Origin of the sequence: Robertmurraya korlensis NBRC 107688, assembly GCF_001591645.1 — a bacterium.
Taxonomy (GTDB): domain Bacteria; phylum Bacillota; class Bacilli; order Bacillales; family Cytobacillaceae; genus Robertmurraya_A.
The window spans coordinates 1-57,671 of sequence record NZ_BCVH01000021.1; the positions used below are offsets into that span (position 1 = coordinate 1).

At 37.5% G+C, this 57,671-nt stretch carries 55 protein-coding genes, 1 tRNA gene, 1 pseudogene and 1 other annotated feature (1 of these 58 running past the window's edge); of the genes and pseudogenes, 7 read left to right on the top strand and 50 right to left on the bottom strand.

What is annotated here, in order from left to right; genetic code table 11:
- Nucleotides 1-798: 798 nt before the first annotated feature.
- The 12 genes from BKO01S_RS19435 to BKO01S_RS19495 form a co-directional block, all read right to left on the bottom strand.
- Entirely contained in the window at nt 799-1,287 is a 489-nt protein-coding gene (locus tag BKO01S_RS19435) for a PTS sugar transporter subunit IIA (RefSeq protein WP_084362153.1), read from the bottom strand.
- Between the two features lie 18 nt (nt 1,288-1,305).
- Nucleotides 1,306-2,076 (bottom strand): MurR/RpiR family transcriptional regulator, encoded by a 771-nt coding sequence (locus tag BKO01S_RS19440; protein WP_066058275.1) that lies wholly within the window; start codon nt 2,074-2,076, stop codon nt 1,306-1,308.
- Nucleotides 2,077-2,162: 86 nt separating this feature from the next.
- Nucleotides 2,163-3,497 (bottom strand): 6-phospho-alpha-glucosidase, encoded by a 1,335-nt coding sequence (locus BKO01S_RS19445; protein ID WP_198158856.1) that lies wholly within the window; start codon nt 3,495-3,497, stop codon nt 2,163-2,165.
- 556 nt (nt 3,498-4,053) lie between these two features.
- A complete protein-coding gene (locus tag BKO01S_RS19450; protein ID WP_232311286.1) occupies nt 4,054-4,470 on the bottom strand; it encodes an alpha/beta hydrolase in 417 nt (138 codons plus the stop codon).
- A gap of 636 nt (nt 4,471-5,106) precedes the next feature.
- A complete protein-coding gene (locus BKO01S_RS19455) occupies nt 5,107-6,360 on the bottom strand; it encodes an MFS transporter (protein ID WP_066058283.1) in 1,254 nt (417 codons plus the stop codon).
- Nucleotides 6,361-6,473: 113 nt separating this feature from the next.
- Nucleotides 6,474-6,719, bottom strand: a binding site (T-box leader).
- Nucleotides 6,720-6,863: 144 nt separating this feature from the next.
- Nucleotides 6,864-7,253: a hypothetical protein gene (locus BKO01S_RS19460; RefSeq protein WP_066058286.1), complete on the bottom strand. Its 390-nt coding sequence runs from the start codon at nt 7,251-7,253 to the stop codon at nt 6,864-6,866.
- A 207-nt stretch (nt 7,254-7,460) separates the two neighbouring features.
- Nucleotides 7,461-8,285 (bottom strand): permease prefix domain 1-containing protein, encoded by an 825-nt coding sequence (locus BKO01S_RS19465; RefSeq protein ID WP_066058290.1) that lies wholly within the window; start codon nt 8,283-8,285, stop codon nt 7,461-7,463.
- Nucleotides 8,282-8,623, bottom strand: a complete 342-nt coding sequence (locus BKO01S_RS19470) for a PadR family transcriptional regulator (protein WP_066058292.1) — start codon at nt 8,621-8,623, stop codon at nt 8,282-8,284. The genes BKO01S_RS19465 and BKO01S_RS19470 overlap by 4 nt, the downstream gene beginning before the upstream one ends.
- 473 nt (nt 8,624-9,096) lie before the next feature.
- A complete protein-coding gene (locus BKO01S_RS24900) occupies nt 9,097-9,852 on the bottom strand; it encodes a hypothetical protein (protein ID WP_066058295.1) in 756 nt (251 codons plus the stop codon).
- A 439-nt stretch (nt 9,853-10,291) separates the two neighbouring features.
- Entirely contained in the window at nt 10,292-10,486 is a 195-nt protein-coding gene (locus BKO01S_RS19485; protein WP_066058450.1) for a DUF6980 family protein, read from the bottom strand.
- A 206-nt stretch (nt 10,487-10,692) separates the two neighbouring features.
- Nucleotides 10,693-11,139 carry an NUDIX hydrolase gene (locus BKO01S_RS19490; protein WP_066058302.1) on the bottom strand — a complete coding sequence of 149 codons (447 nt, stop codon included), beginning with the start codon at nt 11,137-11,139 and terminating at the stop codon, nt 10,693-10,695.
- A gap of 147 nt (nt 11,140-11,286) precedes the next feature.
- Nucleotides 11,287-11,742, bottom strand: a complete 456-nt coding sequence (locus tag BKO01S_RS19495) for a GNAT family N-acetyltransferase (RefSeq protein WP_066058306.1) — start codon at nt 11,740-11,742, stop codon at nt 11,287-11,289.
- A gap of 1,339 nt (nt 11,743-13,081) precedes the next feature.
- Here BKO01S_RS19495 and BKO01S_RS19500 point away from each other — a divergent pair.
- Nucleotides 13,082-13,261 (top strand): helix-turn-helix domain-containing protein, encoded by a 180-nt coding sequence (locus BKO01S_RS19500; RefSeq protein WP_066058307.1) that lies wholly within the window; start codon nt 13,082-13,084, stop codon nt 13,259-13,261.
- Between the two features lie 154 nt (nt 13,262-13,415).
- Nucleotides 13,416-14,042 (top strand): annotated as a pseudogene (locus BKO01S_RS25250) (tyrosine-type recombinase/integrase); the annotation flags it as partial.
- A gap of 51 nt (nt 14,043-14,093) precedes the next feature.
- On the opposite strand, the gene BKO01S_RS24475 reads toward BKO01S_RS25250, so the two are convergent.
- Nucleotides 14,094-14,190 (bottom strand) — tRNA-Sec (locus BKO01S_RS24475).
- Between the two features lie 121 nt (nt 14,191-14,311).
- Nucleotides 14,312-15,118, bottom strand: a complete 807-nt coding sequence (locus BKO01S_RS19510; RefSeq protein WP_066058311.1) for a P-loop NTPase family protein — start codon at nt 15,116-15,118, stop codon at nt 14,312-14,314.
- A gap of 106 nt (nt 15,119-15,224) precedes the next feature.
- Between BKO01S_RS19510 and BKO01S_RS19515 the strand changes: the two genes are divergently transcribed.
- A complete protein-coding gene (locus tag BKO01S_RS19515) occupies nt 15,225-15,653 on the top strand; it encodes a DUF2621 domain-containing protein (protein WP_066058314.1) in 429 nt (142 codons plus the stop codon).
- A 52-nt stretch (nt 15,654-15,705) separates the two neighbouring features.
- Here the strand turns inward: BKO01S_RS19515 and BKO01S_RS19520 are convergent, their stop codons facing one another.
- The 3 genes from BKO01S_RS19520 to BKO01S_RS19530 all read right to left on the bottom strand — a co-directional run bounded on the left by BKO01S_RS19520 (nt 15,706) and on the right by BKO01S_RS19530 (nt 17,550).
- Complete coding sequence (locus BKO01S_RS19520) at nt 15,706-16,188, bottom strand: CcdC family protein (RefSeq protein WP_066058317.1); 483 nt, start codon at nt 16,186-16,188, stop codon at nt 15,706-15,708.
- A gap of 124 nt (nt 16,189-16,312) precedes the next feature.
- The gene (locus BKO01S_RS19525) at nt 16,313-16,672 is read right to left on the bottom strand and encodes a response regulator (RefSeq protein WP_066058320.1); all 360 of its coding nucleotides are present in this window, start codon (nt 16,670-16,672) and stop codon (nt 16,313-16,315) included.
- 170 nt (nt 16,673-16,842) lie between these two features.
- Nucleotides 16,843-17,550 (bottom strand): cytochrome c biogenesis protein CcdA, encoded by a 708-nt coding sequence (locus BKO01S_RS19530; RefSeq protein ID WP_066058321.1) that lies wholly within the window; start codon nt 17,548-17,550, stop codon nt 16,843-16,845.
- Nucleotides 17,551-17,828: 278 nt separating this feature from the next.
- Here BKO01S_RS19530 and BKO01S_RS19535 point away from each other — a divergent pair, with 278 nt between their 5' ends.
- Nucleotides 17,829-17,999, top strand: coding sequence for an aspartyl-phosphate phosphatase Spo0E family protein (locus tag BKO01S_RS19535; protein WP_066058325.1), 171 nt, complete (start codon nt 17,829-17,831; stop codon nt 17,997-17,999).
- Nucleotides 18,000-18,038: 39 nt separating this feature from the next.
- On the opposite strand, the gene BKO01S_RS19540 is transcribed toward BKO01S_RS19535, so the two are convergent.
- From BKO01S_RS19540 to BKO01S_RS24480, 3 genes are all read right to left on the bottom strand, one after another.
- A complete protein-coding gene (locus BKO01S_RS19540; RefSeq protein WP_066058328.1) occupies nt 18,039-19,829 on the bottom strand; it encodes an ABC transporter ATP-binding protein in 1,791 nt (596 codons plus the stop codon).
- Between the two features lie 3 nt (nt 19,830-19,832).
- Nucleotides 19,833-21,581 carry an ABC transporter transmembrane domain-containing protein gene (locus BKO01S_RS19545; RefSeq protein WP_066058331.1) on the bottom strand — a complete coding sequence of 583 codons (1,749 nt, stop codon included), beginning with the start codon at nt 21,579-21,581 and terminating at the stop codon, nt 19,833-19,835.
- Nucleotides 21,582-21,749: 168 nt separating this feature from the next.
- A complete protein-coding gene (locus BKO01S_RS24480; RefSeq protein WP_157077426.1) occupies nt 21,750-21,914 on the bottom strand; it encodes a hypothetical protein in 165 nt (54 codons plus the stop codon).
- 539 nt (nt 21,915-22,453) lie between these two features.
- On the opposite strand from BKO01S_RS24480, the gene BKO01S_RS24485 reads away from it, so the two are divergent.
- Entirely contained in the window at nt 22,454-22,621 is a 168-nt protein-coding gene (locus BKO01S_RS24485) for a hypothetical protein (protein ID WP_157077427.1), read from the top strand.
- A 98-nt stretch (nt 22,622-22,719) separates the two neighbouring features.
- Here the strand turns inward: BKO01S_RS24485 and BKO01S_RS19550 are convergent, their stop codons facing one another.
- The 7 genes from BKO01S_RS19550 to yneA form a co-directional block, all read right to left on the bottom strand.
- A complete protein-coding gene (locus BKO01S_RS19550) occupies nt 22,720-24,474 on the bottom strand; it encodes a methyl-accepting chemotaxis protein (protein ID WP_066058334.1) in 1,755 nt (584 codons plus the stop codon).
- 383 nt (nt 24,475-24,857) lie between these two features.
- Nucleotides 24,858-25,073, bottom strand: coding sequence for a YneF family protein (locus BKO01S_RS19555; protein WP_066058337.1), 216 nt, complete (start codon nt 25,071-25,073; stop codon nt 24,858-24,860).
- Between the two features lie 87 nt (nt 25,074-25,160).
- Nucleotides 25,161-25,598 carry a sporulation inhibitor of replication protein SirA gene (gene sirA / locus BKO01S_RS19560; RefSeq protein WP_066058340.1) on the bottom strand — a complete coding sequence of 146 codons (438 nt, stop codon included), beginning with the start codon at nt 25,596-25,598 and terminating at the stop codon, nt 25,161-25,163.
- 174 nt (nt 25,599-25,772) lie between these two features.
- Nucleotides 25,773-27,773, bottom strand: a complete 2,001-nt coding sequence (gene tkt / locus BKO01S_RS19565) for a transketolase (protein ID WP_066058344.1) — start codon at nt 27,771-27,773, stop codon at nt 25,773-25,775.
- A 161-nt stretch (nt 27,774-27,934) separates the two neighbouring features.
- The gene (locus BKO01S_RS19570; protein ID WP_066058347.1) at nt 27,935-28,168 is read right to left on the bottom strand and encodes a DUF896 domain-containing protein; all 234 of its coding nucleotides are present in this window, start codon (nt 28,166-28,168) and stop codon (nt 27,935-27,937) included.
- A 117-nt stretch (nt 28,169-28,285) separates the two neighbouring features.
- The gene (locus BKO01S_RS19575) at nt 28,286-28,969 is read right to left on the bottom strand and encodes a YneB family resolvase-like protein (RefSeq protein ID WP_066058350.1); all 684 of its coding nucleotides are present in this window, start codon (nt 28,967-28,969) and stop codon (nt 28,286-28,288) included.
- Between the two features lie 8 nt (nt 28,970-28,977).
- Nucleotides 28,978-29,292, bottom strand: a complete 315-nt coding sequence (gene yneA, locus BKO01S_RS19580; RefSeq protein WP_066058353.1) for a cell division suppressor protein YneA — start codon at nt 29,290-29,292, stop codon at nt 28,978-28,980.
- Between the two features lie 154 nt (nt 29,293-29,446).
- Between yneA and lexA the strand changes: the two genes are divergently transcribed.
- Entirely contained in the window at nt 29,447-30,073 is a 627-nt protein-coding gene (gene lexA / locus BKO01S_RS19585; protein ID WP_066058356.1) for a transcriptional repressor LexA, read from the top strand.
- 60 nt (nt 30,074-30,133) lie between these two features.
- On the opposite strand, the gene BKO01S_RS19590 is transcribed toward lexA, so the two are convergent.
- The 8 genes from BKO01S_RS19590 to miaA all read right to left on the bottom strand — a co-directional run bounded on the left by BKO01S_RS19590 (nt 30,134) and on the right by miaA (nt 37,772).
- Nucleotides 30,134-30,685 (bottom strand): CBO0543 family protein, encoded by a 552-nt coding sequence (locus BKO01S_RS19590; RefSeq protein ID WP_066058359.1) that lies wholly within the window; start codon nt 30,683-30,685, stop codon nt 30,134-30,136.
- 149 nt (nt 30,686-30,834) lie between these two features.
- Nucleotides 30,835-32,169 (bottom strand): type I glutamate--ammonia ligase, encoded by a 1,335-nt coding sequence (glnA, locus tag BKO01S_RS19595; protein WP_066058362.1) that lies wholly within the window; start codon nt 32,167-32,169, stop codon nt 30,835-30,837.
- Between the two features lie 38 nt (nt 32,170-32,207).
- Nucleotides 32,208-32,615 carry a MerR family transcriptional regulator gene (locus tag BKO01S_RS19600; RefSeq protein WP_066058366.1) on the bottom strand — a complete coding sequence of 136 codons (408 nt, stop codon included), beginning with the start codon at nt 32,613-32,615 and terminating at the stop codon, nt 32,208-32,210.
- A gap of 135 nt (nt 32,616-32,750) precedes the next feature.
- Nucleotides 32,751-34,022 (bottom strand): methionine gamma-lyase family protein, encoded by a 1,272-nt coding sequence (locus BKO01S_RS19605; RefSeq protein WP_066058369.1) that lies wholly within the window; start codon nt 34,020-34,022, stop codon nt 32,751-32,753.
- A gap of 13 nt (nt 34,023-34,035) precedes the next feature.
- Nucleotides 34,036-35,292: a GTPase HflX gene (gene hflX / locus BKO01S_RS19610; protein ID WP_066058373.1), complete on the bottom strand. Its 1,257-nt coding sequence runs from the start codon at nt 35,290-35,292 to the stop codon at nt 34,036-34,038.
- A gap of 105 nt (nt 35,293-35,397) precedes the next feature.
- Nucleotides 35,398-36,339: a stage V sporulation protein K gene (gene spoVK / locus BKO01S_RS19615; RefSeq protein ID WP_066058379.1), complete on the bottom strand. Its 942-nt coding sequence runs from the start codon at nt 36,337-36,339 to the stop codon at nt 35,398-35,400.
- Nucleotides 36,340-36,543: 204 nt separating this feature from the next.
- Nucleotides 36,544-36,780: an RNA chaperone Hfq gene (hfq, locus tag BKO01S_RS19620; protein ID WP_066058382.1), complete on the bottom strand. Its 237-nt coding sequence runs from the start codon at nt 36,778-36,780 to the stop codon at nt 36,544-36,546.
- A complete protein-coding gene (miaA, locus tag BKO01S_RS19625) occupies nt 36,777-37,772 on the bottom strand; it encodes a tRNA (adenosine(37)-N6)-dimethylallyltransferase MiaA (RefSeq protein ID WP_066058451.1) in 996 nt (331 codons plus the stop codon). The genes hfq and miaA overlap by 4 nt, the downstream gene beginning before the upstream one ends.
- 262 nt (nt 37,773-38,034) lie before the next feature.
- Between miaA and mreBH the strand changes: the two genes are divergently transcribed.
- Nucleotides 38,035-39,042: a rod-share determining protein MreBH gene (gene mreBH / locus BKO01S_RS19630; protein WP_066058386.1), complete on the top strand. Its 1,008-nt coding sequence runs from the start codon at nt 38,035-38,037 to the stop codon at nt 39,040-39,042.
- A 38-nt stretch (nt 39,043-39,080) separates the two neighbouring features.
- Here mreBH and BKO01S_RS24705 read toward each other — a convergent pair whose 3' ends face one another.
- From BKO01S_RS24705 to BKO01S_RS19705, 15 genes are all read right to left on the bottom strand, one after another.
- Entirely contained in the window at nt 39,081-39,515 is a 435-nt protein-coding gene (locus BKO01S_RS24705) for a hypothetical protein (RefSeq protein WP_066058393.1), read from the bottom strand.
- Between the two features lie 122 nt (nt 39,516-39,637).
- Nucleotides 39,638-40,084, bottom strand: a complete 447-nt coding sequence (locus tag BKO01S_RS19640) for a hypothetical protein (RefSeq protein ID WP_066058396.1) — start codon at nt 40,082-40,084, stop codon at nt 39,638-39,640.
- A gap of 143 nt (nt 40,085-40,227) precedes the next feature.
- Nucleotides 40,228-42,081 carry a DNA mismatch repair endonuclease MutL gene (mutL, locus tag BKO01S_RS19645; RefSeq protein ID WP_066058398.1) on the bottom strand — a complete coding sequence of 618 codons (1,854 nt, stop codon included), beginning with the start codon at nt 42,079-42,081 and terminating at the stop codon, nt 40,228-40,230.
- 21 nt (nt 42,082-42,102) lie between these two features.
- Nucleotides 42,103-44,697 carry a DNA mismatch repair protein MutS gene (gene mutS, locus BKO01S_RS19650; protein ID WP_066058401.1) on the bottom strand — a complete coding sequence of 865 codons (2,595 nt, stop codon included), beginning with the start codon at nt 44,695-44,697 and terminating at the stop codon, nt 42,103-42,105.
- Nucleotides 44,698-44,834: 137 nt separating this feature from the next.
- Nucleotides 44,835-45,374: an outer spore coat protein CotE gene (locus BKO01S_RS19655; RefSeq protein WP_066058406.1), complete on the bottom strand. Its 540-nt coding sequence runs from the start codon at nt 45,372-45,374 to the stop codon at nt 44,835-44,837.
- A 571-nt stretch (nt 45,375-45,945) separates the two neighbouring features.
- The gene (locus BKO01S_RS19660; RefSeq protein ID WP_066058409.1) at nt 45,946-46,380 is read right to left on the bottom strand and encodes a YlbF/YmcA family competence regulator; all 435 of its coding nucleotides are present in this window, start codon (nt 46,378-46,380) and stop codon (nt 45,946-45,948) included.
- On the bottom strand, nt 46,381-47,928 hold the full coding sequence (miaB, locus tag BKO01S_RS19665) for a tRNA (N6-isopentenyl adenosine(37)-C2)-methylthiotransferase MiaB (RefSeq protein ID WP_066058412.1): 1,548 nt from the start codon (nt 47,926-47,928) through the stop codon (nt 46,381-46,383). It abuts the gene before it with no gap.
- 294 nt (nt 47,929-48,222) lie between these two features.
- Nucleotides 48,223-49,089: a 2-oxoacid:ferredoxin oxidoreductase subunit beta gene (locus BKO01S_RS19670; RefSeq protein WP_066058414.1), complete on the bottom strand. Its 867-nt coding sequence runs from the start codon at nt 49,087-49,089 to the stop codon at nt 48,223-48,225.
- A 3-nt stretch (nt 49,090-49,092) separates the two neighbouring features.
- Entirely contained in the window at nt 49,093-50,829 is a 1,737-nt protein-coding gene (locus BKO01S_RS19675; RefSeq protein ID WP_066058418.1) for a 2-oxoacid:acceptor oxidoreductase subunit alpha, read from the bottom strand.
- A 303-nt stretch (nt 50,830-51,132) separates the two neighbouring features.
- Nucleotides 51,133-52,059, bottom strand: a complete 927-nt coding sequence (locus tag BKO01S_RS19680; protein WP_084362154.1) for a dipeptidase — start codon at nt 52,057-52,059, stop codon at nt 51,133-51,135.
- Between the two features lie 103 nt (nt 52,060-52,162).
- On the bottom strand, nt 52,163-52,423 hold the full coding sequence (spoVS, locus tag BKO01S_RS19685) for a stage V sporulation protein SpoVS (RefSeq protein WP_029281188.1): 261 nt from the start codon (nt 52,421-52,423) through the stop codon (nt 52,163-52,165).
- A gap of 162 nt (nt 52,424-52,585) precedes the next feature.
- Nucleotides 52,586-53,383: a 2',3'-cyclic-nucleotide 2'-phosphodiesterase gene (ymdB, locus tag BKO01S_RS19690; RefSeq protein WP_066058422.1), complete on the bottom strand. Its 798-nt coding sequence runs from the start codon at nt 53,381-53,383 to the stop codon at nt 52,586-52,588.
- 83 nt (nt 53,384-53,466) lie between these two features.
- On the bottom strand, nt 53,467-55,029 hold the full coding sequence (gene rny / locus BKO01S_RS19695) for a ribonuclease Y (RefSeq protein WP_066058425.1): 1,563 nt from the start codon (nt 55,027-55,029) through the stop codon (nt 53,467-53,469).
- A gap of 341 nt (nt 55,030-55,370) precedes the next feature.
- Nucleotides 55,371-56,420, bottom strand: coding sequence for a recombinase RecA (gene recA / locus BKO01S_RS19700; protein ID WP_084362155.1), 1,050 nt, complete (start codon nt 56,418-56,420; stop codon nt 55,371-55,373).
- 273 nt (nt 56,421-56,693) lie between these two features.
- Nucleotides 56,694-57,671, bottom strand: partial view of a competence/damage-inducible protein A gene (locus BKO01S_RS19705; RefSeq protein ID WP_066058429.1) — the 3' portion only. 261 nt of this gene lie beyond the right edge of the window; 978 of the gene's 1,239 nt are visible here — the last part of the coding sequence; the start codon falls outside the window, past its right edge; the stop codon is at nt 56,694-56,696.

Sequence of the window (57,671 nt, forward strand, 5' to 3'; positions counted from 1 at the left end):
GCAATATCTACACCTATAATAAGAGTCTGAGAAGTGATTTGAGCAATCTTTTCATTTTGGTTATAATTCATTTTAAGACCTCCTGGTTAATTGAGTTCGTCCTTTTTGCTAGCCGGCTTTAGGACTCTCTCATTCTACCAAGAGGTTATTTTTTTGTTCAAAGCTCATTTTCATTCATTACAGGAATGCTGCCCCTATTGTTCAATAGGTAACTTCAACAAATAAAGACTTTAATCCTATTTGGATTAATGTCTTTATTTAAGTGTATTTATTCACATACTAGATGCTTATTCCCATTTATTACAGGAATGTTGTCCCGTTAGTTCAACAACTACTTTTTACATAGCCTATTAAGTGCCACCCATCTACTCCTTTTAGCAGCTAACAATGCGGTTTTTTTTTCGTAACATTAATTTTTTATTACAACATATAATTACCAAAATACGTAACAATAGAGACATCAACTTAAAGCATATGCTCAATAACTTATATCTACTCTAAAGCGATTGGATAGTTCCTTCGTTAAAATACCTAGTAGAGGTGATTGAATTGAATATAAGAAGCCCTAGACAAAAAATAAATATCATGCTTTGTATTGGATTTCTCCCGTATTTTTAACTACTATTTACACAGCAATTTTAACTGGTCTAATCGTAAATACAAAAAAGCCTGTAAAAACAATGTACAGGCAAGGATAGGGTGCCCTATTCTTTTATTATGTGTTCATAAATTGATGAGTTTTTGCACCACCGTTTTTCTCTAAATGGAAAGTGCTGTTTTTCAAGCATAAAATTTGAGTTATTTAAGAATCAATTGGGCAATTCTCGTTCCACTTTCAACTTCATCTGGCTTTATCGGAATCATTTCAGCAATTTTTTCTTCAAAATTCGGGAAAACAAGGACTGAAATAATTTCTTTTCCTTTTTCCTCAATATAGGAAAGATCAAAAGTACCAATGTGATCATTAACACTAACTATATCTCCAGCATTAATGTTAATATTAAATCCATCACCTTTTAATTCAACTGTTTCAAGTCCTAAATGTAAAAGCATTTCAAGGCCATCTTCCGTTACCATTCCAATTGCATGTTTAGTAGGAAACACTTGTGTAACCTTCCCATTTATAGGAGAAAAAACTTCGCCTCTAGTTGGAATAAAGGCGAGCCCTTCGCCCATCATTTTCTGTGAAAAAACGGGATCTGGAACACTTTCTAAGGGAATAACCTCGCACTTTAATGGGCTATGGATAAATATATTTTTTTCTCTTTTACTCTTCTTAAAAAACATCATTCTACACCTCAATGCCTACCTTTTATTATTTATAAAATCTAAATATCCAAATGCCAATGCTTCTACCACAATAAAAAAGGAAGAGGCAGATCGTACCCACCAATTTTTCGGAATAGGATTCATCGTACTGGAAGCATATAAATTAAAATCAGCATGTCCTGACAACCAATTACTTTTAAGATTGGTAAGGGAAATCATTTTTGCACCCTTAACTGCAGGAATATCAAGTAATCCTTGTAAATTTGGATTTTCACCGGATAGTGAAAACAAAATAATTAAATCTTTAGAAGTTAACTTTTCAATTATAAGCTTATATTCATTTGCATGGGCCATAGCAGGAATAATTTGAACGGGTTTACCAATAAGCAGGAATAATCGTTGCAGTTCTGTAGCTTGATTTTTCTGAGCTATTCCTGTCGAAATAACATAAATATTTTCACTAGTATCAATGGCTTTATAGATAGGTTCAAAGTCCATACTATTTAAATAGTCTAACGTTTTATTGACATCATAAAGAACTTGTTCAAACAATTCATTTGGTTTAAGTTCCTCATTTGGGCTAGCATTTTCCCATTTTACGAAGTTTTTAAATTCACTATATCCACTAAAACCCAATTTTTGAGCAAATCTTAATACCGATGATTTGGATGCTAAACTATTTTTAGCTAATGGATTAATACCCATGTTCCCAATTTTATCTTTATTAGCAAGAACGTACTTAGCAATAGTAAAATCAGTATCACTCAAATACTCATAATTTTTATTAATTAACTCTTCAAGATTCACAAGGAGATCCTCCTAACTTAATTAAAACAGGCAACAGGGTATGAAAAGACCTCATACCCTATTATAGTGAAGCAAATCATTTTTTCTTAAGAAAGTTCCGGCCAGAAATCTTTGTTTACTTCGATAAGATCATCTAAAATAGCTTTTGCAACACTCGCACTTGGTACTGTCTTTGACAATGTTAGTGCCTGCCAAAGTTTTTGATAGGATTTTTCTAAATAAGCTTGAACGACTAATTTTTCTACTGATACTTGTTGTTCAATCAATCCTTTTTGGAATTGAGGAATCGTCCCAATAGATAATGGTTCCACACCTACTTTACTTACTAAACATGGAATCTCAACCATTGCATTTGGATCAACGTTTGTAATAGCTCCATTATTAGGAACAATTAATAACATCCGTTCATAAGTATTGTAGGAGAGTGCCCCAGCTAGTCGAACAATAAATTCAGCATGTTCACCTGCTTCAATGCTTGTTCCTTCAGCTGTTCCATCTTGGGCAATCTGCTTACATTCTTCAAAAACATTCTTTTCACGATAATCCATCACTTCATTTGCTCTTGTTCGTTCTGGATTTGAATGCTTTACAACATAGTCTGAATACAAATAATACTTTAGGTACGTGTTTGGTAATGTAACTGGGTCAATAGCAAATACATCCTTTGCTTTGGTAAATGTATCCTTCCAGCTGGATTCTGCTAACAAAGGATTGTTAATCCCATCATTTTTGGCTCCATACCCCCATTGTTTTACATGCTCTTTAAGTCTTGGCATTAGGTCATTGCCTTGTTTATCATAAAGCGCAGTCCACCAGCCAAAATGGTTTAATCCGTAATAACGTTCAATAATATCATTCTCAGATTCCAGACCTAAAATGTCAGCCATTGATTTTTTTATCGCAACTGGCATATCGCAAATATTTATGATTTTCGAGTTTGGACGTAAGATACGTGTTGCCTCTGCAACAATGGAGGCTGGATTAGAATAATTTAACATCCAAGCATCTGGTGAATATTTTTCCATAAAATCAATTAATTCGATTACTCCTGGAATAGAGCGCATACCATAGGCCATACCGCCGGGGCCGCATGTTTCCTGTCCAACGACTCCATGTTTTAATGGAATCTTTTCATCTAGTTCACGCATTTTTAGACCACCTACACGAATATGTGCCATTACGAAATCAACATCTGTAAATGCTTCTTCAGGATCTGTTGTTGCTGTGAATTCAATTTCAGGAGCACGTTCCTTAATAATAATTTCACATGCGTTCGCTACAATATCTTGACGTTCCTTATTATTATCATATAATCTTAATTTCCTAAGAGGAAATTTATCTTGATTTTCAATTAACAACATAACAATTCCTGCTGTATAAGTACTTCCTCCACCTGCGATTACTATAGAATTCTTTTTCATTTTCAGTACCTCTTTTCATAATAGTTGTTTAGTCTATAACAAGTAATAATGAGAAATAACTCCTTAAGGTGAGTATACTGCGATTTTTTCCTTATCGTAATAGTTTACAAGGGTGTTGGGAAAGGTTTCACTCATTGGGATATCTCTTTAATCATCGGAGGATTTAGCTGACTAGAGCATATTAAAGAATCTATGGATATAAAAGATGAAACGTAGGGTGAATCTATGATATAAATAGACTCACCCTTTTCACTTCCTTTTATTTATACTTATGGGTTGGTAGGCCATAATCCGGCTGACTTATAAAACGATTTTTTCCCCACTCAAACATCATCTCATCAATGGGCAGCAAGGTCATACCAAGATTCGCCAGGAAAATATCATAATAGAACATTATTGCTTGAGATTGTATCTCTGGTGGCAATAAATGTTTGACTGCCCTTGGAGGTCGGGCTGTTTAGGTCTGCTTCTTCTTACATAAACCTGCTTCTTTTCTACAATAAGAAATTCCACAAGAAAAGGCATTGATCCTTCTAGAATCAACGCCCCGTTAGTTTTAAAACTCATTAATATCAGAAATTACACTTTTTAATATTTCAATGGATTCTACTGGCTCTCCATCTAGCTCTAAACTGTGATTTCCACCATCAACCAATTTTAATATAAGATTTTGATTATTTTTCAATTCCTCAAAGCGTTCCACAATGAAACAACTATCTTTATCTCCAATAATACAAAGACCTTTATTATCACTGTTAACCATTGATTTAAATACGTCATTGCTTTGTAGTAATGGAGTTAACCATACCACTTTTGCATCTTTCAACATTTTATTATTAAGCAGATAACTCAAAGCTATTGTTCCTATTGATTTAGCCACTAAATAATAATTATTATATTTCTTGTTCTTGATTCCGTTGTCGATTGCAAGTTGTACATCTCTAGTGATATCCTCTTCACTGAGAGCGGACATCTCTTGCCTACTAAATTTATAGTTAAAAGTAATACATCAAAACCCTTAGCGTAAAATAACCCTGTTGTAAAGTGTAACCATGGAGACTGCGTTGTGTAACCAGCCCCAGGTAAGACAATAACTTAGTTATTTGTTTCTTCTTTTTAGTCTATCAATCTAAAAGGGATACTTTTAGACCCAATAACTTCATTATTAGCCACCATTTTCTCACTCCCTAAGATTTTATAGTTCTTTTATTCTTCACTATAAACCAATATTCCTTCTTCAATAAAACTGCATCGTTTGTTCCATAAGGATGTTTACGAGGGCCGATTAGTGTTAATAGAAGTTTTGCGTACTTTCCTAAAAAATATAAACCGTCTCAACCCTTTGATACCAACGGATTGAGACAGTTTAGATAAAATCACCAAGTAGTGTTAAAAGGTTACATGCGAACAACCGAAGTGCAAAAAGCGAATAGTTAAAGAGAATATAACTATAGGTGAGTCATAACAATAAAGTGTTAAATATAATAGAAATAGGATAGATGAACAGGTAAAAGAATCCCTGTAATTCTATCCTTTTTTTATTTTTTTATTCAACTAAAGCCCCCTTTAGTTCAATAAGGTGGAGATGTACTTTTCTTTAAAATATTGGTTAGAAACCCTTAGTTGCAACATTTTCTGACTGGTATAGTTGACTTTTTGAAGGTAATAAGCTGAAGATACATAAAGTTATGGATAATATCATCATAACTAAAACACCTATAATCACGACAATCTGGATAGAAGTAATCTGAGCCATAATACCCATAATGCTAGTTGCTGTTATCACTAAAATTGCTTGAACTAGACTATATAAACTGCCAATCCTCCCCATCACATCGACTGGTATATTGTTCTGATAGAAGGTAAGAAACCCCGTATTTGCATAAGCGATAAAAAAGGCAAGAATAAAGAAACCAGCTGCTGCAATAATAAACGAGCTTGAAAATGCGTATATAATGTAACCAGTTGAGACTAATACAGAACCTAGACCAATTAATACTGATGTATGAATTTTTTTTACAATGAAAGAGTTAATTAAAGCGCCAACAACAATACCTGCTCCAGCAATCGTGACCAAAAAACCATATTCACTGTCTGATAAAAAAAGTACCTCTTTGGCAAAAGCAGCTTCCAATGAATCCACTGCACTCGCCATAATAACCATCACACAACTAAACAAAAAGTAAATCATCATAATATAAATATATCGGCGACTATAATCTACGACAACAAACCAATCCTTTTTTATTAATTCCATCGATAATGTGTTACTCGTTGACGAAACAATTGTTTCCTTCTCTATATCAGGCATTATTATTGTAATTAATCCTGATAAAAATAAAGCAATTGCATTTATATATATTGCAAATATTGGGGTGCCAATTAGAAACAATAACCCCGCAACTGCTGGACCAATTAAAAATGCACCTGATGTAACTAAACTGTGTAGGGAATTAAATTGTTTTCTTTGTTCTTTCGGAATTAATTTTGTAATATAAGTCATTGATGTTGGTCCAAACATCGAACTCGCCATATTTATGATAAATACAATAAGGTAAATTTGAGCGACGGATGAAAAAAAAGGTAATAATGCTATAAATATGGCTCTGAATATATCTAGAAAAACCATTAATTTTCGTTTATTTAAACGGTCAATTATACTTCCCGCCCAAAAGTTGGTACATAAAGCCGCCAAGGGTTTTATAATATAAAGACCTGATACTGCAATCGGTGAGTCAGTCATACCTAATACTATTAAATTAAGTGAAATAAAATATATCCATTCACCAATATTTGAAACTCCAATTCCTATTAATAAAATTGATGGATATTTCCAAGACGCTATTTTTTTCTCTAAATTCATCACTTTATCCCCCTATCCCAACACAAATAAAGACTTCACAAAAATTATTTTTACTAAATGTTATATTTCACAACAAAAAAATCCCACCCCCAAGACTCTATGATAACTAAAGTCTTGGGGACGAGATTTTTAATCGTGGTGCCACCCCAGTTTATTAATATGTCGCCATACTAATCTTATTAGGTACAATAATCCTATACCCTAGCTCTATAACGGGAACTCCCGTCATACCATCACCTAAAAAGGTTCCGATATGATACTCAGAGGCTTGGTTCAATAAATTATCCTTACTCCTTTTCACCAAACGGAGCTCTCTGTAAAGAATGGATTTTATTTACTCTTCTCTTCATCGGATTTGTTTATTATTTCTATATTACAGAAATTAACATTTTATGTAAATAGAAAAGTCTTTCTTAATGGCTTCTTAAAGTAACCTGCTCCTTTACTACAATAAGAAAAGGCGATCTACATTGTAGAAAATCGCCCCTTACTTGTAAATTTGATTACCCTTCAACAATTGCAAGGTATTTATAATCTTCTCCTTCTGATTCGATAATTAAAATATCTGTTCTTTCCTTGGCTGAAAATATCTTTGAACCAACTGGAAGCTTATTGGCCATTTCATCATTGAATTCTGTATTAACATCATTTTGGGCTTTTATTTCTCCGATTTGAACGTCTTTTGTTAAAGACAAATCTTCAACCCAATCAATATTCGTTTTGTAGATTACTCCATCATACTGAAAAATATCAGCGTTAGGGTCTAATGATAAAACTTCTTTAGCATCAATGCTGTCAATTGATACTTTGGTTGTTGTTTCTCCAACATTAGAGCATCCAGTAATCGTAAATAAAGCTAAAGAAATCAAGAGTAAGAATAGCTTTTGAACCAACGTATTTCCCCCTTTATATATATAGACGTTGATTATTTATGAAAAGTTCCTTATTCCACAAACCTGCTCCTTTTCTACAATAAGAAAAAAGATCGCTGCAGCGATCCCTATCTTTAAATTTGACTACTATAACTTTGTCCATCGTTTGTAATTAGATGGCTGATTCAAACAGGAAAGACAGATGAATATTTATACCCCATCCAGAAACTAGGCTGTTTCTTTCTTCTTCCCTACTAGTACATAGATTAAATAACCTACAAAGTTAAATAAAGTAAAAGCAAAAATCCACCCAATATTTAATCGTTTATGATGATATGCATTTATCGTTGCCCAAATCGTAAATAGAGTAATATAAATGGTAACACCTAAAAGTGCAACAAGAGGCACAATGGAACCAAGACGTTTAACTTCCATTGCAATATACCATTCTTTGTCTCCAATTTCATATGGTCCGTAATTATATAACCAGCCAGGAGCCCATACAATCCTTTCATACTCATAGGTAGGACTTGCCTTTTTTGTATATTCGTAAGTTGTAATATTGCCTTTGAATTCCCTCTTTACTTCTCTAACGTTATATATCTTGATGTTTGAAATTTGATCTGTACCTTGAACCAACTGTTGGATCTCATTATCCATATCTGCTGAAATGGTACTTTCTCCTTGTAATAGAGACGAAATATCGGAAGCTACATTAGATGTTTCACTAGAATTTCGTTCTTCTACTACATATATACCTCCAAAAACAGTTATGCTTAAAATAAGTAAGATTACCGCAATATTCAAGACTGATTTTGCAAAGACCTTTTGTGCTTTAAATAATTGTCTAACAACCGAACGCATTTCTGTTTCTCCACCGAAACGGTTAATTGCGATTTCAATAGCTTCTTGTTCTGATATTCCTTGTGTTCTCAATTCGTGAACTGCCTCTAACAAATGATTTTTCATTTCTTCTTTTAACTCTTCAATTTCTTTCTTGTTCCCACCGACACTATGATAAACTTCATCAACATAAGATTCTATTTGTTTCACGCTTTTTCTCCCCCTTCTAGAAACGAATCAATAATTTTCTTCACAAATTGCCATTCCGAACGTTTTTCATCAAAACCTTTTTCTCCTAATGGAGTGAGTTTATAATATTTTCTTCTTCCTCCTGGTCCTTGCTCATCACCCCAATAAGAAGAAATCCATTCATTTTTTTCTAATCGCTTTAGAGACAGATAGAGTGTACCTTCTTTTAATTCAAACTGTTCATTACTTTTTTCTCGAACCAGTTTTGCTAACTCATATCCATACAAATCTCTAGTATGTAGTAAAGACAGTATTAACGTATCTATATGACCTTTTAGAACTTCTTTATTAACTTCCATATTTGTCCACCTCCTAATTTAAATATAAAACAGATTACTATATAATGCAAGGTATTAGGTGAAATAAAAAAGACTCTAAAATGAAAAGTCCTTATTCCATAAACCTGCCCCTTTTATTCAACAAGACATTTCTTTAACACTTTAGATTTTTACTATCCAGTAATAATTCATATATTTTTCACAAAATCATATGTAGCCAGATCTTTAAGGAATGCCCCCTATAGTGTAAGTCTTCGTTAGCATAACAAGAAGAAAAGACGGCATACTGCTCAGATAGCAAAAAGATAAAAGTATATGTTAGATACCTAATTAAAAATGATAAGTATTCTATGTTTAGACCAGATTTTGTATTAATTGTGTTAGAAAATATTTAAAAGAAAACAAAATTCCAATTTCCCCAACAACTAAAAATCCCCTTTAATAAAGGGGATTAAATTTTTTTATTTAATTCAGGGTGTAATTATTTAGCCCTACTACTTCCATACAATTACAGCATGTTTTCCAGTACCAGCATCACCAATGTAAACGTTCAAGTCCCCTACTTTTTTCTCAACAGGATCTTCATAATTAATAAAACCCTTTAACGCTTTGATTGTTTCTTCTTTAGATAATGGGTTTCCTAAAATAATTGATGCTTCAGCAATAATAGGTAACTCATCTTCTTGTACCGACACAATGAACATTTCTCCAGACCCATTATAAGTAAATACACCGTGTTGCTTCGTATCATTTATAAGAGCAAAGCCTTTACCATCGTTACCATTTCTAAGTACAAAGCCAGGATTGTCTGCTAATGCCTTTTGAACCTCAACATATCCTTTAGGTAGTATCTCTACATTACTTTGATTAATACAAGCAACTGCAGCCAACTTCGCCTTACTAGGAGTTTCATAACTTACCTTAGAATCTCTATCTACAAAATAACCCCCACCTACACTAAGCATCCCGGGTTTAAAGGCATAGATTCTGTAAGATTCACCTTTTTTAAGCGTGCGATAGAATAATTTTATCTCTCCTTCACCCTTAATTTCCTTAATTATATAAAGTTGAGTATCTTTTAACACTGTTAACCTTCCAATTTGTCCTTTTTTTAACTCTACACCATTCCACCAAATCTTCTTTACTCCTGCATATTGAGCACAAGGATTGCTTTCAGTAGCGTTGGTTTGCGGAATATATATACTAAACGCAAATAATAAAGATAAAACCGTTAACAATAACTTTTTCACTATGTACTAGCTCCCTTCCATAATATAACTATAGTATAATGCTAATGTCCTATAATGAGAAGGAAGTTTATAACAATGTGAAAAAACTAAGGAAAAATCAATATTATCTGATTCTAAGACTATTACTATCGAACCCCTTTCAGGGTAGGAGCCATTCCACAAAAACTCGTAACCACTAATTACTTCCTTAGTTAAGTCCAAACGATATTTCCCCTTAGCCTTTATCAAAACGGTACTTAGGTTAGGAGTTATATAGGTTTCTGAAACACCGTAAACATAACAATATTTTGAGTTATCTAAGATGGGTCTTAAAAAAGAATAAAATGATGGCATATATGAAAAGTGTTTTCTTAATCAATATTTATTCAGTAATACCATTCTGTTTATCTTATTGAACAAAAGTGCCCTATTGTACATTAAGAGCTTCCATAACAACAAATTATAATTTTGACCCACACCACGGACAAAAATCAATCGCTATACTTGAAGAACCGCCATCATGAATTATCAAACCATAGTCTTTATCTCTATCATCAAATACGATTATTTTATCAGGGCAGTCAAATGGATTTTTATGAATATCACATTTGAAATTTGCATGATAAGCCATATCCTCACAACAATGTTTTATCATAATAGAATTCATCCTTTTTATTAAAGCCCCTATTGTTTCCGTAACCATGGCCGATTTGTTTACTCACCTACTAGTCCATCACCATCTCAATCGTCCATATATTTATAAAGCCCCCTATACTTTAAGTACAATGGTTCACAATCTTCTTGGTTTTGAAAAGTTAAGAGGGCTATTAACTATAAAATACTCCGACGAAAAAACTTATTTTAGATAAAATGTTTCTCTATAATTATCTTTGCTCTTTCATCAAGTTGAGAAGGTAAATCATTGATGGAGAAATATCTTAAATCCAAACTCTCACCATCATTCATAGCTAACTCACCACTTGTTTCTTGTGCTAAGTAGACACAAATTACGTTATAGACTTCATCACCGTTAGGATATTTATAATATAGATTACTTCCAGACAAAATATCAATAAACTTAAAACTGTTTCCTTTTAACCCCGTTTCTTCATAAAGTTCACGTTCAGCAGTTTGCTCTAATGTTTCACCCATTTCCATTGCTCCACCTGGCAAACCCCATTCTTTTGTATCGGAACGGTGTTGAAATAAGATTTCTTTTTTCTCATTCATCACTACAATTGTGGAACCAACCAATATAAATGGTCTGCTACCTATAAGTTCTCTTATTTCCTTTATGTATTCAGCCATATTTCCCCCTATTAAATTTGTGAATACTTTTATATTCTAAATATTGGTGAAAATATCCTTCCTAAACAAAACTGCTCCTTTTGTAGAATAAGAAAGAGCAATGCTTTTAGGCATTGCCTCAATTAATTAAAGTGCTATCTTTAAGGATTATTTAGTAATATTTAACTCTAAATATTCATCTGCTTCTTTAAATCCGAACTTCTTATAGACAGGTCTTCCCATTTCTGATGCCGCAAGCCATATTTTTGATATACCAGATAGTTTTACATCTTCAACCAATTTAGAAAGTAAATTTTTTGCTATTCCTTGACCACGATAATTTTCGCTAGTATACATATTTGCAATGTATGCCTTCTTCCCATTCTTATTGGTATAGCTAGGCGGGAAATCATAAAAAATTACTGCACCACAAGCTATAGTTTCTTCATTATCTTCTACTAGCCATTGGATAAGCCTGCCCTCACTTAGTTTATCTCTAAAGAAAACTGATAGTTCCTTATCAATATCAATATTTGGTTCTAAACCCTCATCAACTAATTGTTTTTTTCTTAGTTCAACCAATTTATCAATATCGTTCAGGTTTGCTCTACGATAGTTTAACATCTAATCACTCCTATCAATGTTGCAAAAAAGAGTTGCCTTCGCATCTCTCTGGAATTGTATTCTTCATTCTATATTAGAAATCCTTCTTCCATAAAACTGCCCCGTTTGTTCCATAAGGATGTTTACGAGGGCCGATTAGTGTTAATAGAAGTTCTGCAACTCTTTAAACATTAGAAATTAGCTCCACACCATGTACAGAATGTGTGCACAAAAGTGTGCACAGACATAACTTTTTTAATTGATTTTAATTGATCTAGATTGACTAACAGGATGCTAAAAACCTTGATATACCAGAATTAATTGTTTTTAATTGAACGTATTTTACTCATTTGTTTAATAGATTTTCCTCTGGCAGAGTAGAGGTTACTTTTCTTCACTAATAACGAATCTGCATTACAAGAAGGCCTTTTTTAAAGAAAGGCCCCTACTAGCTAAACCAGAAATGAATATTAAAATCATTTATTATTAATTATCCTTTTAATGTTACGCTTACAGCTACCAAATGTGGTTAAAATATAGGATATTATGGCGTATTAGAATGACCATAATTTCTAAGGTCGTATTCAATAATCTCCTATACCGTACCGCTATTTATGGAAACTAAACGATAAGTCAAATTATCGACTTTCCTAATAGATATTATGTTTATTAGAGACAGATTGTAAATTTTGTCCGATAGTCTTTCTAACTACTTTTTTACTCGTTCTCATCCTTCAGTATCCACTCCCTTTGCACGTAGCCCTAGAGGTAACGCACCTAAAGGTAGCGTTACTTTCAAAGCGCAGTGCTTCCGCTGCTCTATGTCTGTGGGTTTTCCCCCAATAATATTTGATATTTGTTATTAAAATAAGTGACTTCCTTTGCCCCTAACTATATTTAAAAAGGCAATACCCTGTCTTTATTTATTAAAAAGTCAAGTATTCCTATCAGTTAGCCCCATTTTAAAGAAATAATTTATGGATGAGTTCTTGACACCCATAAGTTAGTAATCTAAAATGGGAAAAGTAATTAGATTATACATATACTAATCTATCTTTTATACCCACAAAAATAATATAAATCAATGGGTTAAACCCCGCAGATTGGACAAAGGAAGCACCTTGCCAATCCAAGCACTAAGATTGTAATAGATCTTATTTCTTGGGTAGCATTGTGTCTTCCTTTTGATAACTGCGGGGTTTTTCTTGTTTTAACAAGGAGGGCGTATAAAATTAAGTCGTTTTTGAGAGACAATCAATCTATTTTATACAAAAACTTTTAAATAACCTCAGGTGGATGAGAATTAACATTGTTGGTGGTCTTTTCGGTCTCATAATCAATTAATTAAGGGGGAAACAGTATGCGATATGAGGACTTAAAGGATGTACTCAGTGTAAAAGATATTATGAAATATTTAGGAATTAGCAGGACAAAAGCTTATGAGTTGGTTCATTCTGGAGAATTTTATACAGTACAAGTCGGCACTAGGATACTCATTCCTAAACGCTCTATCCAGAAATGGCTAGAAGGAGAAAAATAAAGAATAATTGGCTCCTGAACTCACTCAATCAATGTTTATAACATAAAACAGGCAGTCATACTGATAATGGTGATTTGAGTTTAGGTGCCCAGTCATTTTAAGGAGGATGTTGACTATTGACTGGTCGCGTTACTAAAGACAAAAAAAAGGTACTTATTATGTAACAATTGAAGTTGGTACAAAAGGAGACCGAAAACGAAGAGTCCTGAAGAATTTCAAAACAAAAAAAGATGCTAAAACGGCACTAGACCTTGCTCTAGCAGAACTTCAAAAGGAAATGGACAACAATAAGGTAGTAGAGGATCAGTCCTTAGGTGACTATCTAGACTATTGGCTTAAATCGTATGCAAAATCCAATACTTCACCTAACATCTACAAAGGATATGAGCAAATAATCCGTGTTCATTTAAAACCTGACCTTGGACATATCATGTTACAAGAGTTAAAACCATTACAATTACAGAATTACTATACACAAAAACTAGAAGATGTATCGGCTCAAACGGTCAAACATCATCACCGTGTGTTATCTAAAGCAATAAATGATGCATTAGATTGGGAATTTGTGAACAAAAATGTCGTTCTAAAAACCAAGCCACCAAAACCGGAAAAATTTAGACCAACTTTTTATTCAAAAGAGGAATTTGACCGACTTTTTGAAGCTGCAAAATCGAGTAAAGTATATTCCCCTATGATTTTCACAGCAGGTCATACTGGGGCGCGTTTAGGTGAGTTACGGGCTTTGACGTGGAAAGATATCGACTTTAATAATCGGCGAATGACCATTACCAAGTCCTCTTATCTAGAAGGTGGCAAAGTGATATGTAAGGTTTGGCGGGACTGCCTGGGAATCGAACCCAGCTATCCTGGCACGCAGGACACAAGCGGTTTTGAAGACCGTGGAGGACACCAGTACCCCAATCAGCCCCGTAGGAAGAACCGTGTTGATCATTTGTGACCCTAAAGGGTTACGTTTTACGACACGGTTTCTATTATGTAGTATTTGGCTTTATTTTTCAAGTAAAAATGTCTAATTATATCGATCACAATCTACTTTTCTAATAGTCCGAGTTCAAAAGCAAGTTGATCATGAATTTGCTCCCAGTCTGCATTCGTGTTGTTGATAATCATTGATTTTACTCGTGCATTACTGAGGAACTCCTTCTCATACTGTTTCCTCTCATTTAAGAAATGCAGCACTCCACTTTCCCCTGACAGCCCTCTCTCTTTCCCATACTCCTGGCCTGTATAATACCAGGTTACAAATTCAAACCATTCAATAGGACGTTCTTGTCTGATTTTCTTTAGGTTGTCTGAAAGGTTTTCCTGTTCAAAATAAACAACGACCGGATCTAACTCTGAAATGATTTCTGTCACATTATTAAGAAAATGAAAGATCACTTCTTTGCTGCAATTATGCTTTGCAAGCAGGAAGGTAAATGGGTTTTGTAAATAACAGCATTCAAGTATGTAACTATGACCTTCTACTTTTGCTTTTTGAACAAACTCTCTCCATCTATCTAAGGCTACTATTAAGTAGTCTTCAACAGCAAGCTCGTATACATCAAACTGTCTTAAACGTTCAAATAACTCTTTGTCCTCTTCATACATACCTGCATATGAGATAAAATACCTCTCCCCTTTTGGGATTGCCAACTTACGAATTAACGGAAAATCCTTCTCAACTTCATCTATTTGATCTTCTGTTAAACAAGCAACCGACTCATAGTCAGCAGGATGCTCCGCGTCCCCCTCTAAAAATAGTTTTGCTTTGTCTCCTAATCTACTTTTTAACCATTTGGCACTGGTCGTCTTTCCTGAACCAGGGACTCCTTCGAATATGTATAATCTTGTCATAATGTTCTCCTCTCCCCACTTTTTAACCGCTTTCAAAACGTTCGTCTTGTCTCCCTACTAGAATATTGGCTATAATAATAGTATTAATACGTTTGTAGGTGAGTACATGGAGTTAAGTGGATGGTTTTCTGTGTTTATTATTTTTTGGGTAGTCTTATTAATCGGTTCGTTTGCAATCGGTGGATTTTTTATGTTTCGTAAATTTTTAAAGAGAATGCCTCTTGAAGATGGGAAATCCGTCCTTGATTGGGAAGAACACTTTGTCAATGAAACACGTCATCTATGGCAACAGCCTGAGAAGGATCTTCTTGAAGACCTCGTGAGCCCTGTTCCAGAACTTTTTCGAGATGTGGCTCGTCAAAAAATTGCTGGCAAGATTGGTGAGCTTGCCGTAGAGGAAAAACGTCCTTCGATTACCGAAGAACTCGTGATTCGAGGTTATATTTTAGCCACGCCAAAACGCGACCATAAATTTTTGAAAAGGAAGCTTGCTGAAAACAAAATAGATATGACCCCATATCAGCATTTATTTTAAGGACTGCTTATTACTTAAGCAGTTTTTTTATTTTATAAAAACGCCAAAACAACTATGATTTGACGTTTGTTAGTTTTGCCTGAAATCTTCTAAATTGAAGAAACATCGCAATTCTCCACGGGACAATCATGGAAAAGGCTAAAATAAAGAACATTCCGCTTAGCTCACCAAAGTCAATGGTAGTGCTTAAAACTAGTTTTAAGATGATGCGTATGACTAGCAGACCGAATAAAATAAAGACAAATGCACGGGACCGCTTCAAGTAGATTTCATTATTACGGATCTCAAAATTCGAGGTTTTGATTAATAATAATGAGAATACGAGCCCTACGGCCATGGCTTCTAAGAACTCTAGAAGCGTTACACGAAACATCGGTTCTATAAACATCAGTGCACCTGTACTCATAAACACAGGTGGTAGAATAATTTTCCTTGCTGTTGCAGGTTTTTTCGCTGCCTTCATACGGACGAACATGGCCAATATCGCCATTCCAATCGCCCCTATGGAGGAAGCAACAACAACCGTGTTGTTCATATACTTTCATCCCAATCTAAAAAATATATTTTCCCTATTATTATAGCGGATACACTTCCAACATAATAATATTATTTTAAATAAAGAATGCTGACTATCAACGACTAGTCAGCATCTATTATATTTAACTTAATACACGATTTACTGCTTCAATAACCCTTCCTTCATCAAAGGGCTTCACTATGAAGTCTTTTGCTCCGGCTTCGATCGCTTCTACAACCATACGCTGTTGACCCATAGCAGAACACATGATTACCTTTGCTTGCGGATAATTCTGCCTAATTTCTTTCATAGCCTCTAAGCCACTCATCTCAGGCATCGTAATGTCCATCGTCACCAAATCTGGTTGTAGCTCGTGATAAAGAGCGATTGCCTCTCTACCATTCTCGCCCTCTCCCACGACCTCGTGGTTATTTCGAATTAGAATGTCTGAAAGGGTCATTCTCATAAACTTTGCATCATCTACGATTAATATTTTTGCCAACGCTGGTCCCCCTCAACACTACAACAGAATCTTCTATCTATCTCAAACACATATTTAAATATAACGAAATTTAAAAACAATGACAAAAAGAATATTTCGACTATTATCGACAGGGCCTTGTAAAACCTTAAGACTAATTACCTATTTATCATAACAGAATAAGAACCAAATCAAAAGCCTGTAAACCCACCAAACATATTGGTAAAGATGATGATAATCTTTGTCATCCAATCAAAGAATAGGACCACACCCATTACAATCATAATATAGCCACCAATTTTCATAATTAGTACATTGTGGCGCTTAATCCATTGTAATTTTCCGATAAAGAAAGATAGGATGAAAAATGGAATGGCAAATCCGAGGATATAGGCAATCATATATACCATACCTGAGCCTGGATTTGACGCAGCTAGGGCAATGACTGACATTAGGATAGGACCGGTACATGGTGTCCAACCCGCTGCAAAAGCAATTCCTATTAAAACTGAACCCAAATAACCAGACGGACGATGTTTGAACTCATATCTTTTTTCTTTCATAATCACTTCCGGCTTCAATACACCAACAATTACGAAACCAAAGAAGACGATGACAATAGCACCTAATTGACGAATTAGATCCTGGTATCCAGCAAATATCTCGCCTATAAAGGAGCTTCCAAAACCGATTGCGATAAATATAATGGAAAATCCAACTAAGAAAAACAATGTATGTAGTAAGCTGCGTCTTTGTAGCATCGCATTATCCGTCTTCAACTCTCCTACTGACATACCAGTAATATACGAGAGAAAAGCAGGATATAGGGGAAGGCAACATGGAGAGATAAAGCTTAAAAAACCGGCCCCAAGCGCAATAAATACGTTTACATCGGTCAAATGTAACCACTCCTAAAAAAAATCATTCTTATCTATTCTATCAAAGAATATATAGAAAGGGTATTAATATAAATTCGAATATTCTGTGTCAGCGAACAAATGTAGTCAAGCACACCACTCCGTACATCTGTATGTAAGAAACCTTAAAAAATGTTAATTACCAGACAAAATTGTCTATTTCTAGATTTTTTCTTTTGAATTCCTCCTACTTCTTGGGTATACTATGTATATAGTTTCACGAAGCAATTTGGATATTATTTGGAAGGGACTAAACAGAATTGTCAAAACAGGAATTTTTAGCACTCATTGAAAGGAAACGAGCGGAGCTTATTGAGATCGCTATGATCAGTGGACTGAATTCTTCTACTGCCCTTCATTACAGTCAGGAATTAGACAATCTATTAAATGAATATAACCGTATCTTTTTAAAAAAGGTTCCCTCTTATTAAAAACAGCTTGAGCTAATAGCGACTCAAGCTGTTTATTTTTTAACTAACAACATCCTCTATTTTCTCGGATAAATTATTTTGAAGAAGATACATCTTATAGTACAAGCCCTTTAGGGACAAAAGTTCTTGATGACTTCCTCTCTCTACAATTTCCCCCTGATGCAATACTAAAATCAATTCGGCATCTTGTATGGTCGACAAACGGTGCGCAATGGCAATCGTCGTTCGACCTTTTCGCATACGTGCAAGTGCCTCTTGAATTGCCTCCTCAGTCTCTGTATCAATATTTGCCGTTGCTTCGTCCAAGATTAATATTTTCGGATTTGCAGCCACCGTCCGAGCAAAGGCAATCAATTGTCGTTGTCCACTTGAAAGCGTAGACCCTCTTTCCACCATTTGGTGCTCGTATCCTCCCTCAAGCTTCTCAATAAAGCGATGAGCTTGAACAAACCTTGCCGCTGCTTCTACCTCTTCTATGCTCATCTTCTCATTATGCAAGCGAATATTATCCGCGACTGTTCCAAAAAACAAAAATGGATCTTGAAGAACCAACCCCATTTTTGATCGAAGTTCTTTATCAGGATACTCTTTAATGGAAGACCCATCTACGAAGATATCTCCTCTATCGAATTCGTAAAATCTCATCATTAAATTTATTATTGAGCTCTTACCACTTCCAGTGTGGCCAACTAGAGCAACCGTTTCACCTGGTTTTGCTGTAAAGGAGATATTTTTTAACACATCTCTTTTTCCATCGTATGAAAAACTGATATTCCGAAATTCAATTTCACCTTCATGGATATGATTTTCTGTCTCCTTTTGTGAAGGGGATAACTCTTTTTCATCAAGAACGTTGAATACCCTAGAAGCCGCGACAATGGCTTGCTGATATAAAGAAAGACGCATCATCATATTGTTCACTGGTTCAAAGAAACGGTCCAAATAGTTAACAAACGCATACAACACTCCTATTTGGATCGGACTATCAAAGGATGTAATGCCAAAATAGCTTAGAACAATAATCAATGCGCCAACATAAACAAGGTCAATCGCCGGTCGCAATAGCAGGCCATCTACTTTTATATTTCTCATGCCTGCAGCAAAATGCTTATCATTGGTGACCCCAAATTCGTCACGCATTCTTTTTTCTTGACGAAATACCTGGATAATTCCCATTCCTTGAATGGACTCACTAAGCTTTGCATTCAGCTGGCTTAAGCGCTCTCTCATATCATGGTAAAATTTCGAGCTTAGTTTTCGGTACAGGCTCATGATGAAAAAAATGACTGGGAGAATTACTAAACAAAACAATGCTAGTTTTACATCTAAAATAAACATCGCAATAAAGATACCAGTAATTAGGAATCCACTTTGGATAAACGTCACTAACACCGTTACAAACATATCTTTGATGGCTTCAGTATCATTTGTCACTCTTGATACAATGCTCCCTGCAGGTGTTTTATCAAAAAATTTCAACCCGAGTGATTGAACCTTTGAGAAGATGTCAATTCGGATCTCTTGAATAATTTTTAGAGCAATCTCTTGGAATGTTAAGAGCTGAAAATAAGAGATGATGACGTTAAGGATTTGAATCCCTATATACGCTGCCCCTAGCATGAGTAGTGGCTCAAACGGTAGATTTCTTGGTTTTAAATAGTCATCTATAAATACCTTTACTAAAATCGGACCAAGTATATCACCAATGGTTGTTAGTATAAGGAGACAAAAAGCAAAAACAATGGTTTTGGTGTGTGGTTTCGCGTAAGCAAGCAGCCTTACAAGCACCTTCCACTGCTGTTTCCCTTCTGAAAATTGCTGATTTTCCATCTTTTATCCTCCATGCTCCACAAGATCTTCCAGCTGCTGCCTTAGGTACATATCCTTGTACCATCCGTCTTGATCCATTAACCTATCATGTGTTCCTGATTGTGTGATTCGACCATTATCAATGACCAGGATAAGATCCGCATGCCCAATGGCACTTAGTCGATGAGACGTAATAATCGTTGTTTTTCCCTCTCGATTTTCTTTAAGTGAGGTTAAAATTGCTTCTTCCGTTTTAGCATCTACCGCTGAAAGAGAGTCATCGAGTATAAGCACTTCCGGATTTAACAATAAGGCACGAGCAATGGAAATACGCTGTTTTTGCCCACCTGATAGCGACACGCCACGCTCTCCCACGACCGTATCATACCCGTCTGTGAACTGGATTATATCATTATGGATATTGGCTATTTTTGCTGCCTCCTGAATCGCTTCCTTTTTGCATAGAGGTTTAGCGAAGGAGATATTTTCACCAATCGTAGCCGAAAATAAAAAATGATCCTGCGGAACATAACCGACTGCTTCTCTTAGCTTGTCGATCGTATACTCCGTAATCTTCTGACCACCGAACATAATCTCACCATGATTGATATCGTATTCCCTTATCAAAAGCTTTAATAACGTCGTCTTCCCTGCACCAGTTTTCCCAACAATCCCAAGAGTTTGTCCTCTTTTTAATTCAAAATGAATATCTTGGAGGGTGGGCTCTACTTCATTTGGATAGGTAAATTGGTTAATAACGTATTGGATATCTCCACTTGGTGTCACGTTTAAAGCCGCTTCTTTATCTACAATATCCGCTTTTTCATTTAATAGTGCGATAACACGATCATAAGAAGCTCTTCCTCGTTCAACAATATTAAATAACCAACCGAAGGCCAGCATCGGCCATATTAATAATCCTAAGTATGTTGTAAAAGAAACCAATTGCCCGATGGTTAACTCACCATTTAAAACAAATCTTGCACCAAATGTGAGGGAAAGAAAAAAGGAGATACCCACGATGATGGAAATAGTTGGATCAAATAAGGAGTCCACCCGTGCAACCGATATATTCTTATCTACTACATCATTTGATTGTTTTCTGAAATCTTCAATATCTTCTTTTTCCTGACCAAAGGTTTTTATAACCTTTATCCCTGTGATACTTTCCTGTGTTTTATCATTTAACGACGAAAAGGCCTCCTGCGCAAGGTGAAAACGCTTGTGCAATAAACTCCCATACCAGCTTGTTAAAATCGCCATAAACGGCATTGGAATTAAGCTGATTAACGTAAGCTTCCAGCTGATTGTAAGGGCCATTGCTAGAATAACAAAGCCACCTGTTGCTAGAGAATCCACAAAGGTCAGAACCCCTGCGCCAGCGGTCTGTTGTATGGCTTGGATATCATTTGTTGCATGTGCCATTAAATCCCCTGTTCTCTTTTTTTGGTAAAAAGACTGAGACATCGATGTAAAGTGATGGAACAATCGATTACGCAATTGCATGGAGAGCTTGACAGCTGAACCAAAGATCATAATTCTCCAATAAAACCTTAGTATGTACATCATTAGGGCTGCCCCCACTAAAAGGAGCAAATATTGACCTAACCTCTCCATCGTTAAAGAACCTTGTTCAATATGATCGACTACAAGCCCAATAACCTTGGGAGGAACCAGTTGCAAAAATGCCACAAACAATAACAGAAGAACCCCAGTAACATATGCTTTTTTCTCCTGCTTAAAAAACCACATCAAATCAATAAAAACCTTCATATCTCACAACCCCCAACACTAAAAAACCAAATCCTGTAACTAGAATAGTTTACCAAATGTTGTGAAAATAAGGAAGATACTTAGAGAGTCGAATAACATAAAAAACTGCACCTCTCTTGTTAGTTTTTCGTCTAACAATTTTGGTGCAGTTCAGTGAAGGCGTTTTTACTATTTACTATTATTGTTTTTATCTTCGTTGCCCTTTCCAGGATGTACCGCTTGATAAATGGCATTTGAAAATTGATCTACCTCTTCCATCGTTCCACCATGCATCTGGTTATCTACACCTAGCTTACTTTTATTACCTTTAACCGGATTATGAATGCGTACCATCTTGCCACCTCCTATTCCTTAGGATGTACATGTTCAAAAAGACTTATCAGTAATTTGCCAAAAGATGAACGAACTAGCAATGTCCTGTATAATAGATGAGATATCATTTCAAGTGAGTGTGATTACATGGTAAACGCAACGGGTTTCGTCACTTTTCTAACCTATAATTTGGATCCGAAATTTTATATAAATAGGGATCATAATCTCATCAAAATTTCGAGCTATAAGGACGTGACTGATTTAGAGGGTAACTCTGCTTTTGAAGTCACTTGTAAATATAGTGTGTATCTTCCTGTACATTATGAGTGTCGATCATTGGAGGATTATACGGGCAAGGTATACCCGTTTCTGGTTCATTTTCTTAAAAAAAACATTGTTAGAACCGAGGTTCATAATTTGACTTACAAGCTACCTCCTCTAAGGAAAAGTTATAGACGAAAGCGCACGAGGAAGAAGTCTTAAGAGGATATTTATTTTTCCACCAAGGGAACTGATAATTTTTTCAAAAGTTACGCACTCTATATCTGGAGGTGATAACTATGGAAAACCAAAAAAATCGTCAAGGTGGAAATGACCGCGAAGGTAACAATGGTGGGATGATGGACAGAATTGGTGATGCTATTGAAAATGTTGTTGATACATTTACTGGTAATGACCAAGACAATAAGGACCAGCAAAAAGGGAAAAACAATCAGAACAACCGATAAGCTTAACGCCATTCATTGGCGTTTTTTTGTTTTATAAAATCACCATACTCGTGAAGAGAGGTAGAGACTTATTATCGAATATGGTGACATTTATTTACCTATAGCTTAAACTTTCTTACAACCTCATTTAATTGTCTAGCTAGTGTAGTAAGTTCATCGGTATTCCTTACTACTTCTTCCATGGAAACACTTGACTCTTCTGTGGTTGCAGAGGTTTCTTCAACCCCCGCAGCTGATTCTTGTGAAATGGCAGCAAGGTTTTGAAGGGAGCCGTTCATTTCATTCGTCGTAGAAGAAATGTTGATGAGGTAATCGTTTATTGTTTCAAGCTTATTAGCCATTGTATGCACTGCGTTGCTGATTTCTGTAAATGTTTCACCCGTATAGCGTATCTGATTTGTCCCTTCTTTTACCTCGTTATAGCCTGTACGCAATGACTCTGTAACAAGATCCGTTTCCTTTTGGATACTCTGGACAATCGTGGTGATATCATTTGAGGATAATCCAACTTGTTCAGCTAGCTTTCTAACTTCATTCGCGACAACTGCAAATCCTTTCCCGTGTTCACCCGCTCGAGCAGCTTCAATAGCGGCGTTCAACGCCAGTAAATTGGTTTGCGCTGCAATATCATTGATTACTGACACTAGCCTTGAGATTTGTTGAGATTGATCCTCCAATCCTTGAACTCTCTGTACAGCATGATTAACAATTTCATCTATTTTGACCATCTGCTTAATGGAGGAATCCATTAGACTTCTTCCCTCATCTGTCATTCCTAAAACAGCTTTTGAAGTCTGGAAGATATTCTCACCATGTTTATTCGCCTCATCTACCATTTCAGCAAAGTTACCCATGATGGAAGATAGCGAACTAATATGCTCTGCTTGTGAATCTGTTCCCAGGGCTAAATTTTGCATCGTAGAAGCAATCTGCAAAGTACCTGCTTTTACTTCATTGGCGGAATGAGTTAGTACTTGGCTTTGATTCATTACCGTATCAGAGATTTCAAATATTTGATGGATCATTTGACGCAAATTACTACTCATTGTGTTGATTGCTAAAGCAATTTGTCCAATTTCATCCTTCCCATGATAATCAATTGTTTGAATAGTGAGATCTCCACTCGCTATTTTATTACTTACCTCAACGACTTCACCTAAATTTCGTGAGATCAATCGGCTGATTACGAATACGAGGATCGTTCCAAGTAGAATGGAAACAATAATCGAAGCAATTAGAGTTAGGAATGTCCCTTGTTGAGTCTCTTTTACACGATTGATTGCTACTTGCTTCTCATCATTGACAATATCTCGAAGCGTATCTAAAACAGCAACGGACTCCAACTGCAGGTTATCTAATTCCAGTGCTGTCCTTTTTGCCGTTATGTAGTCACCTGATTCAACGGCTGGTATGATGTCTTGTTTAAATTTCTCATGAATCGTTTCGTTATATGTGACCACCTGATTCAGTAAGGCTATTTGTTCCTGTTTTTTCATCTCAGGTCTAATTTCTTCTATTAAATTATTCACTAATAAGATACGATCCTCATACTCGGTTACATATCGTTGGTTGGAGTAATGTACATAATTGGCAATACGTAAGCCCATGGATTGGGATAAAGTATTTATTTCGGAAATCTTCAATGCCTTATCACCGGTTTGATCCAGTGTATTCACATCTCTCTCAATACCTATTACTAACTTTGTCACTAGTGCAGTCGAAATAGCAAATAACAAAAAGATAATGACAATAACGAAGCCATACTTTCGTCCAATCTTTAAATTACTAAACCAACTGATCCTTCTGCTTCTATCTGTTATTGAATTTTTTCTAAACCGTAGCTTCCCTCTCATAAAGAACCTCCATATGTACGTACATTTTTTCAACTGAACAGGAATTGACAACGCTTTCAAATAAACAACAAAAAAACTCAAACATTCATTAAGCTTTGCAAACTCCTTCCTTTACCACTATCCTCCTTATCTAGTCAACTCATCCCTTATACCTATAATAATTCAAACTAGTTTTCTACACAACAAAAATCGACAAAGATATACGTACAAGTTATAGAATGATAAACGGAAACTAATCAAAAAAACCACCCTTCTCTGTATCAACAGAATCGAGTGGTTTTTCGTTCGTATGGAAACTAACCTAATTGTTCCTATGTATAAATGACGTTTCACTTACCTGCTATTTTACACAATACCCTTTAGGCTTATCTCCTAAGAAACTATTACTTGCCAGTTTGCTTGTTCATCGCTGACATCATTTGATTGATTTTCTTCTGAGATGGTTTCATTCCCATTTGCATCATCATCATTTTTAGCATTTGTTCATTGATTGGTGGGTTTTTCTTTAAGTAGCTCATCATATAACGGCGAGCAATGAAAAAACCTAGTGCAACACCTGCTGCTAGAGCAAGTACGCCTACTAGAATAATCTGCCACATACTAAACTTCCTCCTTCATGTTGTCTATCATACAGTGTACTAAACCAAATGCTATTATACAATATTTGCTGTGGAATTTCTCCTATTTTAAATCAACTTTCTTTCCTTAATTGGTCTGAGCCATCCGTAACGCTCGTGAATCAGGTCAATTGCTAGAAAGGAGCTCTCACTTTTTCGGAGAACTTCGAAAAATAGCGTTTCTGCATCATAGTTACCGAACGCATGAATTGTTATATGCTTTTCAAACATCTCAAGTTTCGCTGAGCTTATGTTTCCATTTTGAATATAGTATATCCCCTGTTTGTATTCAAAATCCTGATTTTTTCCTAATTGTTGAAGAATATATTGTTGAAGGCGTAGTGTAGATAGAGGCTTCGTAATAAATTGGATTTGTTTTTTTAATATATTTTTCAGTTCACCGAAGGATTCGTTATACTCAGCAAACAGATCAAAGAACATCTTTTCTCTACCAAAATAATGAGAGGCAAATTCATCATCAATTAAATATAGCTGATATGTTCTCACCAAGCTTCCTCCTCGTCTGATCAAATGTTATGTTATTTCTCTCTATTATAAAGAAGAAGAAATAGAACGTTTGTCTTACGTCGTCAAAAACTTCCACTATTTTTGTCGGAAAGGGTCGTATACCTTGGTGCATGGCAAAAAGGCTGTTCTATTTACTAGAACAGCCTTTTTAGATTATAGTAGTGCCTTCACTCTAGCAACTACATTTTCTACTGTAAATCCGTATTCTGCCATGATTTTTTCACCAGGAGCAGAGGCACCGAATGTATCAATACCTAGTACTTCCCCTTCATCTCCTGCATAACGATGCCACCCTAGAGATGATCCCATTTCGATCGCTAAGCGCTTCTTAACAGTTGGAGAAATAACACTTTGCTTATATTCACGAGATTGCTTCTCAAAACGATCCCATGAAGGCATACTTACTACTGAAGCATAAATCCCTTCCGCTTCAAGTGCTTTTTGGGCCTCAACAGCTAATCCTACCTCAGAACCTGCAGCAAGTAATAAAACATCCGCTTGTTCTTTAGATGCTGGTGAAATCACATATGCACCTTTCTTTACACCTTCATATGCATTTTTATCAGTGTCCTTGATTGTAGGTAAATCTTGTCTTGTTAACACCAATGCCGTTGGTACATCCGTTGATTCAAGTGCAAGTTTCCAAGCTGCCGCTGTTTCATTTCCATCAGCCGGACGAATAACACCTAAGTTTGGCATTGCACGTAACGCAGCAAGCTGTTCTACTGGCTCATGAGTTGGTCCATCTTCTCCAACTGCAATGGAGTCATGAGTGAACACATACGTTACAGGAAGACCCATTAATGCAGCTAAACGGATAGCTGGACGTAAGTAATCAGAGAATACAAAGAATGTTCCTCCAAATACCTTTAATCCACCGTGTAGAGCCATACCATTTAACGCAGCTCCCATAGCAAATTCACGTACTCCAAACCAAATGTTCTTACCTTCAAACGATTCAGGAGTAAAATCACCCACACCTTTAATCATTGTTTTGTTAGAACCAGCAAGGTCAGCTGAACCTCCAATAAACGAAGGAGTGTTTTTAGCGATTGCATTTAACGATTCACCTGATGATGCACGACTAGCAAGAGCTTTTCCTTCAGGGTAAACAGGGAGATCCTTATCCCAACCTTCGGGAAGCTCTCCATTGATTGCAGATGTTAACTGTTGAGCAAGTTCAGGATACTCCTTTTTATAAGAAGCGAACATGTCGTTCCACTCGTTTTCTTTCTTTGCACCAGTTTCCACAATGTATTTGTTGAACGTATCATATACTTCTGCAGGAACATGGAAATCTTCCTCAAACGTCCATTGATAAGCTTCTTTTGTTAGCTTTAATTCATTTGCACCAAGTGGAGCACCATGAACATCTGACTTACCTGATTTGTTTGGAGATCCGTATCCGATAACTGTTTTCACTTCGATTAGTGTTGGACGGTCATGATCACCTTGAGCTTCTTCCATTGCTTTAGCAATTTCCTCAAGATTATTTCCATCCTCTACTCGAAGGTATTGCCATCCATAAGACTCAAAGCGTTTTGCAACACTTTCCGAGAAAGAACGGTCTAAATCACCATCAAGAGAGATATCATTTGAATCATATAAAACAACTAATCGACCAAGTTTCAAATGTCCTGCAAGAGAAGCAGCTTCTGCAGAAACACCTTCCATTAAGTCTCCGTCACCACAAATGCTATATGTATAATGATCCACTACATTGAATTTATCTTTGTTATAAGTAGCAGCTAAATGTCTTTCCGCCATTGCCATACCTACTGCCATCGCAATTCCTTGTCCCAATGGACCAGTGGTTGCATCTACACCTGGGGTATGACCAAATTCAGGATGACCAGGAGTTTTACTTCCCCATTGACGGAAGCCCTTAAGATCATCAATTGTTACGTCATAACCTGATAGATGAAGTAGGCTATATAACAATGCAGAACCATGTCCTGCGGATAAAACAAAACGATCACGGTTAAACCACTCTGGGTTTTTAGGGTTATGATTCATAAAGCGTGACCATAATGTATAAGCCATTGGAGCAGCACCCATAGGCATACCTGGATGGCCGGAATTAGCTTTTTCAATTGCATCAATCGATAGAGTACGAATTGCGTTAATTGCTAGTACATCATTTTGTTCAAACATTTTTTCAACCCTTCCTATTCTTTATCTCAATAATCCCACTTTTTAATATTATATCTGCTCTATTATTTATACAACAGATTGCCTAAATAATTTTGAAAAAACGACATTTATTTTATAATTTTCTGTGTTTTCAATCATTTACTGGTTAATATATCCAAGTATTAATGTAGTTTCTTGCTATTTTTTAACCTTTTTAGCTTTTCTGGTGTCACGTCTTCACCGAGCGGATCAACGATTTTAACACCTTGGAGCGTTCCTAGCATAGATGATCGAAATGTTTGTAAATATTCACTACGAAGCTTTGACTGTTCCTTTGCTTCACTTTCAGTTAATCCATCTACTTTTGCCTTATTTGCTAGTTCATTAATTCTAGCAATTTTTTCCTTCGGTAGCATCTCTTTGCTCCTTTACTTTTAGTTTTACCAATAGAAAACATGTTACTAAAAGAAATAGTCTTTGACAAGGAAGAAGTATGAAGAGGTACGAATAACAAAAAATGCCAACATTATGTATTACATGTTGGCATTAGGTGATTTATTCATGTCTATCATTTTCTTTTGTTCTTCTATGTATTCAAGGTATCTACGGTTTACTGTTGCCTTTGAAATATCGTATCCAAAACCTCTAAGAGTAGCAGCGATTTCCGAAAATGTTAATTCATTGTTTCGTAACCGCACAATCTCTGATATAGGCACTTCAATACGCTCTCTTCCTGCATGAACACCCTTGTTTTTTAGATTCCTCTCTGGTCTGTAGCCGTTTTTTATTGCACGGTTCATTCCCCTTTTTATTTTACTATTATGGAGCTTTCGCTGATACTCTTCTACCATACTTACAATTTGTAATACCATTGAATCCGATTCGGATAATTGTAATTCTCCATTATGAGAAATACTAAAGAGTTTGATATGATCCTTTAAGATACAGTGGAGCAAAGCAATTTTGGCATTCCCTCTACCAAGTCTTGTTTCATCCTGAATAAGGACCGCATCCACCTTCTCATCCTTTATTTTAGATAAGAGGAGCAAAATACCCTCTCGATCGAAATCATAGCCGCTCGCCTTTTCCTTAATCACGTCGATAACATCCATTCCGTGCTGTTGCGCTAGCCTTAGTAACTCTTCTTCCTGTCTTTTAAGTGAAGAGTACTGTGACTCTTTTTCTGTACTTACTCTACAATAGATAATCGCCTTCATAATCCCTCCTATTTTGATGCTAACTCTGTAATGGTGGAATCATTTAATTCAACTGGGATATAGATTTGGTCTCCTGCTAATAAAACATTACCATTAATATCATTCATTTCTTCTACCCATGAGACAAATTCTGTTTCGGACAGAGAATGCTTATCTGCATAGTCCTTACAAAGATCCCAAAGCGTTTCTCCTTCATGGATGGTTACAGACATATATTTTTCTTCTACTGAATTCCCATTTGATATTACTAAAATAATTGACGCTAGGATTGATAAAACAACTAGAATAATAGCATATGAATATTTATTCCACAATTTTCCCATGTAAGACACCTCAATTAGAATGTATGTTCGTATTTATATCCTTATTATAGACCGAACATTTGTTTTGTGTCAACGATTATTCGAACTTATGTTTGTATGGACTGGTAGAACATGCTATAATATAGTCAAGATTAACCAATGAGGGGCGGTAAGTATGACAAAACTATCAAAACGTCAGGTCGATATACTAGAATATATAAAAGAAGAAGTTAAGCAAAAAGGCTATCCACCTTCCGTTCGTGAAATTGGGGAAGCTGTTGGTTTAGCATCAAGCTCGACCGTTCATGGCCATTTAGCTAGACTTGAAAGTAAAGGATATATTAGAAGAGACCCAACAAAGCCACGTGCTATTGAAATTCTGGATCTCGATGAAGTGGTAAACAATATACCAAAATATAATATTGTGAACGTTCCTGTAGTCGGAAAAGTAACTGCAGGACAGCCTATAACAGCGATCGAGAATGTTGAAGAGTACTTCCCCCTTCCTGAACGTCTTGCCCCTGCGGATGAACAAGTCTTTATGCTTGAAGTTATGGGCGACAGTATGATTGAGGCTGGGATCCTTGATGGAGATTACGTCATCGTAAAGCAGCAGCAAACAGCGAATAACGGTGATATCGTTGTTGCTATGACTGAGGAAGATGAAGCTACTGTAAAGAGATTCTTCAAGGAAAAAGACTATGTTCGACTTCAGCCTGAGAATTCGTCTCTCGCGCCTATTATCCTACGCAATGTATCTATCCTCGGTAAAGTTATTGGAGTATATCGTCATATTCATTGATCATATGTATGAAAGCAAGCATCATGAGATGCTTGCTTTCTTTTTCTAGAGTGGAACAAATTATAGACTTTGAAAGCTTTTTCTTTTACTAAACCAATGGGCCACTAAATACAATAACAGGATTATAAAAAACGAATTGGTGTAAGCCCAGTCTATTTTTTTGTACATATCAACCATCGCCATGAGTGGCATACCGATATATGCGCTTATACCAGCAAGTATAATTCCCTTTACTAATGGGTTTGCGTTTGGCTTATATTGTAAGAAGAACATAATTAGGACAGGCATAAGAGAATAACGAAAGGAATAACTAATGGTCGGAATGGGAATGGCTTTTACTGGGTAAGTCCATAATCCATGTTCCACTCCTATTGAATCGATATTAGTAGATAGGATCATAACGATAAAAGCTGAAAATAATAACCGTGCTGAGCTCTCTTTTTTACGAAAAATTGCCCAAAGTACCCACGGTACAATGATCATTAGAACCGCAACCCACCATTGCCAGGTGAATAAGAAGGCATTCATCGTCGCATCTATGATCAGATGATTTCCTTCTTTAATTAAGTCGGAACCCTTATCAACTTTACTTAGACCATCTTGAAACGACATGATTATTCCTCCACAACAAACCTTAGAAACTGTTATTAGTTATATTATTTAGTAATTCCAAGAAACCTATTCAAGATATTGTAGTCGTTCCTCCTTACTAACACAAAAAATCCTCAACAGCAAAGTGTTGAGGATTTTCAGTATACGGATTAATACATTGACATGTATTGCTCGCGCTCCCATGGGTGAACTTGTGTTCTAAACATATCCCACTCAATTTCTTTTGCTTCCACAAAGTGTTCGAAGATATGCTCTCCAAGAGCAGTAACCATGATTTCATCTGATTTTAAGTTATCTAAAGCAGCAGCAAGTGTAGCTGGTAGATCTTCAATACCAACAGCTTGACGCTCTTCTTTGTTCATAACGTAGATGTTGCGGTCAACTGGAGCTGGTGGTGTTAATGAGTTCTTTACTCCGTCAAGACCTGCAGCTAATAATACTGCCATAGCTAAGTAAGGGTTAGCAGCTGGATCAACGCTTCGTACTTCTACACGAGTGGATATTCCACGAGATGCAGGAATACGGATTAGCGGTGAACGGTTTCTAGCAGACCATGCAACATAGCAAGGTGCTTCGTAACCAGGTACTAAACGCTTATAAGAGTTTACAGTTGGGTTCGTTACCGCTGTAAAGCTTGGAGCATGCTTAATGATACCTGCAATGAACTGACGAGCCGTGTCACTTAGCTCTAAGTTTCCAGTTGGATCGTAGAATGCATTTTTGCCTTCTTTGAATAATGAAACGTTACAGTGCATTCCAGAACCGTTTACTCCGAATAATGGCTTAGGCATGAACGTTGCATGTAGACCGTGCTTACGTGCAATTGTCTTAACAACAAGCTTGAACGTTTGGATTTGGTCACAAGCGCTTAATGCATCAGCATATTTAAAGTCGATTTCGTGTTGTCCAGGAGCAACCTCATGGTGAGATGCTTCAATTTCAAAGCCCATTTCTTCAAGCTCTAACACGATATCACGACGGCAGTTTTCACCAAGGTCTGTTGGAGCAAGGTCAAAGTATCCACCGTTGTCGTTTAATTCAAGTGTTGGCTCTCCAGCTTGGTCAAGCTTGAATAAGAAGAATTCTGGCTCAGGTCCAAGATTGAAATCAGAGAATCCTAAATCTTGCATTTCCTTAATAATTCTTCTTAAGTTGTTACGTGGGTCACCAGCGAATGGAGTTCCATCTGGATTGTAGATGTCACAGATTAAACGTGCCACTTTACCTTTTTCAGCTGTCCAAGGGAAAATTACCCATGTATCTAAGTCTGGATATAAGTACATGTCTGACTCTTCGATACGAACGAACCCTTCGATAGAAGAACCATCAAACATCATTTTATTGTCTAACGCTTTTTCTAGCTGACTGATAGGAATTTCAACATTCTTGATTGTTCCTAGGATGTCAGTGAATTGTAGACGAATAAACTTAACATTTTGTTCTTCTGCCAATCTTGTAATATCATCTCTTGTAAACTTAGCCATTTTGTTTCCTCCCTTGAATTGTACATCTCTATTATTTATTAGTGGAAAAAGCGTGACATATCACCTTGACGCAACGACGAACGATTAAAGCGGCCAGCATGCATAAGCTCTGATCGCAACATTTTACGCAACTCATCATCGGACAGATCACGTCTTGCTTTTTCTGCTTCCTTCACCATTTCTTCTGAAAGCACCTGTTGCTCTTTCACAGAAAAAATTTGCTTAATTCCTGCAAGATTTACACCTTGCTCGATCAAATCTTTTATTTCTAAAAGCTGATCAATGTCATTTAGTGAAAACATTCTTCTGTTTCCCTCAGTTCTTGCCGGAGAGATCAATTGGTGCTCTTCATAATATCGAATTTGTCTTGCAGATAGTTCTGTTAGCTGCATGACAATTCCAATTGGAAACAATGGCATGGAACGACGGATATCACTTCCGCTCATTTGTTGTCCCTCCATTTCTCTCTTTCATATTCTCATTATATGAAATGTCAGTTTTTCTGTCAACATAATGTTAGTTTATATAACATGGAAAATTTGTAGAAAAAGAGAAATAGTAAAATTTATCTTCATACTTACTTAGTGGAAATCAATCAGTTTTTTTTCAGCTAATCGATTCAACGCGATAAGTATGGCCATTTTCACATGCGAATAGGTTAATCCACCTTGTACATACGCAACGTACGGTGGCCTTATGGGTCCATCAGCACTTAGTTCAATGCTTGCTCCCTGAATAAATGTGCCCGCAGCCATAATGACATCATCTTCATAACCTGGCATATAAGCCGGGTATGCTGTCACATGCGAATTAATAGGTGACGCAAATTGAATAGCCTGGCAAAATGCAATCATTTTGTCTTTGTCGTCGAATTGAACGGATTGAATCAGATCTGTTCGTTCGGCATCCCAGGCCGGATTCGTATTCATACCTAATCTCTCAAGCATAGCTGATGTAAAGATGGCTCCTTTTAATGCTTGGCCAACCACATGTGGTGCTAAAAAGAAGCCTTGGTACATTTCTTGAAGACTATAAAGAGAAGCCCCTGCTTCTGCTCCAATACCTGGCGATGTCATTCTATAGGAGCAAGCTTCTACGTATTTTTCTTTCCCAACAATATACCCACCTGTTTTGGCAATGCCACCACCAGGATTTTTTATTAACGAGCCAGCCATTAAGTCAGCACCCACATGGCAAGGCTCGATTACCTCTACGAATTCTCCGTAACAATTGTCAACAAATACGACAACATCTTCCTTTATACTTTTTACAAATCGAATCATTTCTTTTATCTCTTCTATTGTAAAAGAGGGGCGATTGGCGTACCCTTTAGAACGCTGAATACCAATCATTTTCGTGTTCGGCTTTATCAATTCGTTTACACGCTCATAATCAACCCGACCACCCTCTTTTAGTTCCACGCTTTGATATGTAATCCCAAATTCTTTCAGTGAACCGACACCGTTACCACGGATCCCAACGATTTCCTCTAATGTGTCATATGGTTTACCAGTAATGTAAAGCAACTCATCTCCTGGTCGTAGGACACCAAATAAAGCAATGGATATCGCGTGAGTACCTGAGATGATTTGAGGACGAACAAGCCCGGCTTCTCCACCAAATACATCAGCATAAATCTTTTCTAGTGTGTCTCTCCCAATATCATCATAGCCATATCCTGTTGTAGGAATAAAATGAGAATCACTCACTTGATGGCGCTGATAGCTTTCTAGCACACGAAACTGATTTGCTTCCACTATTTCATCAATTTGCTTGTGCTTTGTATAAATTTTCTCTTCGACCTGTTTTACGATTGGCTTTAGTGCTTCCCCATATGTGAAATGCTGATACATGATGTTCTCCTAACTAAATGGTGTATTGATTAATTTGTCCTAATATCTGATGGTCGTTAAGTACATATCCTTTGCATAGATATTTGTCCTTCTCTTCCTCAAAGGAAAGCTCCCTCAAAATTGTGTCATTTTTCAACTGAGCTAACAACTTGCCTTCTGTGGAAGGAACCTCAACTTGGTAAAATTTCATTTCTGAAATAATCACCTGTTCAATTTTTTGCTTTAACAAAAAACGATCTTCTTCGCTAAATGCTGTAATCTGCATGGTTTCTGTTTTGGCAGTTGGAACGAAATCCGGATTTTTCAAATCTCTTTTATTATACACAGTTAACTGAGGGATTTGCTGAATATCTAAATCGTCTAACAGCTTATGCACAGTTTGTTCATGTTGAAATGAATCCGAGCTTGACATATCAACAACATGTAGGAGAAGATCTGCTTCTCTTACTTCTTCTAACGTCGATCGGAAAGCAGCAATTAATGTAGTTGGAAGGTCTTGAATAAATCCAACTGTGTCAGTTAATAACGTACTAAAGCCACTTGGAAGGATCATTTTTCTCGTCATCGGGTCAAGCGTGGCAAATAATTGATTCTCTTCGAATGAATCTGCCTCTGTTAAACGATTAAATAATGTTGATTTCCCTGCATTTGTATACCCGACAAGTGCTACTTGAAAAACTTTATTCTTTTTCCGCCGTTCACGATAACGATCACGATGCTGAACGATAACGGCAAGCTGTGCCTTGATATCATCAATACGTCTTCGAATATGCCTCCGATCGGTTTCGAGCTGGGTTTCCCCCGGACCTCTTGTCCCAATCCCTGCCCCTAATCTTGAGAGCTGAGTTCCTTGTCCTCCCAGTCTTGGAAGTAGATATTGAAGCTGCGCTAATTCAACTTGAAGCTTCCCTTCCTTAGAACGGGCTCTTTGGGCAAAGATATCCAAAATTAATTGTGTTCTGTCAATGATTCTTGCTGAAATATCCTTTGAAAGATTTCGAACCTGGCTAGGTGAAAGCTCATCATTAAATATAATGATATTTGCTTCGGTTTCCTCTTCTAACGCTCTCAACTCTTCAACTTTCCCTTTACCTATGTATGTAGATGGATGAACTCGGTCTCTTTTTTGAGACAGTGTTGCTTGTACCGTTCCTTTTGCAGTTTCAGTTAAGGAAGCAAGCTCCTCCATGGAATAATGAAATCGTTCATCATCTAGGTCTGTTTGACACCCGACAAGAATTGCCTTTTCATATTCATGCTTTTGATCCAAGAAATCACCTCATCGTCCTTTTTTCATATCATACCAAATATTTGTACCTAATACTAATCTGCTTCGGAAACGAAAAAAGCAGACTATTTCTAGCCTGCTCCATTTTTACTCATCTTCTTCAAATATTAGGTCATTACTTCGTAAAGTCATTAGATCATGTCGGTCGAAGTTACTTATCATTAACAACCTCATCGCCTGAGCCCTTATCGATTTCTCCAGAACATTTCTCACGTATCTGCCATTCGAAAAACCAGCTGAGTTAAACGCGGACTTCACCCAAATAAGATGCTCACGGAGCTTCTTTTCCGCTTCATGACTTAAAGTATATTCCTTTTCCTTCAGCATTCTCTGCCCTATTTCCATAAGCTGCTCGATACTGTAATCAGGAAAATCTATAACAAGAGGAAACCGAGAATGCAATCCAGGATTGAGCGTAAGAAACTCATCCATTTCTCTCGAATAACCAGCCAAAATTAAAATGAATTCATGCTGCTTATCCTCCATATGTTTGACGAGTGTGTCAATGGCTTCTTTTCCGAAATCCTTTTCTCCGCCTCTACCAAGAGAATACGCTTCATCAACAAATAAAATTCCCCCGAGGGCTTTCTTCACGAGATCTCTGGTTTTTTGTGCAGTATGTCCGATATACTCACCTACTAGGTCCGCACGTTCCGCTTCAATTAAATGACCTTTGGACAGGACATTCATTCGTAAAAACAACTTTCCTATCAAACGGGCAACTGTTGTTTTTCCTGTTCCAGGATTGCCTTTAAACATCATATGAAGCGCTTGTTTACCTGCTTTTAATCCCGCTTCTTCTCTCTTCTTATTCACATATATCCATGCATATATTTCCTTTATCATTCGCTTCATTTCTTCCATTCCTACTAGCGCACCAAGTTCTTCTTCAATCTCCTTTAATGCTGCATGCTCTGCGGGAATGGCCTTTGGAGCCACAAATGGTTCTGTAACAGTGGGTTTTCGTTTCTGAGAATTTAAGACAATGCTGATTTGTCCATTGTTTTTCATTCGAATTGGTTGGTCCAAAGCTTTCACCTCACATTATAAAACAGTATACGCACTTGGTGCATGAATTGTGACAAATGCCTAGTTTTACCTATATTTACGGTCTGGCAGTAGCTCATGCTTTTCCCATTATTTAAGCGATTACTCTATATGTATTCAAAAAAATTAATTTTAGAAATCAAAGACCCGCTTCCTTAAAGAAAGCGGGTCTAGAATGAAGTTCCATTATTGCTGTGGACCTTCTAAATCAATTTGCACATTACGCAGTGGCGAAAAAGTAGAAATGGCATGTTTATATACAAGCTGTTGCTTCCCTTCCGATTCAAACAGAACCGTAAAGTTGTCAAAGCCTTTAATTTGTCCTCTTAATTGGAAGCCATTCAACAAAAACACTGTTACACTTGTACCGTCTTTGCGAAGTTGATTTAAAAATTGATCCTGGATATTAATGGCTTGCTTCATAATAAATCCTCCTCTTTTATCTCTATTTGATATGTATTCGATTTTATTTTTAGCTTTCCTTCAATATGAGTAGAAATTTCCATAATTTTTTTTTGAATCTGTTGTTCGTTTGTCACATCTGTCATATCAAACCATGTAACATCCATTTTATTTCGGAACCATGTAAGCTGTCTTTTCGCATAGCGACGAGAGTTCTGTTTTAATTGATCTATCGTTGCTTCAAGTGATTGTTCCTTTAAAAAATAAGGAAACCACTCCTTATAACCAATGGCTTGCAAAGCCTGTGTATGCATAAGTCCACAGTCAAAAAGCTTCTTCACTTCCTTTTCAAGACCTTCTGTAATCATTTCATCTACTCGAAGGTTGATACGGTCATACAAGCGTTCACGTTCCATTGTTAACCCAATCATAGAAACTTCATACAATGGTTCAATTACTTGATCCGATTGTATTTCCGTTAATGTTTGTCCCGTTGTCAAATAAACCTCTAATGCACGGATGACACGACGAACATTATTTGGGTGTATACGCTCCGCACTTAGCGGGTCTACCTGGGTCAACTCTTTATGAAGAACTTCCACCCCATCTGTCTTTACTCGTTCTTCCAGTTTTCGTCTCAGTTCCTCATTGTTTGGAGCATCAGAAAATTGGTAGTCATAGATAGCTGATTGAATATAAAGTCCTGTACCCCCAACAATCATCGGCAGCTTTCCTCTATTAGTGATTTCCGTTATTTTCATACGAACAAGCTCCTGAAACTCCGCAACTGAAAATGTCTCATCTGGGTTTTTGATGTCAATGAGATGGTGAGTAATTCCTTCCATTTCTGATTTCTTAATCTTCGCTGTACCAATATCCATTTCTTTATATATTTGCATGGAGTCACCACTTATGATTTCACCGTTAAACCGCTTGGCTAACTCAATGCTCGTCTTCGTTTTCCCAACAGCTGTTGGTCCAATTAAGACGACGACTTTTTCCTTCTTCTGCATCATGTTGACACTGCCTTTACAAATTACTTTAGATGATTTGTAGTATAACACGGAACATCATTAACATAAAACTAGAAGCAGGTAAGCCTCTATGCATTATAACCAGATTTTTACCCGTTATACCTTTTCCATACACTTCCAGTTCGTTCTTTTTTCATTACAGTTATATAACGATTCGATAACAATCGACAGAGAACCCCCAAATTCGTGCTACTTTATATGAAGAGTCTAAAGAGACTTAAAATGAATTGGTGGGATAAATATGTTTGGAACTTTAGAGATTGGAATTGATTTAGGTACAGCAAATGTACTTGTATATAGCAAAAATAAAGGTATCGTTTTTAATGAGCCGTCCGTTGTTGCTTTAGATACAACGACAAATAAAGTCGTTGCCGTAGGACTAGAAGCCAAAGCAATGATTGGAAAAACCCCAGGGAAAATTACAGCGATTCGCCCTCTTAAAAACGGAGTCATTGCTGATTACGATATCACTTCGGAATTATTAAAGTACATTATTGGAAAAGCTTCAAGCAGAATGGGATTAACGATTCGAAAGCCTAATGTTGTTATTTGTACTCCTGCAGGTTCTACGAGCGTAGACAAAAGGGCCATTCAGGATGCAGCAAAGAATGCGGGTGCCAAAAAAGTCTTTCTTATCGAAGAGCCAGTGGCCGCTGCGATTGGAGCTGGGCTCCCAGTAGATGAACCGGTAGCTAATGTAGTAGTGGATATTGGCGGAGGCTCTACTGAAGTTGCGATTATTTCCTTCGGAGGTGTTGTAGCCTGCCACTCCATTCGCATTGGTGGAGATCATTTGGATGACGATATTATTCAGTATGTAAGAAAAGAATACAATGTCCTTATCGGAGAGCGCACAGCCGAGCAAATAAAAATGGAAATCGGTTATGCCCTTGTGGACCATGAAAAAGAAGTGTTGGAGGTCCGCGGAAGAGATTTACTTACAGGCCTACCAAAAACGATTGAACTGCATTCCTATGAAATTCGTGATGCCATAAAAGAATCCTTACTTCATATTCTGGAAGCTGTTCGAGCAACATTAGAGGATAGCCCTGCCGAATTGAGTGGTGATATAGTAGACCGAGGAGTCATTTTAACAGGTGGAGGCTCCCTATTAAAAGGCATGGAACAATGGATTAGTGAGCAAATCTTCGTTCCTGTTCACTTGGCTTCTGAACCGTTAGAATCCGTAGCTATTGGAACTGGGAAGGCACTAGAATATCTTCACAAGATCCCATCGCTTGCTAGATAAAAAGAATACAGTCCCAATGATTTGGGACTGTTTTTTGTTTAATAGTATCTCGGACCGTCATTATCTAGTAAAGCTCCTCCAATTAATCCTGCACCTAAGCCAAGTAACCCTGTACTCAATGGACTAAATCCACCACTATAACCAGGCCCAAAGCCTCCGCCAAATCCAGGAGCCCCATATCCGTATCCAGTTCCTCCAAAAGCTGGAGTTCCATATCCATACCCTTGCCCGAACCCTCCAGGTCCATATCCAGGTTGAGGAAACCCTCCAGGGAATCCATAACCAAGTCCCGGTCCACCATATCCTGTTGGCGTATAGCCGCCTGGTACACCAATGGAACTTGGTACTTGATCTTCAAATCCGTAGTATTTCGCATCAGGATAGCCGAAGCTATCAAAGTTCGTTAAAGGATTGTAACCGGTAAATCCACCATAATTCCCGTACCCAGGAAAAAAAGGTCTTCTCCTAAACATGATAGAGCACTCTCCTTTTCTTCTTTCTTACCTCACGATACTATATGTATCCATTACAAGAAACGGGTATATATCACGGATAAATAGGCATTTCAACTAAAAAAGCTCCCAAAAATAGGAGCTTACTCAATTTGCTTTTTTCTCATTCTATTGAAGTATATAAATATAGGAAGAGGAATAACAATGAAACCTAAGCTTTTAATCATTTGATTTTTTGCATTTTCTCTCGTTCTAGCTTTTTCATCTTCAATCATTTGTTCGTAATCCGCACGCAGCTCTTCTTCACTAATTTGAGTGTTTCCCCCTACTTTTTCACTTTCACGCATCAATTCGTAATCGGAAAAGCTTTGAAAATAACCACCTGGACTCACCAAGTCAGCTGTTGCCATAAAAATGGAGATCCCACCACCGATGATCATCATTAAAGTTGCAAACAAAACTAAATATGTGTATAAGTGCCGTATCATGGTTTCTTCATCCTCCTTGTTTTTATTTTTTGAAATATAAGCAATTGTAAATATAACGATCACAACTGGAAGAATTGTTGCTAACAATACCAATACAAACATACTCCTCCCCCTTTCTACCTTCAATATATAGGATAATGGATGCGTTTGAAATACAATTTGTTCGACATCTTTCTTATTTTCACCCTTTTTGTGTAAAATTACTCCAATATTAAAAAAACTGGATTCTTTATAGAATCCAGTTCTCACATTACACGTTTAAACATTTTTTCCATTTCATAGGTAGAATAATGAATAATAATCGGTCTTCCATGCGGACAGGTAAAAGGGTCAGAAGTTGATCGTAGTTTATCTAACAGTGCCTGAATTTCATCCTGTCGCAAATGATGGTTCGCTTTAATGGAGGCCTTACAGCTCATCATTATCGCTGCTTCTTCACGCAGCTTATGAATATCCACCTTTTTCATTAAAAGAAGCTGTTCAATCATTTCCTCCATAAGCTCCTTCTCTTCTCCTTTAGGGAGCCACTGTGGATGTGAACGAAGAATAAAGCTGTTATGGCCAAACGGCTCTAAAAACACACCAACCCTCTCCAGCTCATGTTGATGTTCCATAATCTTTAGTGCCTCATCCGTAGAATACTCTAACGTAATTGGGACGAGTAGCTCTTGAAGCTCACTCTGAACCTCTCCCACTTTTTCACGGAAATACTCATATTTGATTCTTTCCTGGGCCGCATGCTGATCAATGATATAAAGCCCTTTTTCATTTTGAGCAAGAATATATGTCCCATGCATTTGACCGATTGGATAAAATGGAGGAATTCTAGTTTTTGTTTCTTCCTGTATCCTATTAGCTTCTATCGTCGTGTTACATTCAGGAATAGGTTTAGTAAACGTAGAGACAACCGGTTGTTCCTCTTTAACCATAGAAACAGGGCTTGGAATATGTTCAACTCTTTCATTTCTAATAATAGTTTTTCTTGCATCAGTCTCTTCCAAAACGCTTCGCTCAACAGGCATCTCTTTTTCCACCACGTGATCAAGTTCGAAAAATGTTTGCTCCGATTGGGGTTTTTCTTTTCTCTCCTGTTGAACAAATCCTGCAGGAATAAGCTCCTGACCTTTAAATACCTTTTTAATCTCGTCTGTGATTAGCTGGTTTAACTCTTGTTCCTTACTCAGACGTACCTCCATCTTAGATGGATGCACATTGACATCTACTAAAATGGGATCCATCTCTACTGACAATAGCACAATCGGATAACGGCCTATCGGTAATAACGTATGATAGCCTTCCTGCACTGCTTTTACGAGAGGATAGTTTTTTATAAATCTCCCATTAATCATGGTAGAAATATAGTTCCTAGACGCTCTCGTAATCTCAGGTAAAGCGATCCAACCTGATACTTTATAATCAAGTGAAGTAGCTGTAATAGGAACCATTCTCTTCACGATGTTTATTCCATAAATGGCAGCTAATACTTGACGAACATCACCATTACCATTTGTGTGAAGAAGCTTTCGATCATTATGCATTAGCCGAAATGAAACTTCAGGATGACTGAGCGCAAGACGGTTCATGATATCGGTTATATTCCCGAGCTCCGTATGAACCGTCTTCAAATATTTTAGGCGGGCAGGTGTGTTAAAAAAAAGGTCTGTAACAATAATATCGGTTCCTTTACGGGCAGCAGCTGCTTCATGAACCTGCAAAACTCCCCCCTCAAACACGACTCTTGTTCCCACCTCACCCGTTGATGTCTTCATTTCAAAACGACTTACCGAAGCAATACTGGGCAATGCTTCACCACGAAAACCAAGCGTTCGAATCCGAAATAAATCATCATCGTTTTTTATTTTACTAGTTGCGTGACGTTGGAACGCCATTAGTACATCGTCTTCGGAAATGCCATCACCATTATCAAGAATACGGATTTTACCTAGTCCCGCTTCCTCAACCTCCACCTCAATAACAGTGCTACCTGCATCAATTGCATTTTCAACAAGCTCTTTCACTACAGATGCAGGTCGTTCCACTACTTCTCCGGCTGCAATTTTATTCGATAGTCGATCATCTAATTGAATGATTTTCCCCATCGTCTCACCTCCCTGAGATGTTTAGCTTTTTGCCTGTTTATGAAGCTCAAAAAGTACATTAAAAGCCTGCATAGGGGTCATTTCTAATATATTTAATGATTTCAATAATTCTAGTGTCTTCTTCTCCTTCGATGAAAGAGTTACTTTCGCTTCAACCTTTGGAGAATCAAAGAATGACAGCTGAGCATCTTCTGATACCTTGTCTGCTACTACCTTCTTTTCTTCTTTGACAGGCTTGTTGTCACCTGACTCTAATGTTTTTAATATCTCATTCGCACGAGCAATTAGTTCCTTTGGTAGCTCCGCTAATTCAGCCACATGAATTCCGTAGCTTTTATCAGCCGCTCCCTCTTTAATCTTATGAAGAAACACTACTTTTCCATTTTGCTCGATCGCACTTACATGGACGTTCTTTAACATAGGGAGCTGATCTTCAAGAACGGTTAATTCATGATAATGAGTGGAGAATAATGTTTTGGCTTCAATTCGTTCATGAATATATTCAATGATCGATTGGGCTAACGCCATTCCATCGTAAGTCGAGGTTCCTCGTCCAATTTCATCAAATAAAATTAAGCTGTTTTTAGTTGCGTTAACGATGGCATTTTTCGCTTCAAGCATTTCTACCATAAACGTACTTTGACCAGAAATAAGATCATCCGCTGCTCCGATTCTTGTAAAAACTTGATCAAAGATTGGGAGTTGCGCTTCGTCAGCTGGAACATAACAGCCAATTTGTGCAAGAATTGAAGTGAGCGCAATTTGTCTCATATACGTACTTTTCCCTGACATATTTGGACCAGTGATTAATAGTACTTCCCGCTCTCCACCCATATTGCAGTCGTTTGGTACGTACTCCTGTGCATTCATGACCTTTTCAACGACTGGATGACGACCATTTTTAATGGCTAATTGTCTATCAGTGGTAAAGCTTGGCTTTGTGTAATGACGCGCTTCACTTATTTCAGCAAAGCACTGTAATACATCGAGCTCACTAACAACCTTAGCCAATCTTTGAATATGCGGAATATATTCCTTTACATACTCACGAATCGTTGTAAAGAGCTCATACTCAAGCTCTGTGCTTTTTTCTTCCGCTTCTAAAATCAAAGTCTCTTTCTCTTTTAAATCAGGGGTAATAAACCGTTCAGCATTTGCGAGTGTTTGCTTTCTTTCGTACTGACCTTCCTTTAATAAGGGAAGATTCGCCCGAGTCACTTCAATATAATATCCAAACACACGGTTATACCCAATCTTAAGTGATTTGATTCCCGTCTTTTCACGTTCTTCTTTTTCCAATTCAGCAATCCACTGCTTGCCATTACGGCTCGCATAACGATAACGATCAAGTTCTTCATTGTACCCGTCGGAAATGATATTCCCCTCTTTAATAGAAAGAGGGGGATTGTCAACGATCGCTCTTTCTAGTAAATCAGTTATTTCTTCGCATGGTTCGAGCTTGTCTGCTAGACGCTTCGTTGCTTCGTTTGGTAATTGATCCACCATGCTTTTTAATAACGGGATTTGAAGAAGTGATTTTTTTAACTGGATAAGATCTCTTGCATTTACATTTCCAAACGCAATTCGTCCGGCAAGACGCTCTAAGTCGTACACTTCCGTTAACTTTTCACGGATTTCTTGACGCTCAAAATAGTTGCTAAAGAGCGTATCTACTATGGAATGTCGAAGCTCAATTTGGCTTTGGTCAATAAGGGGACGATCCACCCATGACTTAAGCATTCTGCTTCCCATTGCTGTTTTTGTTTCATCAAGTAGCCAAAGGAGTGAACCCTTTTTCCCCTTGGAGCGGATTGTTTCTGTTAACTCTAGATTTCGCTTCGAGTAGTAATCTATTTTCATATATTGATCAACTGTATAAAAACGAACGGCCTGTAGATGATCAAGGGATCTCTTTTGCGTTCGATAGAGATAATTAAATAATCTTGCGGTCGTCTGCTTAAGCTCATCATTCGTTAAGTGCGCTAAAAGATTCTCGAATGAAGAATACGTTTGAATATCTTCTTCTACCGAAATAGTCACTTGACCTCGTTCACGAATTTTCTTTTGAAGCTCGTCCGAATGTGAGGCAGATACCACCACTTCACGAGCACCTGATGTAGCCAGTTCATTTAGAACTTCATCCATGCTTTTGGTTGTGGTTACCTGTGATTCCCCAGTCGTTAAATCGCTCACAGCAAACCCATACTGGTCGTCGGTAAACTTTGATATTGAGGCTAAGTAATTGTTTTCTCTTTCGCTTAGTCCCCTTCCCTCCATCATCGTTCCGGGAGTGATTAACTGAACTACCTCTCTTCTAACGACACCTTTTGCTTGCTTTGGATCCTCCGTTTGCTCACAAATAGCTACTTTAAATCCTTTTTCAATCAACTGTTCAATATATTGAGGAGCGGCGTGGTAAGGGACCCCACACATAGGGATACGGTCCTCAGACCCTCCCTCTCTGCTAGTTAGTGTAATTTCTAATACTTGTGAAGCCTTGACGGCATCATCAAAAAACATCTCGTAAAAATCCCCAAGACGAAAAAATAAAAAGGCATCCTGATACTCTGCCTTTACCTTTAAATATTGCTGTATCATCGGCGTATATGTAGCCATACAATCCTCCAAAACCCTAATTCTTTCTGAACTCTGATCATTATTATAACATAAAGAGTAAGGCGAAAGGATTTTTGAAAGCTGTAAATATAAGCCACAAAGAAAAAACTAGGAAGTAAAACCTTCCTAGTTCGCCATTATTCTTCTTCGTCACAGATTAGGAAATCTGGATTTAAATCTTCAAACTCTTCGTCTTCAACATCTAATCCCCAGTCGTCATCGCAGTCACAATTATCGTAAACAGCTACACAAACAATTGTTTCCCCAATTACTTCTACAAGAAACTCTCTTTCCACGTGTACGATAATTTTGTTACCGTTTGGTGAAATAACAGCTTCCACGCAGTTTGGCTGCTGTACGACACGAGCAATCACATCATTGTCATCTTGACAATCAGGATCACGGTACTTTAACTTAATGACGTCACAATAGTCAACTCTTTCAGTTACTACTTCAGTTCTTGTATTATCATTAAAGGAGTACCATACGTTAATGTCATAGTAGCCATGAATCTCGACTTTTTTTCCAACCTTTTTAGCTTCATACGTGTGGTTGATAATCCAGCAACCAAGGATGCTAGTCGGTTGGTGATCTGGGCAAATCGTATCGTTAGACTGTGTAAACTTACGTCCTTTCGCTACGACCGCTTTTGTAATAATCTCTCTGTAATCTGCCATTGCGAGCGAACCCTCCTCATTCATTTTCACTTCATCCTATGCGGGACATTAGACTAGTGTGATTATATTTTTCATGTTTGTATTTTCTTCGGCATTCGGTGGCGGATATAGTGCATTCTATGCGAATACCTAGAAAAGGTGAGAATTTAAATAAGAGGGCTGGGTAATTCTATAGAATTTTGTATTGGTCGCGGGATATGTGATGGTGGGTGTGCTTGGTTATTTGTTGGACGGTTTTTTTACTGATTTTGATCTTCATTGCGTTGATGAACTTCATTTTGTTTGGATTCTTTAACGGTTTTGATCTTCATAGGCTCGATGAACTTCATTTTGATTAGATTCACCACCAATTCCTTCACACACTGATGAAAGACGTTGCGGATACTTTCACTCTTAGTTTTGTTCTTCATAAGCCCAATGAAGGACGTTATAACGGGATTTCCGAGCTATTTCGGTCTTCATAACTCCGATGAACACCATTTCAACCTATTCCGGTCTTCACTCCCCTACAATACCGAGCCACATAAAAAAGACCCTCGTTTCTCGAACGAGGGTCTTCCTATTCTTCAGCTTAATGATGAGAACAGCTTTGGTTCTTATTATTAACCTCTGCACCAGTTTCTCCACTTAGTACATTTCCACCAGTTGATAATATAACCTCATCTGTTACTTTGTTGGAGATGGTATTAGCCACTAATTGCAGTAGTTCATTGACATCTATTTGTGATTGCTTGAATTCCTGTACCACAGGGATAGAATCCAATTCTTTTTCAATAGAAGCAATTTTATCCTCTGTTTTCTTTAGAGCTTCAGCCTTTCCGTAATGCTGTAAATTAACGGCTTGTTTTTGTAGCCCTTTAATTTGAGAAATAAGAGAGCTTACTTTTTCATTGCTATGAATCTGCGCTTCTGCTTTCTTGAAGAAATCTACTTCTTCCGTACTTGCAATCATCGATGCTAGATCTTTTGCACGTGCAATAATATCATCTTTTGTGTACTTTGCCATTTATTTCACCTCTACCGCTTCAGTTTCTTCCACCATTTCCCCGTTTAATGACCATGTTTTTGCTTCTGTAATTTTTACTTTTACAAGCTTACCAATCGCTGTTTTTGGTCCAACAAAGTTAACAAGCTTACTTTTTCGTGTGTAGCCAGCCAGTACATCAGGGTTGTTTTTACTTTCCCCTTCAACTAATACTTCGACTACTTCCCCTTGAAACTTCTTCATTGCTTCAGCAGACATTTCATTCACCAAAGCATTTAAACGTTGTAAACGTTCCTTCTTGACTTCCATTGGAACGTTATCCTGCATTTTAGCCGCTGGTGTGCCTTCACGCGGAGAGTAGATGAATGTAAAAGCAGACTCGTATCCTACTTCACGGTATAAAGAAAGCGTTTCTTCAAACTGTTCATCTGTTTCATTCGGATATCCAACGATGATATCTGTCGTGAAAGAAGCATTGGGAATTGCAGCTTTTATTTTACGAACAAGCTCTAAATATTGTTCTCTTGTGTATTTACGAGCCATGATTTTTAGTACTTCCGTAGAACCTGATTGAACTGGAAGGTGAATATGCTCAACTAGGTTTCCACCCTTAGCAAGTACTTCAATTAAGTGATCATCAAAATCACGTGGATGACTTGTTGTAAAACGAATACGCGGGATATCAATCTTACGGATTTCGTCCATTAAGTCACCTAGACCGTATTTCATGTCTTCAAAGTCTTTTCCGTATGCATTTACGTTTTGACCAAGAAGTGTTATTTCCTGATAGCCTTGTGCTGCTAGCTGGCGAACTTCCTGAATGATGTCCTCCGGACGTCGGCTACGCTCTTTTCCACGAGTAAATGGAACAATACAATACGTACAGAACTTATCACAGCCATACATAATGTTGACCCATGCCTTGATATTTCCACGGCGGATCTTTGGAAGGTTCTCAATTACGTCACCTTCTTTAGACCATACTTCAATGACCATTTCCTTAGACATGTAAGCTTCGTGAAGAATGTTTGGTAAACGGTGAATATTATGTGTTCCAAAAATCATATCCACTTGATGATATGTTTTTAGGATTTTATTAACCACTGATTCTTCTTGAGACATACAACCACAAACCCCGATTAATACATCTGGGTTTTGTTGCTTTAGATGCTTCAGATGACCTAACTCTCCAAACACCTTGTTTTCAGCATTCTCACGAATCGCACAAGTATTTAATAGAATAACATTTGCATCATCAACAGAATCCGTTGGCTCATATCCTAGACCCATAAAAATCCCAGCCATAACTTCCGTATCGTGTTCATTCATTTGACATCCATACGTACGAATATAGAACTTACGACCTTGTCCCATCCCTCTAAATTCTTCAGGAAGTGAGAAATCCTTATGATATTTTACTTCTTCTTTCCCACGCTTTTTCGCATCTTTTAATGATGGTGGTGTATAAACCGTTTCAAAGAATTTGCTGTAATCCTTGTCGGATTTTTTGTCCGAAGAATTACCTACCTGCACTGCTTGTTGACTTTCTAATCGTTGCTTTTCATTCATGAATGTTTCTCCTTTCACTTCGAAGATAAAGCATGTTAAAAATACAACCACACGAAAATATTATTTTCGTATAGTTAGTTAGATATAGTAGAATGAATCACATTAATTAAGTATAAATGGTAGAACAACTGAACACAATACAAAAAACCTAACCAATCGTTAGCGGTTACATTCATTCCAGCAACTAATTTTACCTATTACTCCTTTAATTGAAAGTGATAGTTATCACAATTCAACAGAAAGATACTCATAGAGAAACCCCGAGAAGTTCTCGGGGTTCTTGTTCGTTATGTCTTACATAAACTCGGAAACTAATTTATTAAAATGAGCCTCATCTAATTGTAAATCATGCTGTGATAGAGGTGTTTCAGAGTATCCAGTAATTAGTTCCTGGTATGATTTACGTTCTGTATCTTGATAAATCAAGCCTGTTACTAATCCGTTATTCTTCATTAGAGTTTGCATAGCCATTTCACGGTTAGACGAATCATAGTCTTCCACATCCGCAAGCTTTGTTAGGTTTTCCTTAAACCAGTCGTATGTGTTGATTTTATTATATGTTACACATGGACTGAACACATTGATTAACGAGAAACCTTTATGCTTAATACCAGCCTCAATAAGGGATGTTAAGTCCTTTAAGTCTGTAGAAAAGCTTTGTGCTACAAATGTTGCACCAGCTGTTAACGCCATTTCCATAGGAGAAATTGGCTGTTCAATTGATCCTTGTGGCGTAGACTTCGTTTTGAAGCCTGCTGCCGATCTTGGGGATGTTTGTCCCTTTGTTAAACCGTAAATTTGGTTATCCATTACGATGTATGTGATATCGATGTTTCGGCGGATAGAGTGAATCGTATGACCCATTCCAATCGCAAAACCATCTCCATCTCCACCAGATGCAATAACAGTCAAATCACGATTTGCCATTTTTACCCCTTGAGCAATCGGTAAAGAACGTCCATGAATGGTATGGAATCCGTAAGAGTTAATATATCCAGAAATACGCCCAGAGCAACCGATACCAGAAATAACTGCTAAGTTATCTGGCTCTAACCCTACATTCGCAGCTGCACGTTGAATTGCCGCTTGAACAGAGAAATCGCCGCAACCTGGACACCAGTTAGGCTTCACGTTATTTCGAAAATCTTTAAACGTCGCCATAATTTAGAACAACTCCTTGATCTTTGAATGGATTTCATGTGGTAGGAATGGATTTCCGTCATACTTTAAATGCTTTACTACTTTCTCAGCGTGCCCTACATTCATCTTTAGAATGTTTGCTAACTGTCCAGTTGCGTTGTTTTCCACAACTACAACCTTTTTAGCCGCTTTGACTAGTGGAAGCATTTCATTAGTTGGGAACGGATGAATCAAACGTACATGCGCATGATTCACTTTCACTCCATCCTTCTCAAGGCGTGTCATTGCTTCTTCAATCGCTCCTCTAGTTGAGTTAAAACCTACAACTAGTACATCCGCATCCTCATGTGGAGCTTGAACGTGAATTGGCGTATTAAATTTAATGTTCTCAACTTTACGGAAGCGCTTATCCATTTGCGCATTACGGTTAGCAGCTGATTCCGACGGCTTACCTGTTTCATCATGTTCCACACCTGTTACGTGGTGAATTCCACCCTTCACACCAGGAATGACACGAGGAGAGATGCCATCTTCAGTCACTTCGTAACGCTTAAAGTATTCTTTTGAATCCGATTCTGATTCTGGTAGTTCAGTTACAAGTTTTCCGCGTCGAATTTCTACCTTACTAAAGTCTAAAGGCTCAACTGTTTGCTTTCCTAAAGATAGCTGAAGGTCAGATAAGACGATAACAGGCACTTGATACTCTTCAGCAAGGTTAAATGCCTCAGCAGTATCGTAAAATGCTTCTTGCACAGTACTTGGAGCCATAACGATCTTTGGAATTTCACCGTGAGTACCGTAAATCATAGCCATTAAATCGGATTGTTCTTGTTTTGTTGGTAGACCTGTAGATGGACCCCCACGCTGTGTATCAACAATAACAATTGGTGTTTCGGTAATTCCTGAAAGACCTATTGCTTCCATTTTCAATGATAGACCAGGACCTGCAGAAGCAGTAATTGCACGAACACCTGCATAGTTTGCACCGATCGCCATTGTACATGCTGCAATTTCATCTTCTGTTTGAATAACTGTTCCACCAAGAGCAGGTAGCTTCTTAATTAAATACTCCATAATTTCAGAAGCTGGAGTAATTGGGTAAGCTGCCATAAAGCGACATCCACCAGCTAAAGCACCTAGAGCAATTGCATCGTTACCAATCATGAACAGACGTCGGTTTCCATCTGCCTTTTCTAATTGCATTATAGAAGAATTTTGAATTTGTTCCTTCATCGCTGTATAACCAGCTTGAATGGCTTCCATGTTCTTATCAACCACGGACTGTCCTTTACGTCCAAAAATCTCTTGAACTACGGGCTCAAAAACGTTAATATCTAAATCTAGTACTGCACATGTAGCCCCAACAGCCACCATGTTTTTCATTAATGATGTTCCTAATTCAGTTGCAATATCTGTAAATGGAACCGCATACAAAGTTGCATTTGTATCCGTTGGTTTCACAGGATTAAACTTCGCATCTGCAATCATCACACCATTGTCGTGTAGTTCTTTGTAATTTAGGTCAAGCGTTTCCTGATCAAATGCCACCAAGATGTCTAAATCATCTGAAATAGAACGAACCTGTGACGTGCTTACACGGATTTTGTTATTTGTGTGTCCACCTTTAATACGAGATGAAAAGTGGCGGTACCCATATAAATAGTAACCTAAACGATTCAAAGCAATAGAGAAAATTTCCCCAGTACTTTCAATCCCTTCCCCTTGCTGCCCGCCAACTTTCCAAGAAAGTTGATTGATCATGTCTTACACCCCTTTGGATACGTTAAGAAATATGTAAAAACGTTTGATTTAACCATAGTGTAGCACTTTTCCGATTGTAACACGAAGATTTTGACTCTAGTTTTCATAGAGTAAAAATGTGAGAAATGGAAGGGTACTAAACGCTTTCAATTCTAGACCTATGTGAAAAAAAAAGCAACCCTTTACGCCCAAATAATGGCGAAAAAATGAATATTTTTTTATTTTTGCGAAAATAATAGTTTTATCTGTCTTTTTTAGGCTGATCAGTCTAAATAGAAATGAAAACGCTTTATTTCCTCCTCTTTACTTCGGAAATCTTTTTGCCATATTTCCATACAAAAACTTCTCTACCTGTATACTGGAATAATATTTTCCTAGTTCATCTACCAGATTGCTATAGTTTTCTACATGTTCAAGACCAGTGACACAGTGTTCGGTACCATCAAAATCAGAACCAAATCCAACAAAATCCTCTCCTCCCAGGGAACAAACATAATCGAGATGACGTAACACATCCGTAATCGTCGCACTAGTTTTACCAGATAGGAACTGAGTAACAAAGGTTAACCCTATGACTGTTTCTCTTTCTATTAAGGCAACAATCTGTTCATCCCGTAAGTTTCTTGGATGTGGACATAAAGAATATGCATTTGAATGTGAAGCGAATGGATAATCCGCTAGCTCCAATACATCCCAAAATCCTCTTTCAGATAAATGCGATACATCACACCATACTCTATCTTTGTTAAGAGTTGAAACGACTTTTTTTCCAAATCTAGTTAAACCTGCCCCTCTCTCTTCAAGTGCCCCATCTGCCACAGCGTTAGCAAAATTCCATGTCAAACCGACCGAAGAAACTCCAAGACGAAGCAGTGTGTTCAATTTCAGTAAATCTGTTCCGATACAATCGCAACCCTCAAGTGTTAGAATGGCTCCGAACTCTCCATCCTGAAGCTCATTTAAACCACTCTGGGACGTAATCAGCTTGATTTCTTTATATGGTTTGATAATTTTCTCATAGAAAAGGTCAATCATATGCAAAGCAGCATGGAAGGATAGATTAGGGTGAACATTTTCTGGTACATAGATCGCAAAGCATTGTACTTTCACACCACTTTTTTTCATCCCTGAGAGCGTAACCTGTAGCTCCTTTGGATCTAGAAAGCTCGTAAGCTTTGGATTCATAAACATTTTGTATAATACATCACAATGTGCATCAAATATTTTCACGATTCTTATCCCTTCCTTAGTCGTTTATTTAAACATAGACCAATAGTGACAAAAAAAGAACCTGTTTGCAATAAGGTATGCAAACAGGAAAAAAGAAACTCCCTCATCTAGGCTCAATAATTAATTTGATCGCCGTGCGCTCTTCCCCATCAATTAATATGTCTGTAAATGCTGGGATACAAATCAAATCTACTCCGCTAGGTGCTACAAATCCTCGTGCGATGGCTACTGCCTTTACCGCTTGATTTAATGCACCCGCACCTATGGCCTGAATTTCTGCAGCACCTCTTTCGCGCAGAACTCCTGCGAGCGCACCAGCTACAGAATTGGGATTAGATTTTGCTGAAACTTTTAATATTTCCATTCCTAGCTCCTCCTTGTTTAATCCCCCCTGATGTCCTTGTTATTGAACAACTCAGGTATATATGATTCCATTGCTACTATATTCGCGAAAGCTTTAACATATTCCGGCTTGGACAAAAAAGTAAAAAAACACCCGTTATCACACAGGTGTCTTATCTTTTTTCTATGAAAAGAATGGGTGGTCATCATTTATAAGAATGCGGTCAATTTTTTTTGCTTTCCCCGTCTTTTTATCGAGTTCAATATGTACGGCACCGAGCTGATTTTTGTCTGTTTCCGGAACCTCAAAACGCGCTGGCAAATTGGATAGAAAGCGTCTAATTACAATCTCTCTGTCCATACCCAGTATCCCATCATACGGACCAGTCATTCCAACATCTGAAATATAAGCTGTCCCCTGAGGCAATACTCGATTATCAGCTGTTTGTACATGTGTATGTGTACCAACAACGGCTGTCACTCTGCCATCTAAATACCAACCCATTGCAAGCTTCTCACTTGTCGCCTCCGCATGGAAATCTACAAAGATGATTGGTGTTCGTTTGCTGGCTTCTTCAATTAATTCATCTGCTTTTCGGAATGGACAATCATTGGGTTGCATAAAGGTACGCCCCTGCAGACTGATGATTGCTATCTCATCCTGGTTCATCTTCAGGTACACGATTCCCTTCCCAGGGTTATTTTCCGGGAAGTTCGCAGGACGTACCATGTATTTTGCCTCATCAATGAATTCGAAAATATCACGATTATCCCATGTATGGTTTCCTAAAGTTACCGCTTGTGCACCAACCTCTAAAAAGCCACGATATATTTTTTCCGTAATTCCTTTTCCGCCAGCAGCATTTTCACCATTTATTATCGTGATGTGAGGACGGTACTTTTCCTTTAATCTCGGGACGTATTCCTTCACCATATCTCTTCCTGGTGAACCAACTACATCCCCAACAAATAATATGTTCATCTATTTACCCTTCTTTTTCCGTAATTTCTTTTCATTGTATCATATGTAACATTCAAAAATAAAAGCGGTGCAAAAGCACCGCTTTATTTTGCGTATTCAACTGCTCTCGTTTCCCTAATTACCGTTACCTTAATGTGGCCAGGATAATCAAGTTCCTCTTCGATTTTCTTACGAATATCGCGAGCTAAACGATGAGCCTCTAAATCATCTATTTGCTCTGGCTTCACTAGAATACGAACTTCACGTCCAGCCTGGATAGCAAATGACTTTTCCACTCCATCATACGATTCTGAAATCTCCTCAAGCTTTTCTAAGCGTCGGATATAGTTTTCAAGCGTCTCACGTCTTGCACCAGGTCTTGCTGCAGATAGCGCATCTGCTGCGGCAACAAGAACAGCAATAACGGAAGTAGGCTCTGAATCACCATGGTGGGAAGCAATCGAGTTAATAACAACCGGATGCTCCTTGTATTTTGTAGCCAGCTCGACACCGATTTCTACGTGACTTCCTTCCACTTCATGGTCAATCGCTTTTCCAATATCGTGTAGTAAGCCTGCCCGACGAGCAAGTGTTTCATCTTCTCCAAGTTCTGCAGCTAGCAATCCAGCTAACTGAGAAACTTCAGTAGAGTGCTTCAACACATTTTGACCATAGCTCGTACGGAATTTCAATCGTCCGAGAATCTTAATCAAATCTGGATGTAGTCCATGTACTCCAACCTCAAAGGTTGTTTGCTCACCAATTTCACGGATATGTTCATCCACTTCACGGCGTGCCTTATCAACCATTTCTTCGATTCGAGCAGGATGGATACGACCATCTTGAACAAGCTTTTCAAGCGCTAAGCGGGCTGTTTCTCTTCGAATCGGATCAAACCCAGATAAAATAACTGCTTCTGGAGTATCATCAATAATGAGATCAATTCCAGTAAGAGTTTCAAGTGTACGGATGTTTCGACCTTCACGTCCAATGATTCGACCTTTCATCTCATCATTTGGAAGAGTGACTACTGAAACAGTTGTTTCTGCCACGTGGTCAGCCGCACAACGTTGAATAGCTAACGACAATATTTCCTTTGCCTTTTTGTCTGCTTCCTCTTTTGCTCTATTTTCACTCTCTTTTATCATTAAAGCGATGTCATGGGATAACTCCTGTTCCATACGCTCTAAAATGATGGATTTCGCCTCATCACGAGTTAAGCCCGAGATGCGTTCAAGCTCAGCCTGTTGCATTTTTACGATCTCGCCCACTTTGCTTTCCATCTCTTCAATATGCTGTTGTTTTTTGTTAAGAGAATCGTCCCTCTTCTCTAAAAGTGCTTCACGTTTGTCTAACGATTCGTCTTTTCGATCAAGATTTTCCTCTTTTTGAAGTAAGCGGTTTTCCTGCTTTTGCAGCTCGCTTCTACGATCACGAACTTCACGTTCTGCTTCTGTACGAAGCTTATGAATCTCATCCTTTGCCTCAAGCAGAGACTCCTTTTTTAAAGCTTCTGCTTCACGTTTTGCATCCTCTAGAATTTGCTCTGCAGCACCTCTAGCTCCAGCAATTTTTGCTTCAGAAAAAGATTTACGAACAAAATAGCCAACAACTGCACCGACGGGTAAAGCAAGCAAAATGGAGATGATCATTGTAAATAGATCCATCATTTCACCTCCTCTTGCTATTAACTTGTGTTACGTTTTCTAAAATGTCGGCATGTACATTGTTTTGTCAATATACAGCACAAAGGCTTTTACACGTCTTCATTCATCATTAAAAAACATAAAATATACATATTAATTGTAAATGTGTGAATTTTTATTGTCAAGGGTTTGTCCGGCTTGGTTGTAATATTTCGTTTATATTGGTAGATTATGGTGAAGTATGTCAAATCCATTGCTGTTAATGCTTTCATTTTTCGAGCTAACCTTCCATTTTTCGTACAAACATCGTCAACGATGATGTAAAAAACAGCAGACCAAATAGTCTGCTGTAAAAATCTGTATTAATCTACTAAATTAAATTCCTTTTGATCTTCCTCATGGTCTTCTGGAAGAGTCTTTACTCCGTCTAAACCATAATGTTCACGGATCTTATTTTGGATTTCTACTAGTAAATCTTTATTTTCCTTCAGGAACAGCTTTGCATTTTCACGACCTTGACCAAGACGCTCATCATTATAAGAATACCAAGATCCACTCTTTTGTACGATATCAAGTTCTGATCCCATATCAAGAGCTTCTCCCTCTTTCGAAATCCCTTCCCCGTACATAATATCTACTTCAGCTGTACGGAATGGAGGAGCTACTTTATTCTTCACAACTTTAATTTTGGTTTTGTTACCAACCATATCATTGCCTTGCTTTAACGTTTCTGCACGACGAACCTCTAAACGAACAGATGAATAGAATTTAAGCGCACGTCCACCAGGAGTTGTCTCAGGGTTACCAAACATAACTCCAACCTTTTCACGAATCTGGTTAATAAAGATAGCAATTGTTTTAGACTTATTGATGGCACCAGAAAGCTTACGAAGAGCCTGTGACATTAGACGAGCCTGTAGACCAACGTGAGAGTCTCCCATTTCCCCTTCAATCTCAGCCTTTGGAACAAGAGCAGCTACTGAGTCAATGACTAAGATGTCAACTGCACCACTTCGTACCAATGCCTCAGCAATTTCAAGTGCCTGTTCACCCGTGTCAGGCTGTGACAATAGCAATTCGTCAATGTTCACACCCAGCTTTTGTGCATAATCAGGGTCAAGTGCATGCTCCGCATCAATAAATGCTGCTTGTCCACCTGCAGCCTGTACCTCAGCAATTGCATGAAGGGCAACCGTTGTTTTACCAGAACTTTCTGGACCATAAATTTCGACGATACGTCCCTTTGGATAACCACCTATTCCTAATGCAGTATCAAGAGCTAACGATCCACTTTTAGAAGTGGAAATTTGACGATCTGTTTGTTCCCCTAACTTCATGATAGAGCCTTTACCAAATTGCTTTTCTATTTGTTTTAACGCCATTTCAAGGGCTGCTTGACGATCATTTGCCACTACTATTTCCTCCTTATTTAAAACGAATATATCTATCTATTATTCGTTACATGTTCTTATCACTATCTTTACTATACTCGTTTTACTTCTCTTTGTCGAGCGAAAAATCGAACATTCATTCGATTTTTTTCCACTTGAGTTAGATGGCAAATTTCTTTTTTTCGCCTTAACAATTTTGTTTTTTTCACTTACTATCAGACCTGAAAAATCTCATTTTAAATGAAAAACTAATTTTGGTAAAGAAAAAAAAACAGAACACATCGATGTGCTCTGTCAATCTTTCAGACTATTGATTAGCGCGAAGCATCCGTACTTCACACTTCTCACCCGATTCCCTTCTCTTGTACCAGCAAAATCAAACTTATGTACTTTTACAGGGAATCCTTTTTTCGAAATACCAATATACACCGTTCCTACCGGTTTCCCCTCAACCGTACCAGGTCCTGCTACCCCAGTAAAGCTAATACCAATATCAGCATTTAGTAAGGAAGCCACATTTTCTGCTAATTCCTTTGCGCACTCCTCACTAACAGCTCCATTATTTTCGAGCGTTTCCTTTTTAACTCCAAGTACCTTTTCCTTTACCTCATTCGTATAGCAGACGACTCCGCCTTTTAGTACCGCACTCGAACCTGGAATAGCAGTCAGTTCCTGCTGAAACATCCCTCCGGTTAAGCTCTCTGCACAGGCAATCGTTAGCCCTTTGGTTTGAAGCAAGGTAAATAACTCATTCATTAACGAGGTCTCATCATACCCGTAGAAGAACTCTCCGACACGTAAACGAATTTTCTCTTCCGTTTCATTAATAAGTTCATTAGCTACTTCCTTTTTTTTGTGCTTGGCAGTTATGCGTAATGTGACTTCACCATCGCTAGCGAGCGGAGCAATAGTAGGATTAGATTGCGCATCAATCAAATCCTCAATTTTTGTTTCTAGTGCAGCCTCTCCTATCCCAAAGAAGCGCAGCACCCGTGAAACGATTGTCTCAGAGACATCTGGTTCCTTTTGTAATAAAGGCAAGGCATACTGTAAAAACATCGGTTCCATTTCCTTTGGTGGTCCTGGTAATAACATATAACGATGAGTGTTAGAAGTTAAAAGCATTCCAGGAGCCATTCCATTATCATTAGGCAACACAATAGAGTCAGCTAGTACCAGTGCTTGCTTCTTATTATTTTCCGTCATTATACGGTTTGTACGTTCAAAGTATTGTGAGATAGAATTAAGAGCAGCTTGATCAAATTCAAGCTC

Excerpts from the sequence above, each read along its gene's own strand:
- BKO01S_RS19470 (WP_066058292.1), bottom strand. The coding sequence starts at position 8,623 with ATGGAAGTTAATAAAGAAGTTCTAAAAGGTCATATAGATACGTTAATA.
- mutL (WP_066058398.1), bottom strand. The coding sequence starts at position 42,081 with ATGGGGAAAATCATTCAATTAGATGATCGACTATCGAATAAAATTGCA.
- BKO01S_RS19570 (WP_066058347.1), bottom strand. The coding sequence starts at position 28,168 with ATGCTACCGAAGGAAAAAATTGCTAGAATTAATGAACTAGCAAATAAG.
- BKO01S_RS19450 (WP_232311286.1), bottom strand. The coding sequence starts at position 4,470 with ATGTCCGCTCTCAGTGAAGAGGATATCACTAGAGATGTACAACTTGCA.
- BKO01S_RS19600 (WP_066058366.1), bottom strand. The coding sequence starts at position 32,615 with ATGAGCGGAAGTGATATCCGTCGTTCCATGCCATTGTTTCCAATTGGA.
- BKO01S_RS19500 (WP_066058307.1), top strand. The coding sequence starts at position 13,082 with ATGCGATATGAGGACTTAAAGGATGTACTCAGTGTAAAAGATATTATG.
- BKO01S_RS19605 (WP_066058369.1), bottom strand. The coding sequence starts at position 34,022 with ATGTATCAGCATTTCACATATGGGGAAGCACTAAAGCCAATCGTAAAA.
- lexA (WP_066058356.1), top strand. The coding sequence starts at position 29,447 with ATGACAAAACTATCAAAACGTCAGGTCGATATACTAGAATATATAAAA.
- BKO01S_RS24485 (WP_157077427.1), top strand. The coding sequence starts at position 22,454 with ATGGAAAACCAAAAAAATCGTCAAGGTGGAAATGACCGCGAAGGTAAC.
- BKO01S_RS19455 (WP_066058283.1), bottom strand. The coding sequence starts at position 6,360 with ATGAATTTAGAGAAAAAAATAGCGTCTTGGAAATATCCATCAATTTTA.
- BKO01S_RS19490 (WP_066058302.1), bottom strand. The coding sequence starts at position 11,139 with ATGGCTGAATACATAAAGGAAATAAGAGAACTTATAGGTAGCAGACCA.
- rny (WP_066058425.1), bottom strand. The coding sequence starts at position 55,029 with ATGGATCTATTTACAATGATCATCTCCATTTTGCTTGCTTTACCCGTC.
- BKO01S_RS19515 (WP_066058314.1), top strand. The coding sequence starts at position 15,225 with ATGGAGTTAAGTGGATGGTTTTCTGTGTTTATTATTTTTTGGGTAGTC.
- BKO01S_RS19520 (WP_066058317.1), bottom strand. The coding sequence starts at position 16,188 with ATGAACAACACGGTTGTTGTTGCTTCCTCCATAGGGGCGATTGGAATG.
- BKO01S_RS19510 (WP_066058311.1), bottom strand. The coding sequence starts at position 15,118 with ATGACAAGATTATACATATTCGAAGGAGTCCCTGGTTCAGGAAAGACG.
- BKO01S_RS19540 (WP_066058328.1), bottom strand. The coding sequence starts at position 19,829 with ATGGAAAATCAGCAATTTTCAGAAGGGAAACAGCAGTGGAAGGTGCTT.
- miaA (WP_066058451.1), bottom strand. The coding sequence starts at position 37,772 with ATGCAGAAGAAGGAAAAAGTCGTCGTCTTAATTGGACCAACAGCTGTT.
- BKO01S_RS19555 (WP_066058337.1), bottom strand. The coding sequence starts at position 25,073 with ATGTGGCAGATTATTCTAGTAGGCGTACTTGCTCTAGCAGCAGGTGTT.
- BKO01S_RS19575 (WP_066058350.1), bottom strand. The coding sequence starts at position 28,969 with ATGAAGGCGATTATCTATTGTAGAGTAAGTACAGAAAAAGAGTCACAG.
- BKO01S_RS19675 (WP_066058418.1), bottom strand. The coding sequence starts at position 50,829 with ATGATCAATCAACTTTCTTGGAAAGTTGGCGGGCAGCAAGGGGAAGGG.
- BKO01S_RS19445 (WP_198158856.1), bottom strand. The coding sequence starts at position 3,497 with ATGAAAAAGAATTCTATAGTAATCGCAGGTGGAGGAAGTACTTATACA.
- BKO01S_RS19670 (WP_066058414.1), bottom strand. The coding sequence starts at position 49,089 with ATGGCGACGTTTAAAGATTTTCGAAATAACGTGAAGCCTAACTGGTGT.
- tkt (WP_066058344.1), bottom strand. The coding sequence starts at position 27,773 with ATGTTTGAACAAAATGATGTACTAGCAATTAACGCAATTCGTACTCTA.
- ymdB (WP_066058422.1), bottom strand. The coding sequence starts at position 53,383 with ATGAACATATTATTTGTTGGGGATGTAGTTGGTTCACCAGGAAGAGAT.
- BKO01S_RS24480 (WP_157077426.1), bottom strand. The coding sequence starts at position 21,914 with ATGGTACGCATTCATAATCCGGTTAAAGGTAATAAAAGTAAGCTAGGT.
- BKO01S_RS19590 (WP_066058359.1), bottom strand. The coding sequence starts at position 30,685 with ATGTCGTTTCAAGATGGTCTAAGTAAAGTTGATAAGGGTTCCGACTTA.
- hfq (WP_066058382.1), bottom strand. The coding sequence starts at position 36,780 with ATGAAGCAAGCCATTAATATCCAGGATCAATTTTTAAATCAACTTCGC.
- BKO01S_RS24705 (WP_066058393.1), bottom strand. The coding sequence starts at position 39,515 with ATGTTTAGGAGAAGACCTTTTTTTCCTGGGTACGGGAATTATGGTGGA.
- miaB (WP_066058412.1), bottom strand. The coding sequence starts at position 47,928 with ATGAATGAAAAGCAACGATTAGAAAGTCAACAAGCAGTGCAGGTAGGT.
- BKO01S_RS19655 (WP_066058406.1), bottom strand. The coding sequence starts at position 45,374 with ATGGCAGATTACAGAGAGATTATTACAAAAGCGGTCGTAGCGAAAGGA.
- BKO01S_RS19435 (WP_084362153.1), bottom strand. The coding sequence starts at position 1,287 with ATGTTTTTTAAGAAGAGTAAAAGAGAAAAAAATATATTTATCCATAGC.
- BKO01S_RS19485 (WP_066058450.1), bottom strand. The coding sequence starts at position 10,486 with ATGATAAAACATTGTTGTGAGGATATGGCTTATCATGCAAATTTCAAA.
- BKO01S_RS19550 (WP_066058334.1), bottom strand. The coding sequence starts at position 24,474 with ATGAGAGGGAAGCTACGGTTTAGAAAAAATTCAATAACAGATAGAAGC.
- glnA (WP_066058362.1), bottom strand. The coding sequence starts at position 32,169 with ATGGCTAAGTTTACAAGAGATGATATTACAAGATTGGCAGAAGAACAA.
- mutS (WP_066058401.1), bottom strand. The coding sequence starts at position 44,697 with ATGGCTACATATACGCCGATGATACAGCAATATTTAAAGGTAAAGGCA.
- mreBH (WP_066058386.1), top strand. The coding sequence starts at position 38,035 with ATGTTTGGAACTTTAGAGATTGGAATTGATTTAGGTACAGCAAATGTA.
- BKO01S_RS19545 (WP_066058331.1), bottom strand. The coding sequence starts at position 21,581 with ATGAAGGTTTTTATTGATTTGATGTGGTTTTTTAAGCAGGAGAAAAAA.
- BKO01S_RS19660 (WP_066058409.1), bottom strand. The coding sequence starts at position 46,380 with ATGGCAAAGTACACAAAAGATGATATTATTGCACGTGCAAAAGATCTA.
- BKO01S_RS19495 (WP_066058306.1), bottom strand. The coding sequence starts at position 11,742 with ATGTTAAACTATCGTAGAGCAAACCTGAACGATATTGATAAATTGGTT.
- BKO01S_RS19640 (WP_066058396.1), bottom strand. The coding sequence starts at position 40,084 with ATGTTTGTATTGGTATTGTTAGCAACAATTCTTCCAGTTGTGATCGTT.
- yneA (WP_066058353.1), bottom strand. The coding sequence starts at position 29,292 with ATGGGAAAATTGTGGAATAAATATTCATATGCTATTATTCTAGTTGTT.
- spoVS (WP_029281188.1), bottom strand. The coding sequence starts at position 52,423 with ATGGAAATATTAAAAGTTTCAGCAAAATCTAATCCCAATTCTGTAGCT.